47 protein-coding genes, 1 tRNA gene and 1 rRNA gene are annotated in these 51,631 nt (G+C 53.5%); 38 read left to right on the top strand and 11 right to left on the bottom strand.

The genetic code is table 11. The annotated features are described in order from the left end of the window. The first annotated feature begins 4 nt into the window (after positions 1-4). A 5S ribosomal RNA gene (gene rrf, locus ABNH18_RS08885) occupies positions 5-120 on the top strand. 179 nt (positions 121-299) lie between these two features. Then, positions 300-839, top strand: a complete 540-nt coding sequence (locus ABNH18_RS08880; protein WP_349382478.1) for a fused DSP-PTPase phosphatase/NAD kinase-like protein — start codon at positions 300-302, stop codon at positions 837-839. Here the strand turns inward: ABNH18_RS08880 and yegS are convergent. Next, positions 831-1,733 carry a lipid kinase YegS gene (yegS, locus tag ABNH18_RS08875; protein WP_349382477.1) on the bottom strand — a complete coding sequence of 301 codons (903 nt, stop codon included), beginning with the start codon at positions 1,731-1,733 and terminating at the stop codon, positions 831-833. The two genes, ABNH18_RS08880 and yegS, sit on opposite strands and share 9 nt — an antisense overlap. A gap of 195 nt (positions 1,734-1,928) precedes the next feature. Here yegS and ABNH18_RS08870 point away from each other — a divergent pair, with 195 nt between their 5' ends. Beyond that, positions 1,929-2,129: a DUF2061 domain-containing protein gene (locus ABNH18_RS08870; protein ID WP_349382476.1), complete on the top strand. Its 201-nt coding sequence runs from the start codon at positions 1,929-1,931 to the stop codon at positions 2,127-2,129. Positions 2,130-2,206: 77 nt separating this feature from the next. Continuing rightward, entirely contained in the window at positions 2,207-2,890 is a 684-nt protein-coding gene (locus tag ABNH18_RS08865) for a TetR/AcrR family transcriptional regulator (protein ID WP_349382475.1), read from the top strand. A gap of 18 nt (positions 2,891-2,908) precedes the next feature. On the opposite strand, the gene ABNH18_RS08860 is transcribed toward ABNH18_RS08865, so the two are convergent. The 6 genes from ABNH18_RS08860 to ABNH18_RS08835 form a co-directional block, all read right to left on the bottom strand. Then, on the bottom strand, positions 2,909-3,700 hold the full coding sequence (locus ABNH18_RS08860; RefSeq protein ID WP_349382474.1) for a class I SAM-dependent methyltransferase: 792 nt from the start codon (positions 3,698-3,700) through the stop codon (positions 2,909-2,911). Between the two features lie 14 nt (positions 3,701-3,714). Further along, positions 3,715-4,281: a TetR/AcrR family transcriptional regulator gene (locus ABNH18_RS08855; RefSeq protein WP_349382473.1), complete on the bottom strand. Its 567-nt coding sequence runs from the start codon at positions 4,279-4,281 to the stop codon at positions 3,715-3,717. Between the two features lie 11 nt (positions 4,282-4,292). Continuing rightward, positions 4,293-7,082, bottom strand: coding sequence for a valine--tRNA ligase (locus tag ABNH18_RS08850; protein ID WP_349382472.1), 2,790 nt, complete (start codon positions 7,080-7,082; stop codon positions 4,293-4,295). Positions 7,083-7,245: 163 nt separating this feature from the next. Continuing rightward, positions 7,246-7,632, bottom strand: a complete 387-nt coding sequence (locus ABNH18_RS08845; protein WP_349382471.1) for a hypothetical protein — start codon at positions 7,630-7,632, stop codon at positions 7,246-7,248. Positions 7,633-7,652: 20 nt separating this feature from the next. After that, positions 7,653-8,072 carry a DNA polymerase III subunit chi gene (locus tag ABNH18_RS08840; protein ID WP_349382470.1) on the bottom strand — a complete coding sequence of 140 codons (420 nt, stop codon included), beginning with the start codon at positions 8,070-8,072 and terminating at the stop codon, positions 7,653-7,655. Between the two features lie 80 nt (positions 8,073-8,152). Continuing rightward, complete coding sequence (locus ABNH18_RS08835; RefSeq protein ID WP_349382469.1) at positions 8,153-9,622, bottom strand: leucyl aminopeptidase; 1,470 nt, start codon at positions 9,620-9,622, stop codon at positions 8,153-8,155. Between the two features lie 267 nt (positions 9,623-9,889). On the opposite strand from ABNH18_RS08835, the gene lptF reads away from it, so the two are divergent. From lptF to ABNH18_RS08795, 9 genes are all read left to right on the top strand, one after another. Then, complete coding sequence (lptF, locus tag ABNH18_RS08830; RefSeq protein ID WP_349382468.1) at positions 9,890-11,008, top strand: LPS export ABC transporter permease LptF; 1,119 nt, start codon at positions 9,890-9,892, stop codon at positions 11,006-11,008. Further along, positions 11,005-12,066: an LPS export ABC transporter permease LptG gene (gene lptG, locus ABNH18_RS08825; protein WP_349382467.1), complete on the top strand. Its 1,062-nt coding sequence runs from the start codon at positions 11,005-11,007 to the stop codon at positions 12,064-12,066. Before lptF ends, lptG begins: the two co-directional genes overlap by 4 nt. Before the next feature lies 1 nt (position 12,067). After that, a complete protein-coding gene (locus tag ABNH18_RS08820; protein WP_349382466.1) occupies positions 12,068-12,772 on the top strand; it encodes a PP2C family protein-serine/threonine phosphatase in 705 nt (234 codons plus the stop codon). Between the two features lie 48 nt (positions 12,773-12,820). Further along, positions 12,821-12,907: transfer RNA gene (locus ABNH18_RS08815), tRNA-Leu, on the top strand. A 160-nt stretch (positions 12,908-13,067) separates the two neighbouring features. Beyond that, complete coding sequence (locus tag ABNH18_RS08810) at positions 13,068-14,279, top strand: tyrosine-type recombinase/integrase (RefSeq protein WP_277672835.1); 1,212 nt, start codon at positions 13,068-13,070, stop codon at positions 14,277-14,279. Next, positions 14,225-15,862: a hypothetical protein gene (locus ABNH18_RS08805; RefSeq protein ID WP_349382465.1), complete on the top strand. Its 1,638-nt coding sequence runs from the start codon at positions 14,225-14,227 to the stop codon at positions 15,860-15,862. The genes ABNH18_RS08810 and ABNH18_RS08805 overlap by 55 nt, the downstream gene beginning before the upstream one ends. 103 nt (positions 15,863-15,965) lie before the next feature. After that, the gene (locus tag ABNH18_RS16910) at positions 15,966-16,229 is read left to right on the top strand and encodes a helix-turn-helix transcriptional regulator (RefSeq protein WP_502876781.1); all 264 of its coding nucleotides are present in this window, start codon (positions 15,966-15,968) and stop codon (positions 16,227-16,229) included. Between the two features lie 2 nt (positions 16,230-16,231). After that, complete coding sequence (locus ABNH18_RS08800; protein ID WP_349382464.1) at positions 16,232-17,680, top strand: YfjI family protein; 1,449 nt, start codon at positions 16,232-16,234, stop codon at positions 17,678-17,680. Positions 17,681-18,000: 320 nt separating this feature from the next. After that, positions 18,001-18,735: an inovirus Gp2 family protein gene (locus ABNH18_RS08795; RefSeq protein WP_277672839.1), complete on the top strand. Its 735-nt coding sequence runs from the start codon at positions 18,001-18,003 to the stop codon at positions 18,733-18,735. A 27-nt stretch (positions 18,736-18,762) separates the two neighbouring features. Here ABNH18_RS08795 and ABNH18_RS08790 read toward each other — a convergent pair whose 3' ends face one another. Next, positions 18,763-19,650: a helix-turn-helix transcriptional regulator gene (locus ABNH18_RS08790; RefSeq protein ID WP_277672840.1), complete on the bottom strand. Its 888-nt coding sequence runs from the start codon at positions 19,648-19,650 to the stop codon at positions 18,763-18,765. Between the two features lie 195 nt (positions 19,651-19,845). On the opposite strand from ABNH18_RS08790, the gene ABNH18_RS08785 reads away from it, so the two are divergent. The 6 genes from ABNH18_RS08785 (at position 19,846) to ABNH18_RS08760 (ending at position 23,507) form a co-directional block, all read left to right on the top strand. Then, positions 19,846-20,211, top strand: coding sequence for a hypothetical protein (locus ABNH18_RS08785; protein ID WP_277672841.1), 366 nt, complete (start codon positions 19,846-19,848; stop codon positions 20,209-20,211). Positions 20,212-20,289: 78 nt separating this feature from the next. Then, positions 20,290-20,622 (top strand): DUF6694 family lipoprotein, encoded by a 333-nt coding sequence (locus ABNH18_RS08780; protein ID WP_349382463.1) that lies wholly within the window; start codon positions 20,290-20,292, stop codon positions 20,620-20,622. 163 nt (positions 20,623-20,785) lie between these two features. Next, complete coding sequence (locus tag ABNH18_RS08775) at positions 20,786-21,040, top strand: hypothetical protein (protein ID WP_349382462.1); 255 nt, start codon at positions 20,786-20,788, stop codon at positions 21,038-21,040. Then, the gene (locus ABNH18_RS08770) at positions 21,037-21,678 is read left to right on the top strand and encodes a hypothetical protein (protein ID WP_349382461.1); all 642 of its coding nucleotides are present in this window, start codon (positions 21,037-21,039) and stop codon (positions 21,676-21,678) included. The genes ABNH18_RS08775 and ABNH18_RS08770 overlap by 4 nt, the downstream gene beginning before the upstream one ends. Position 21,679: 1 nt before the next feature. Continuing rightward, positions 21,680-22,603 carry a metallophosphoesterase gene (locus ABNH18_RS08765; RefSeq protein ID WP_349382460.1) on the top strand — a complete coding sequence of 308 codons (924 nt, stop codon included), beginning with the start codon at positions 21,680-21,682 and terminating at the stop codon, positions 22,601-22,603. Positions 22,604-22,640: 37 nt separating this feature from the next. After that, positions 22,641-23,507 carry a hypothetical protein gene (locus ABNH18_RS08760; protein ID WP_349382459.1) on the top strand — a complete coding sequence of 289 codons (867 nt, stop codon included), beginning with the start codon at positions 22,641-22,643 and terminating at the stop codon, positions 23,505-23,507. A gap of 173 nt (positions 23,508-23,680) precedes the next feature. Here ABNH18_RS08760 and ABNH18_RS08755 read toward each other — a convergent pair whose 3' ends face one another. After that, entirely contained in the window at positions 23,681-24,403 is a 723-nt protein-coding gene (locus ABNH18_RS08755) for a hypothetical protein (RefSeq protein WP_349382458.1), read from the bottom strand. Between the two features lie 127 nt (positions 24,404-24,530). On the opposite strand from ABNH18_RS08755, the gene ABNH18_RS08750 reads away from it, so the two are divergent. The 3 genes from ABNH18_RS08750 to ABNH18_RS08740 are packed head-to-tail and all read left to right on the top strand — an operon-like array spanning position 24,531 to position 27,171. Next, positions 24,531-25,538: a helix-turn-helix transcriptional regulator gene (locus ABNH18_RS08750; RefSeq protein WP_349382457.1), complete on the top strand. Its 1,008-nt coding sequence runs from the start codon at positions 24,531-24,533 to the stop codon at positions 25,536-25,538. Further along, positions 25,531-26,085, top strand: a complete 555-nt coding sequence (locus ABNH18_RS08745) for a hypothetical protein (protein ID WP_349382456.1) — start codon at positions 25,531-25,533, stop codon at positions 26,083-26,085. The genes ABNH18_RS08750 and ABNH18_RS08745 overlap by 8 nt, the downstream gene beginning before the upstream one ends. Before the next feature lie 39 nt (positions 26,086-26,124). Continuing rightward, the gene (locus tag ABNH18_RS08740) at positions 26,125-27,171 is read left to right on the top strand and encodes a hypothetical protein (RefSeq protein ID WP_349382455.1); all 1,047 of its coding nucleotides are present in this window, start codon (positions 26,125-26,127) and stop codon (positions 27,169-27,171) included. Here ABNH18_RS08740 and ABNH18_RS08735 read toward each other — a convergent pair. Together ABNH18_RS08735 and ABNH18_RS08730 are read right to left on the bottom strand one after the other, a co-directional pair. Beyond that, a complete protein-coding gene (locus ABNH18_RS08735; protein WP_349382454.1) occupies positions 27,122-27,715 on the bottom strand; it encodes a hypothetical protein in 594 nt (197 codons plus the stop codon). The two genes, ABNH18_RS08740 and ABNH18_RS08735, sit on opposite strands and share 50 nt — an antisense overlap. A gap of 71 nt (positions 27,716-27,786) precedes the next feature. Next, positions 27,787-28,353 (bottom strand): hypothetical protein, encoded by a 567-nt coding sequence (locus ABNH18_RS08730; protein WP_349382453.1) that lies wholly within the window; start codon positions 28,351-28,353, stop codon positions 27,787-27,789. Between the two features lie 112 nt (positions 28,354-28,465). On the opposite strand from ABNH18_RS08730, the gene ABNH18_RS08725 reads away from it, so the two are divergent. The 16 genes from ABNH18_RS08725 to ABNH18_RS08650 all read left to right on the top strand — a co-directional run bounded on the left by ABNH18_RS08725 (position 28,466) and on the right by ABNH18_RS08650 (position 51,385). Beyond that, the gene (locus ABNH18_RS08725; protein ID WP_349382452.1) at positions 28,466-30,568 is read left to right on the top strand and encodes an AAA family ATPase; all 2,103 of its coding nucleotides are present in this window, start codon (positions 28,466-28,468) and stop codon (positions 30,566-30,568) included. Between the two features lie 54 nt (positions 30,569-30,622). Next, positions 30,623-31,375, top strand: coding sequence for a PP2C family protein-serine/threonine phosphatase (locus ABNH18_RS08720; RefSeq protein WP_349382451.1), 753 nt, complete (start codon positions 30,623-30,625; stop codon positions 31,373-31,375). A 108-nt stretch (positions 31,376-31,483) separates the two neighbouring features. Continuing rightward, positions 31,484-31,900 carry a hypothetical protein gene (locus ABNH18_RS08715; protein ID WP_349382450.1) on the top strand — a complete coding sequence of 139 codons (417 nt, stop codon included), beginning with the start codon at positions 31,484-31,486 and terminating at the stop codon, positions 31,898-31,900. A gap of 173 nt (positions 31,901-32,073) precedes the next feature. Then, complete coding sequence (locus tag ABNH18_RS08710; protein ID WP_349382449.1) at positions 32,074-32,376, top strand: hypothetical protein; 303 nt, start codon at positions 32,074-32,076, stop codon at positions 32,374-32,376. Positions 32,377-32,385: 9 nt separating this feature from the next. Then, positions 32,386-32,829, top strand: a complete 444-nt coding sequence (locus ABNH18_RS08705; protein WP_349382448.1) for a hypothetical protein — start codon at positions 32,386-32,388, stop codon at positions 32,827-32,829. Positions 32,830-33,120: 291 nt separating this feature from the next. Next, a complete protein-coding gene (locus ABNH18_RS08700) occupies positions 33,121-33,777 on the top strand; it encodes a hypothetical protein (protein WP_349382447.1) in 657 nt (218 codons plus the stop codon). A gap of 168 nt (positions 33,778-33,945) precedes the next feature. Next, the gene (locus tag ABNH18_RS08695; protein ID WP_349382446.1) at positions 33,946-34,701 is read left to right on the top strand and encodes a DUF3944 domain-containing protein; all 756 of its coding nucleotides are present in this window, start codon (positions 33,946-33,948) and stop codon (positions 34,699-34,701) included. Positions 34,702-34,710: 9 nt separating this feature from the next. Beyond that, entirely contained in the window at positions 34,711-35,610 is a 900-nt protein-coding gene (locus ABNH18_RS08690) for a hypothetical protein (protein ID WP_349382445.1), read from the top strand. A 99-nt stretch (positions 35,611-35,709) separates the two neighbouring features. Continuing rightward, positions 35,710-36,834: a metallophosphoesterase family protein gene (locus tag ABNH18_RS08685; protein ID WP_349382444.1), complete on the top strand. Its 1,125-nt coding sequence runs from the start codon at positions 35,710-35,712 to the stop codon at positions 36,832-36,834. After that, complete coding sequence (locus tag ABNH18_RS08680; protein ID WP_349382443.1) at positions 36,831-39,467, top strand: AAA family ATPase; 2,637 nt, start codon at positions 36,831-36,833, stop codon at positions 39,465-39,467. Before ABNH18_RS08685 ends, ABNH18_RS08680 begins: the two co-directional genes overlap by 4 nt. A 69-nt stretch (positions 39,468-39,536) precedes the next feature. Further along, a complete protein-coding gene (gene mads1, locus ABNH18_RS08675) occupies positions 39,537-39,716 on the top strand; it encodes a methylation-associated defense system helix-turn-helix domain-containing protein MAD1 (protein ID WP_349382442.1) in 180 nt (59 codons plus the stop codon). Between the two features lie 65 nt (positions 39,717-39,781). Then, positions 39,782-42,901, top strand: a complete 3,120-nt coding sequence (locus ABNH18_RS08670; RefSeq protein ID WP_349382441.1) for a BPTD_3080 family restriction endonuclease — start codon at positions 39,782-39,784, stop codon at positions 42,899-42,901. Position 42,902: 1 nt separating this feature from the next. Next, on the top strand, positions 42,903-45,755 hold the full coding sequence (locus tag ABNH18_RS08665) for a site-specific DNA-methyltransferase (RefSeq protein ID WP_349382440.1): 2,853 nt from the start codon (positions 42,903-42,905) through the stop codon (positions 45,753-45,755). A 30-nt stretch (positions 45,756-45,785) separates the two neighbouring features. Then, positions 45,786-46,784, top strand: a complete 999-nt coding sequence (locus ABNH18_RS08660) for an AAA family ATPase (protein WP_349382439.1) — start codon at positions 45,786-45,788, stop codon at positions 46,782-46,784. 18 nt (positions 46,785-46,802) lie between these two features. Then, positions 46,803-49,313 carry a S8 family peptidase gene (locus tag ABNH18_RS08655; RefSeq protein ID WP_349382438.1) on the top strand — a complete coding sequence of 837 codons (2,511 nt, stop codon included), beginning with the start codon at positions 46,803-46,805 and terminating at the stop codon, positions 49,311-49,313. After that, positions 49,313-51,385, top strand: coding sequence for a 3'-5' exonuclease (locus tag ABNH18_RS08650; protein WP_349382437.1), 2,073 nt, complete (start codon positions 49,313-49,315; stop codon positions 51,383-51,385). Before ABNH18_RS08655 ends, ABNH18_RS08650 begins: the two co-directional genes overlap by 1 nt. Positions 51,386-51,631: the final 246 nt, after the last annotated feature.

Genomic DNA, 51,631 nt, shown 5'->3' with positions numbered 1-51,631 from the left:
TTTGCCTGACGACCATAGAATGTTGGAACCACCTGATCCCATGCCGAACTCAGAAGTGAAACGACATATCGCCGATGGTAGTGTGGGGTTTCCCCATGTGAGAGTAGGTCATCGTCAGGCTCTTAAAGAAACAAAGAACCCTCGTCGCGCAAGCGTCGGGGGTTCTTTGCGTTCGGGCTGGGCAGAATCGTGCTTTGTGTCACCACCAGGCACTGCCACGCCCCCACACCCTCCCTGTAATACCCTTGCCAAAAAGACCCGCCACACTGCAGCGATATCCACGTTGCGGAGTCTTTGCCATGCTGTTCTATACCGTCATTGCGGTCCCTCTTGTTGTTTTATTTATTTATCGGTATCGAAAGCTCATGTACCACTTTCGCGTGGTTAAGCCTGGGAAACTTTACCGTAGCGGGACCCTGGGGCCTGTAGGTTTGCGTATCATGCATCGAATATTGCGGATCAACACGATTGTCAATTTGCGCCTGGAGTCGGAGTACAGCAAGAAGGGATGGTATGTACGGCAGCTCGCTTATTGTCGTCGCCATGGATTAAAGCTGGTCAATATCCCCATGGCTCCGGACACACCGCCAACGGAAGCGCAGATCCTGCAGTTTATGGATGAGATTGATCGCGGTGGAAGCCGCTGCCTGGTGCACTGCGAGATGGGCGTTATTCGTACCGGAATGATGGTGGTGGCAGTGGCAACGCGACGTTATGGCGTCAAAGACATGGCGGTGTGGGAGCATTTTCCTTTGTATGGCCACAAGCTGGATCTGCGTCGGCAAAAAGTGCGCGAGTTTGTTCAGCGTTGTGGCGGTTCTCAGCAGGTATCAGTCTAACAAAGGACTGTTTTTTGGCAGGTACAAACGCAATGCATTTGGAATGGATCGGATGTGAAAGATAGTATTTTGAATAGGTTCACCGTCCAGATTCAGGTTCATTGGCGTCGGTGTCTCAATATGCATTTCACTGAGGCGGGTACGTATAAATAGCCCCTCTTGGTTGGGGTCCTGACGGGCTTCGCTGTCGAACAGCTCTTTTACGCCGGCGAGCAGATCCATGTCTGCGGGGAGGATGGCCACATCGAACAGACCATTATTGACTAGGGCGTCAGGGCATAGGCGCTGTCCACCACCTGCCTGTCGGCCATTGCCCAGACCCAAGGCGAGAAACTCGCCTTCCCATTCGAACCCTTCGCCCTTGAAGTGTCCCTTGGCAGATTCGATTTCCGAAAATCGGCTCAGGCCAGTTAGCAGATAGGCTGCACCGCCAAGCATCTTTTTAAGATCCTCGGACGTTTGGGTTGTCACTTCCGTGCCGAAGCCACCCGTAGCCATGTTGAGAAAATAGTGGTCGTTTACCTGTATCACATCGCAGGGGTGTGGATCGGTTGCGAGCAAGGCCAGGCTGTCGGCAGGTTCCGATGATATTTCCGCAGCAGTAGCAAAATCGTTTGCTGTGCCGAGTGGAAGGATTGCCAGCTCCAGATCTTGCTGGCCGCTTTCCATCAACGCCTGAGTGATGTCTCGTACTGATCCATCACCGCCGCCGGCAATGAGTGTAGTAAAGCCATTATTCAGCGCTTCCTCGACGTAGCGTTCCGCATCGCCGCCTTCCCAGGTGACTCGAACGGCCAGTTCGTGACCTTGATCACGCCACTCCATGACCGCATTGCGGACTGCCTGGTTGCTGGCCTGTTTGCCGTGGAGGATTAATAAGGCTTTTCTGCTCATGGTGTAAACCCTGTCGTTGGCGGATGCCATAGAGTAAAGCACTGAGCGTGACTGGCGCATGATTTAGGGGGCAAGTTAACAATCCTTGATAATCACGCAGTGATAATGATTGCCATTAACTATTGCCGGTATGCGGGAATAGTATTTCTCTATAGGGATAGAGTTGGCGATGATAGTCGAAAAGGAGGGCATCTCATGGCCAAGACAATAAGTTTCGGAGTAATGCATATTTCAGTGGCGTTTCTGGTCGTCTGGGCGATGACGGGTGACTGGCGTATCGGTGGTTTGACGGCGGTGGTGGAGCCATGTGTAAACACGGTGGCCTACCACTTCCATGAAAAGGTCTGGAAGCGTAACAAAAGCGGTGGCGGGCTGAGCAGAACGGTCATGGCTTAGGATAAACTCGGTGTTTACTCTGCGATGACCGTTGGTTAAGCTACCGCAAAGTATACATTTTGAGGGGTATTTGTCAGGTGCAGACAGGAAGCAGTGACATTGATGCGATTCGCCAAGTGGTGAATCAGGTGTTGGAAGTGCATGCCCGCGAAGAAGGTGGGCAACGCTCGCAAGCGCGGGCGGAAATTCTGATTCATTCCATGCAGGTTTTTGCCCAGCGCGGATTGCCGCGTACGACAGTGCAGCACCTGCTGGATGCTTCTGACGTGTCGCGCCGTACATTCTACAAATACTTCCGCAACAAGATGGATGTTCTGGAAAGTATTTACCGTATTTTTGTGGACAACATGTTGCTGCATTTCCACAAAGAGGTGAAACAGGCCTCGTCTGCCAACGACATCATCCGTAACACGACCAAGGTATATTTTGATTATCACGTGAGCATGGGGCCGGTGATCAAGCTGATGATGGAAGAAGCCCGTTCTTCCGATTCCGCATTGGCGCCCCACCGGGTGCGTGCACAAACCTTGGCCTCGGAAGTGCTTGCTGTTCAGATCAACCGCTACACAGGCAAGAACTACGAGCCGCTGGTTTTTCTGACCATGCTATGGATGCTGGAAAACTATTCTCTCTACATTTTTGAAGACGGCGGATTTTCGCAGGAGCGTCTGGATCAGTGCTTGCGTGTGGCCGTGGGGGTTGCCGAATCCTTGGTGCTGGGCGAGGTAACGCCGGGCATGCTGGAACGCCCGGCATCATGACTCGTACATCAGGCCGGGTTATTCCGGCTTGATGAACTTCAGAGTCATCCGATCACTTTCCCCGATGGCCTCATACGTTGCCCGGTCTTTATCACCGAGCCGAAGGCTGGGCGGCAGAGTCCAGACCCCGGCGGGGTGGTTCGCCTGGTCCTTTGGGTTGGCGTTAATTTCCGATTGATCTACCAGCTTGAACCCGGCCTGTTCGGCCTGGGCAATCACGTACCCCTCGCTCATGTACCCCGTTTCGATTTGTCTTTCCAGCGGGCGCACCTCCGGTGCACGGTGCTCGACCACGCCTAGAATGCCGCCGGGTTTAAGGGCCTGGTAAAAACTGGCAAATACGGCTTCTGTCTTCCCTGCCTTGGCCCAGTTGTGTACGTTGCGAAAGGTCAGTACGCGGTCTGCGGTCCCAGCCGGGGCGATAACGGTGTAGGTGGGGGGATTGAACGCCGTAACTCGAACGTGGTCGTAAACTTCCGGATGTTCGGCCAGTTTGGTCTTGAACTGGGTCACGGAGCGGCGATAGAAAGGGATGTCACTGTCTTCAGGAAAGTGGGCGGCGTAATAGGTGCCGGACTTGTAAAGCCAAGGCGCGAGAATCGAGGTGTACCAGCCGCCGCCAGGCCATATCTCCACCACAGTCATGTCTTTTTTGACATCGAAAAAATTCAGGGTTTCCACTGGATGACGGTATTCATCCCGGGCCTTTTCCTGTGGGGTGCGGTGGGGGGCGTCGGTCAGTTTATTCAGCGTTCCAGCGTGGATCAGGGTGGTGGAAAGCAACGCGGTAAAAATAACGATAAGTCGCATGGTCTCGGCTCGTCCTATCTGAGGCCGCGGATCAACACCTTCAAGTAGTCTGCGGCTTGTTGTTCGAGGCTGCCCTCACCAGTGAGGGCCCATGTATACGTGGTGCCGGTAACAAGGTTTACCATCATCAATATCGTATCGCGAGTCGGCAGGGCAACGAAATAGCCGTCTTTGCGAAGTTCGTTGAAAAACGCATCGGCCAGCGGCAGGTTCTGTTCCATCAGGGCAAGATACTGGCGCTGGATATCGCCCATGAAATCACCAGCCTCCTGAATCAACACTCGGGAGAAATCCTGGTTTTGCTCCAGGTAGCGAGCCACTGCACGGCACAGGCTTTCAAGTCGCTCCAGAGGGGGGGAGGTGCTGATCAATTCGGACAGAATCAGGTCGCGGATGGTATTCAGGTTTTCTTCCACGATGGTTAGCAGCAAGGCTTCTTTGGAAGGAAAAAACTTGTAGATGGTGGCTTTGCCCACGCCGGCCCGTTCGGCGATGGTTTTCACCTCTGCGCTGCGGAAGCCTTCGCTGGCGAAGATTTCCTGGGCGCAGGTGAGAATGCGGGCGCGGCGGGGATCATCCATGATGGCCGTCCTTACAGGTATTTGATTTTCTCCAGCTGTTCTTCGAGCTTGGCCAGCTGGGAGCGATAATCATCCAGCTTCGCTTTTTCCTTGTCGACCACAGCTTGGGGCGCTTTATCGACAAACTTGGGGTTCTTCAGCTTGCCTTCCGCGCGGCCCACTTCTTTGCGCAACTTATCAATTTCCTTGGAAAGGCGTTCAATTTCCGCTTCTTTGTCGATCAATCCGGCCATGGGCACCAGAATTTCCATGTCACCGACCAGGGCTGTGGCGGAGGCGGGCGCGGAGTCTTCCGCGGCCAGCCAGGTAATGGATTCCAGCTTGGCCAGCTTGCTCAGGAAAACGCGGTTGGCGTCCAGCAGGGCCTGGTCAGATTCTTTGCCGTTATGCAGATAAATAGGCAGTGCCTTGCCCAGCGGGATGCCCATTTCCCCGCGGATGTTACGCACTGCGCTGATCACGGCCTTCACCCATTCAGCGCCGGTTTCCGCATCGGCATCGATGCGGGCAGCATCGCTGACGGGGAAGGGTTGCAGCATAATGGTGTCGTTCTTTTCACCGTTACCGGGTGCACCTGTCTTGCCGGCCAGTGGGCCAACCTTCTGCCAGATTTCTTCTGTGATGAAGGGCATGAAAGGGTGTGCCAGGCGCAGGATGGCTTCCAGTACGGTGACCAGGGTGCGGCGGGTGCCACGCTTCTGGGCGGCGGAATACTCGTCGCCCCAGAGTACGGGTTTAGACAGTTCTAGATACCAGTCGCAATATTCATTCCAGATGAATTCATAGGCGGCATGGCTGGCCACGTCGAAGCGGAAGCTGTCCAGTGCGTCACTGACTTCCTGTTCGGCCCGTTGCAGGGCAGAAATGATCCAGCGGTCCGCCAGGGATAGCTCGATGTCGCTGTCAGCTGCGACGCCACAATCTTCCCCTTCCGTATTCATCATCACGTAGCGGGCGGCATTCCAGATTTTGTTGCAGAAATTCCGGTAGCCTTCGATGCGGCCCATGTCCCATTTGATGTCCCGACCGGTGGAGGCCAGTGACAGGAACGTAAAGCGCAAGGCGTCGGTCCCGTAGGGGTTAATCCCATCAGGGAAATCCTTGTGGGTGCGCTTGGTGATCTGTTTTTCTTTCTGCGGTTGCATCAGGCCCTTGGTGCGCTTGTCGATCAGAGCATCCAGGGTGATACCGTCAATCATGTCCAGCGGGTCTAGCACGTTGCCCTTGGATTTGGACATTTTCTGGCCGTCGTTGTCGCGTACCAGTCCATGCACATAGACTTTCTTGAAGGGCACCTGGTCGGTGAACTTCAGTGTCATCATGATCATCCGGGCGACCCAGAAGAAGATGATATCGAAACCGGTGACTAGCACATCGGTGGGGTGGAAGGTGCGCAGGGCATCGGTGTCTTCCGGCCAGCCGAGGGTGGAGAAGGTCCACAGGGCGGAGCTGAACCAGGTGTCCAGGACATCGTCGTCCTGGCTCAGCGGAATATCGCCAAGATTGTTTTCAGCGCGCACTTCGTCTTCGGTGCGGCCCACATAGACGTTGCCGTCGGCATCGTACCAGGCGGGAATGCGGTGGCCCCACCACAGCTGTCGGGAAATACACCAGTCCTGCAGGTCGCGCATCCAGGAGAAGTACATATTCTCGTAGTTTTTGGGCACGAACTGAATGTCGCCATTTTCCACGGCGGCGATGGCAGGCTTGGCCAGTTCTTCCACGGCCACGAACCACTGGTCGGTCAGATAGGGTTCGATTACAACGCCAGAGCGGTCGCCACGCGGGACCTGCAGGGTGTGGTCGGCCACTTTTTCCAGCAGGCCAAGGGAGTCCAGGTCGTCCACGACTTTTTTACGGGCCTCAACACGATCAAGGCCGCGATAAACCTCTGGTACTTCGTCGTTCAATGCTGCATCGATGGTCAGGATATTGATCATCGGCAGGTCGTGGCGCTTGCCCACTTCATAGTCGTTGAAGTCATGGGCGGGGGTGATTTTTACACAGCCGGAACCGAAGTCCGGGTCCACGTAATCATCGGCGATAATGGGGATGTCGCGGTCTGCCAAAGGCAGGTGAATGGTCTTGCCGATCATGTCCTTGTAGCGAGGGTCTTCCGGGTGCACTGCTACGGCGGTATCGCCGAGCATGGTTTCCGGGCGGGTGGTGGCGACCACCAGATGGCCGGAGCCGTCGGAGAGCGGGTAGCGGAAGTGCCACATGTGGCCCTGTTCTTCCACGTTTTCCACTTCCAGGTCGGAGATGGCGGTGTGCAGCGCCGGGTCCCAGTTGACCAGCCGCTTGCCTCGGTAGATCAGGCCTTCCTTGTGCAGGCGCACAAAGACTTCACGCACGGCGTTGGACAGGCCATCGTCCATGGTGAAGCGTTCGCGGGTCCAGTCCACGCTGGAACCCATGCGGCGAAGCTGGCGGGTAATAGTGCCGCCGGACTCGCCTTTCCACTCCCACACCTTGTCGAGAAACTTTTCCCGGCCCAGCTCATGACGGTTGGTGCCTTCGCCAGCCAGTTTGCGCTCCACCACCATCTGGGTGGCAATGCCCGCGTGGTCGGTGCCTACCTGCCACAGGGTGTTGCGGCCCTGCATGCGGCGGTAACGCACCAGGGTGTCCATGATGGTGTCCTGGAAGGCGTGGCCCATGTGCAAGCTGCCGGTCACATTGGGAGGCGGGATCATGATGCAGAAGGGATCGCCGTGGCCGCTCGGCTTGAAATGACCGGCGTTTTCCCAGTGTTCATACCAGGATTGCTCAATGCGATCGGGTTGGTAAGTTTTGTCCATGATCACCGCTTCTAAACCAGAAAAAATGAGGGCGAATTATAGCGAAGCAGGGCGGGTTCGTCGCGGGTTGTGAGAAAACTCCGGGTGCTGGGCGCCGGATGCCCAACAAGGCAAACAGAAAAGACGCTTATTTCCGCAAATTGTGCCTTTAGGCGGGTGCGCGTCAGGTCTTCCTGCGAAGGGCCGCGCGCAGCTTCAGCCGCAGGGCCTTTTCAAGCTTGGGCAGGGCCTCGGCCACCAGTTCATCGATGGCGCCGTCGATATCACTATTTGTCAGTGTCGGGCGTGGCGTCGGCGCTTGTGGGGCCGGTGTGGGCACGGGCGGTGCCGGTGACGCTTGCGGTTCGCGGGGAGCCAGATTGCCTGCCAGGAACGGATTGGTCCGTTCGCTGGCCAACTGTCGAATCCGATAAGAATCCTGGAGCGTGGCGTCCGCTGACGGCTTCAGCAATGGCGGTTGGGTCGGGCCGTCAGCATCGTCCAGCAGGGACTGGACATCATCCAGCTCCTTGAGTAATGCGTGTTTTGCTGTCTCCTTGTTGTTGCTCATCGCCGTGTCGCTCGTAGTGGTCAGCCCAGTTCATGAGTGGTGACGGGAAAGCCCCTGTCCCGGTAGAAACGGAAACGTTCCCGTCCCTGTTGTCGTTCGGCTTCGGCGCCGCTGATCATTTCCGCCACCCGCTGGAAGCGAGATGAGAAGTCTGGCACCTGGTCGGTGAGGTTGATCAGCACATCATGATGGTGGCCAGGGTCGTCGCCAAATCCGAGCAGCACCGGTGCCTGGCCTTCTCCGTCCAAGGCATGGGGCAAGAATCCCGTCGTGGGAGATTGCCAGAATTGTGCGTCCAGCTGCCGTGCATGGGCCTCATTCTGGCAATGCACATAGACTTGCCGGCCTTGTTTTAGCGCTTTGTCGGCAATCCGCCAGGCTAATGCCTGACGCACACCGTCTCCGGCCTTGCTGCTGAGATAGAACGTGACTTCGGTCAATTAAACGCTCCATGCGGCACGCAGGCACGCAACACGTCGGGTGCGTTTGGTTTCGCGTGCGGCGTGTTGCGTGAAGCGTGTCAGCATTGGTTCATCAGATAACGAGTGAGCATGGGTACCGGGCGGCCGGTGGCGCCTTTGCTCATGCCGCCGCTGACCCAGGCGGTGCCGGCGATGTCCAGGTGCGCCCATTTCACGTCCTTGGTGAAGCGGGACAGGAAGCACGCTGCCGTGATGGAGCCGGCTTTGGGGCCGCCGATGTTCTGCATGTCGGCGAAGGGGCTGTCCAGCTGGCTTTGGTATTCGTCCCACAGGGGCATGGGCCAGCCGCGGTCGCCGGTTTCCTTGCCAGCGGCGAGTAGGGCCTCACTCAGGCCGTCATCGTTGGCGTAGACCGCCTGGGCGTGAGCGCCCAGCGCCACCACGCACGCACCGGTGAGCGTGGCGATGTCGATGACGGTATGGGGTTTGTGCTTCTGCTGCACATAGGTCAGTGCGTCACACAGCACTAGCCGGCCTTCGGCATCGGTGTTGAGGATTTCCACGGTCTGCCCGGACAGGGTTTTGACGATATCGCCAGGTCGAGCGGCACGTCCGTCCGGCATGTTTTCAGCGGCCGCCACGACAGCGACCAGGTGGATCGGCAGATCCAGTTCACACACGGTCTTCACCGAACCGAAGACGCTGGCGGCGCCGCCCATGTCGTATTTCATTTCATCCATGGTGGCGCCGGGTTTCAGGGAGATGCCGCCGGTGTCGAAGGTAATGCCTTTACCCACCAGGGCAACCGGGCCTTGTTTGGTCGGTTTGGCACCCTTGTATTCCATCACGATGATCTGGCCCTGGCGTTCGGACCCTTTGGCCACAGCGTGGAAGGCGCCCATGCCCATTTTCTCGGCCTGCGCCTGGCTCAGCACTTTCACGGTGAGTTTTTCATAATCCTTGGCCAGGTCGCGGGCCACGCCACTCAGGTATTCCGGGTAACAGTCATTGGGGGGCAGGTTGCCCAGATCCCGGGCCAAATTTACCCCAACGGCGACAGCCTTGCCGGTTTTGTGGGCTTTGGCGAGGGTGGCATCTTTTTCGGTGTGCCAGAACGTCAGCTTGGCCAGTTTGCTGGCCGGCGCCGGGTTGCTGCGGTAGGCATCGAAACGGTAGGTGCTTTCTTCCACCACCCGAGTGCCTTCGCGAACCTGCCACTCCAGGGTCTGGGGCTGGGTGCCGCCTAGCAGCCACAGGGCTTGTTTCACGGGGGCTGCGCTCAGGGCCTTGGCGACTTTTTGTACCAGGGCGAGCCAGCCATGATCGCTGAGTTCGCTCTCGCCGGTGCCGACCAGCAGCAGGCGGGCTGCGTTAATGCCCTGGGGGGCATGCAGCCAAGCCAGTTGGCCTTTGCTGGCACTGAAATCGCCGGCCTTCATGAACTGGGTAATCTGTTCGCGGGTGTTGCTCGGCAGGGCCTCGGGAAGGTCGTTTTTCTTGCTCAGCAGGACGACCAGAGCGTCTGCTTTGCTTTTTTCCAAGGGCCTGTTGCTTACTGCGAAGTCCATGCTGTCTCCAGATCAATAAAAGGGTGGGGCGCGGTTCACCCGATAAATAAAGGAAATAGTGGGCTGTCACGCACGGAAACGCAATCCGTTCGGGGTGCTAGCCGGCTTCCTTGTTCACACGGGATTATCACCTTGGTCGAGCACTCAGTTACACTAGGTGGCATTCACTGCTGCCGCAGGCGTTTATTTGCCCGGCGGTGTGTGCCGAGCCGCCGGCTATCCGCCTGCCTTTAATTGTGCCCGGTGCGTTTTTGCAGACAGCAATGAGTGGGCCTGCCCTTGATTCTTCATCGATATATTAACCGGCAAGTGTTCATGACCACGGTACTGGTCACCTTTATTTTGGTGATGGTGCTGGTCAGTGGACGCTTTATCAAATACCTGGCGGAAGCCGCGGCCGGGGAAATCGCGGCCGATGCCTTGTTCCTGGTGATGGCGTTCCGCATGCCGGAATTCCTGCAGATGATCGTTCCCCTGAGTTTGTATATTGCCTTGCTGCTGGTGCTGGGCCGCATGCACATGGATAACGAAATGGTGGTGCTGCAGGCCGGCGGCCAGGGTAATGGCCGGGTGGTGCGTTCGCTGGTGGTGCCAATCTTGATGGCCACCACGCTGGTGGGCATGTTTTCCCTCTATGTCACCCCGCGGGGGGACGCAGAGGTGAACCGGATCTTTGAGGAGCAGAAAGACCGATCGGTGTTGGAGTTGCTTACGCCAGGACGGTTTCACGTCAAAGGCTCTAGCGACTCCCAGCGCGCGACCTATGCGGAGCATCTGAACCGGGAGAAGGGTGTTCTGGAAAATGTGTTCGTGGCTGACGCTCGCTTCGAAAGTCAGGGCGAAGCCGGCCGCCTGCTCACCGTCTGGGCGAAAAGTGGCAAGCTGGTGGTGGAAGAAGGTATCAGTTATTTGCTGCTGACCGATGGTTTCCAGTATCAGGGCAAGCCGGGTCAGCTGGACTATAAAGAGGTAGGCTTCAAGGAAGCGCGGGTGCGCATTGGTGGCGAAAAAACCGATAGCCGGCCTCCCAAGGTACGCGGCCGTTCCACCCAGGAGCTGCTGGACCAACAGGCGGACAACAAGGCGGCGCTGGCGGAATTGCAGTGGCGCCTCTCGCTGATCCTTACCGTGCCTATCATGGCGCTGGCGGCGATTCCGCTGGCAAGGGTCAACCCACGGCAAGGCCGTTTCTATCGTCTTATCCCCGCGGTGCTGGGTTACATGCTGTACGTTGGCATGTTGCTGGTGTGCCGCAGCGCCATTGAAGACCACGAAGGGGCGCTGCCCTGGTATCTGAGCATGGTCTGGATCCATCTGTGTACGGGGCTGGTGGTCTTTCTGCTTTATTTTGGCGGGCGGTTGTTCCGGCGGAGAGCGCGCTCATGACATTGCTCAAGCGTTACTTCTGGCGGGCGGTGATGATTCCGACCTTGGCCATCCTGTTTATTATCGTTGGGTTGGATTGCCTGTTCGGCTTTGTCTACGAGCTGGAGTTTCTCCGCGGTAACTACCAGGTCATGGAAGCACTGCAGTTTATTTTGACCACCACGCCGCGGCGTTTTTATGAATATATGCCCATGGCCATTTTGCTGGGCACCTTGATCGGTCTGGGGTTGTTGGCCAATAGCGGTGAGTTGTCGGTGATTCGTGCGGCCGGGGTTTCCACGCTGAAAGTGAGCTGGTTGGTCCTGCGCCCGGTGTTTGTACTGATTATCTTGTCGATCCCCCTTGGCGAATACCTGACCCCCTACAGTGAGCAGGTGGCGCAGAGTAATCGCTCCATGGCAGAGGGTGGCGGTGAAGCGTTGCGCTCCAAATACGGGTATTGGCATCGGGAAGGGCCGGAGTTTATTCATATCAATGCGGTGCAACCCAATGGCGTGCTGCATGGCCTGACCCGCTATCGATTCAGCGACAACCAGAAACTGACAGAAACCCAGTATGTGGATCGGGCGATCTATCAAGGAGATTTCTGGTCTCTGGAAGGTATCCACGGGACTCGGTTGTTTGAGGATCACGCCGAAACCTACCAGAAAGATCAGGGGGAATGGCAAACAGAGCTGACGCCGCAGTTGCTCAGTATTGTGGTGCTCAAGCCGGACAATCTGGCGTTGGTCAAACTGCTGGAATATACCCGCTACCTGAAACGCCAAGGCCTGGAAACCGCGGACTATATGCTCAGCTTCTGGCAGAAACTGTTCATGCCGCTGGCGACCATTGGCATGGTGTTGATCGCCATTTCCTTTGTGTTCGGCCCCTTGCGGGAAGTGACCATGGGTTTGCGCCTGACGGCGGGTATCGTGGCGGGTCTGATTTTCCACTACGGCCAGCAATTTTTCGGCCAGTTGTCGCTGGTGTTCCATACCGACCCGTTTCTGGCCGCCATGTTGCCCCCGTCGCTGTGTCTGGTGCTGGGTGTCTGGCTGTTGCAGCGAGTGCGATGACATGAGCTGCTGGCGGGGGCAGGGACGTACCCACGCAGGCCGTCGGCCGACCAATGAAGACGCGCTGGTCTGCCGTGATGGTGAGGGGCTGTGGGCCGTCATCGATGGCATGGGCGGGCATGATGCCGGCGATCTTGCCGCCACCATGATCCGCCATGCCCTGGAAAATCTCGCCCTCGGGGGCGGTATTGCCCACCGGCTGCTGGCGGTGGATGCCGCTCTGCAAAGCGCCAACCATGCGATTCGCCACCATGCCGCCATGCACCTGGGAAGCAAGCCCATGGGGGCCACCGTGGCGGTGTTGCTGATTCATGATGGCGAAGCGGGTGTGTTGTGGGCCGGCGATGCCCGGCTTTATCGGCATGAAGCTGCGCGCACCAGTGCTATCACCAAAGATCACACCCCTGTGCAGGCACTGGTGGATGCGGGGGAAATCAACGAAGAAGAGGCCATGCGCCATCCCCGTGCCCATGTGATTTATCAGGCCATCGGCAATGGCGACAAGCTGAAACTGGAGCAGGCCCGCTTTGTCGTGGAGGCCGACCAGCAATTTCTGTTGACCACCGATGGCGTACATTCTGTGCTGCGTGTCCCCGAGCTACACCAGCTGCTGGCCGAGGGCGCCAGCGAGTCTGTTATCCTCAAGGCGGCATTGAATGCGGGTAGCCGGGATAACGTGACGGCAATCAAAATTGCTATTGGTTAGCGTAAAGGCTGGAAAAGCGGTGAAGGGCTGGTATACTCGCGCCCCACTGCCAGAGTGGTGGAATTGGTAGACACGACGGATTCAAAATCCGTTGCCTTCACGGGCGTGCCGGTTCAAGTCCGGCCTCTGGTACCAAATGACGGTCCGGCAGCATCCGAAGAGCTCCTCGAAAGCTTTAAAAACAGCAAGTTATCGATGAGTTTCTTCCGCTGCCGTCCGACAAGGTTTGTTGACATCTGGCCCCACCTGGGGCCAACTTTGGGGCCAACTCCACAGCCCAAAGCCGGCGAAAGCCATGGAAACCAACAAACTCAGCGACGTCAAAATCCGCGCAGCAAAGCCCCAGGACAAGCTCTACAGCATCTCCGATGGCGAGGGCATGCTCCTGGAGATCTCTCCCAAAGGCGGCAAATGGTGGCGCTTCAAATACCGCTTCAACGGTAAGCAAAAGCGCCTCTCTCTTGGCACCTACCCCAGCACAAGTCTGAAAGCAGCCCGAGACAAGCGGCAGCAAGCCCGAGAGCTGCTGGCATCTGGCGTTGACCCCGGTGATCAGCGTAAAGCCGATAAGATGGCCACAGAGACTGCCTTGCGCAATACCTTTGCCGGGGTGGCGGAAGAGTGGGCACAGAACAAGGTGAGTAGCGAGAAGTGGACGCCGACAACGGAGAGGAAGCGGCGCATCTGGCTGGATAATGGCCTCCTTCCATTCCTGGGCAGCCGGCCCATTTCTGAAATCACCACGGCTGAGCTGTGGAATGTGCTTCAGCGTACCCAAAAGACCAGTGGCTATACCGCCAATCGCTTGAGGGGGATGGCCTCCGAGATCTTCAACTTTGCCATGGCGACCGGTCGTGCCGATAACAATCCCGCCTTGCCTCTTCAGGGGCAGATTGCCGTTAAGAAAGAAAAGCACCGCCTGGCGATTCTGGAGCCAGAGGAAGTCGGCAAGATGCTTCGGGCCATTGATGCCTGTCAGGCAGCAGCCACCACCAAAGCCGCGGCCCGGTTGGCTCCGCTGGTATTCGTCCGGCCTGGCGAATTGCGTCATGCCGAATGGTCAGAAATTGACCTGAAGAAGGCCCTTTGGAGCATTCCTGCAGAGAAAATGAAGATGCGGGAGCCTCATGTGGTCCCACTGTCGCGCCAGGCCGTGGCTATCCTCCAGGAAATACAGCCGCTCACCGGGCATTGTCGCTATGTTTTCGAGGGCACTAAGCCGGGGGAGCCGATCAGTGACAATACCCTCAACAAGCTACTCAAAACTCTTGGTTACAAGGGAAGGATGACCCAGCACGGATGGCGCGCCATTGCCCGTACCCTGCTTGATGAAGTCCTGGACGTCCGTGTGGACTGGATCGAGCACCAGCTCGCTCACTCCGTCAGGGACGCCAATGGTCGGGCCTATAACCGGACGTCGCACCTAGAGGGTCGTGTGGGGATGATGCAGCAGTGGGCGGATTACCTGGATTCTTTGAAAAGAGGGAAGAGATGCTCGGAAAACTAGTTTCGTTCGAAAAAGCTGCACAAATGTCGGGTCTTAATGCTAAGGACTTGATGGGAAAAGCTTTGGAGGGAGAGATTCGAGCTTATGTATCGCTCGTGAATCCTCGCGTGTTTTCGGTAATAACCAAATTCGCAACGGGTGAGCCGATATTTAGTGATCATCATTATTTGTTTCAACCAGTTCAATTGCCAGAAGTGTTTGCCTTTGGATTGTCAGCTGGGCAGCTGAAGCAGATGGAACAAGATGCATATTTTTCGCAAACCTATTTTAAATATGCTCTTAGGGAAGGAGAGGGAGGGGTTGAAAAAATAGGTGTAGTTAGTAGGAATTATCTTCCCGGTCTTAGAGAGGAGTTGTTTATTGCTAGCGTTGGGTCAGCTGAAGCTTTTGAAGGTTATAAAAAATTGGGAAAATCGGTGGGGCGCCGCGAAAAATTCAACATAATAATAAATGGAATTATCGCTGATATTGAACAGCAAGTTCATGAAGGGGGCGTCTTCATTTTGGGGAGCAGACTAGAGGATAGTTTTGTTGGCTATGATTTTCCTGGCAATACCTCTTTTTTTGATTTTGATGAATTTGTTAACGCTGCTTCACTCGAAGGTTACATTCGATCAATTAAAGTTAGAGACAGGGAGTGGTGGTGGCCTTATGTGAAAATTGAGCGTCCCTTTGGGAGGGAGGGGGTAGATATCTCATCTAGATCAGAAAGTTTGAGGGTGACGAGAGTATTTTCAATGGATTTAAGTCGTGCTCGATTAATTTTTAAACGGCGTAAGCCGATATTGTCCTCCCAGAAAAAAGCAATGCACTTTGCTGGAATAGTCCCGATGAAAAATGAAATTGAAAGAAGGAATTGGGATTCGGCTGTGAATGATAGCGTCGAAAGATCTGTTTTTGAGCATGGGTTTTGTGTTTATCCCTTTTCGAGTGAAGGGTTTTTAGTGGATGAGAGGAAGTTGGTAGTAGAGCAGCCGATAGAACTAAAGGTTGAGCAGAAAGACCTTAGGCTTTTGGTAAATGATGTCATGGAGCTGAAAGAGCTTCATGCTTCTGACTCGGTTAAAATCGAAAAGTGCGAGGTGGATTATACGAAAGAACCAAAGTTTGAGACCGCTCAAAGGTATGCTAGCGCTTGGTTTGATGAAAAAGCTAAGGAGCCAGTGAGTGATCAGGTTGATGGTCAGTTACGAGATATAATCTCAATTATTGTTCTCGCTTGGATGATGAAGGATAAGAATGAACTTAATAGCACAATAGTTGGAAACTGGTTACGGGCTGTCAACGGGGTTTCTGCCGACATGGCATATAACCTGGCTGCCCAGCTAAGACAGGAGAAGTCTCAAAAAAATCCTGCAAAGAGGCCGGAGAGCAGTGACCCATGGAAAGGAACAAAGGCTGAACTGTTGATTGATGGTTGGATCACTTACAGGTACATAAAAAATGGCCGAAAACCAAAACCTAGAATAACACTGAGTCAATGGCTTGCTCAGAAATGGCCAAATTCTAAGGTTCACCCCCTTTTGACTAAGATGCTCAGTGTCAAGAATCTCGAAATGAATAAAAATAAAAAAACATTTTAAAACAGTGGGTTGCGCATGGTTCTCTGCCAAATCTGCTTCATGTTTGGCAATTGGGACTCCTTGGTTCTATCTCACATTAAGTTTTCCGGACCAATAAAGGTAAATGGAGACTTCAATGTATACGATCCAGAGAAAACCGCAGCGACCCGCTTCCGAAGATGTCCAGATCATCAGGCGAAGAGACGTTGAAACCCTGACTGGCCTATCTCGGTCAACCATCTACGCCAAGATGGACCCCAACTCACGGTACTTTGACGAGACCTGGCCCAAGAAAGTGACTCTTGGACCTAGATCGGTGGGTTGGTACCGGCATGAAGTCATCGAATGGGTTGAGTCCCGGTCAACATTTGCGGCATGGGGGGCTTGATCATGGCATATCACATGAAAGGTGAGATTAATCCCGCCGCATTCTGCCAATCCTGCCCTCTCTTGGGGGAGGCTGTGCGGCAGGCCCATCAGAATTATCAAGCACCCTACCGACTTTGTTTGATGGGAGGGCTGGCAGCATTATCGTCAGCCGTCCAGTCCTTGGCTGATGTGGTTATGCCATACGGTACAAAAGTGCCGACCAGCCTTTACCAGTTAGTGGTAGCACCTTCCGGTGAACGTAAATCGACAGTTGAACGCCGATTCATGAAGGAGATCAAGTCGCTCGACGACAACCTTGAGGAGGAGCTGAGCATCAGTTTGGCTGATTACAAAGTAAAAATGCTGGAATGGAAGAGCCAAAAAAAGCAACTTGAAAAGCAGCTGGTCAAATCAGGCGGTGATGACCAGGTATTGATGGAAACTCGAGAGGAGTTGCGTGAGCTATTGGCCTCCGAACCAACCAAGCCCCAGCCAGCGAAGTTGGTCTATGAAGATATCTCTCCGATGGCAATGTTGATTGCTTTGAATGAAACAGGGGTCGGGACCTTAGTTTCAAGCGAAGGCGCGATTATTGTGGATGGGAAATCCTTTGATGCTGTGCCATATTTGAATTCACTTTGGAGCGACGACAAAGTATCACTTGCCCGAGTGGGAAAGCCCTCGCTAAATATCAGTAATGCCCGCCTTGATGTGTCTATTATGCTTCAGCCAGAAATCTTTAGTCCATATACAGGGAAAAAAGGGGAAAAAATACGTGGTTCGGGGCATTGGGCTCGATACTTAGTGTTCTATCCGGAGTCGACTCAAGGGACTCGTTTATCTACTCGCCAGGCTAATTCATGGGAGCATCTGGAAGCGTTTGATCGGCGGATACGAGGAATCTTGAGCAGGGCAAGGATGGCTCGAGTAGTAGGGGATTTTGAACGTGAGGAGATCCGGTTCTCGGAGGAGGCTGCAGCGGAATGGTACAAGCTGGCCGATAATATTGAGGAAGGAATTCTCTCTGGAGGCCGGTTCGAAAATGCTTCGGATCATGCGTCCAAACTGGGTGAGAATATTGCCAGGGTGTCGGCATTGCTCCATTACTTCGAGACGGGGCGTGGAGAAATTTCGCAGGAAACTTTAAAGGTTGCAGAGAGTATCTGCATGGAATGTTCGGATGATTTTCTGGAATTGTTCGTTCCTCCACCGGAAGAGATCATAGATGCATTAGAGCTGAATAAGCTTATTGAGCGGATCCAGGATGATGGTCTGCGGTTCATCCGTAAGACTTACCTGAACAAGCGCTGCCCGAATGCTCAACGGACCGGAGGGCGCTTCTTCCGGGCTTTGGATGTTCTGCTGCGTGAAGGGGTTATCAGCGATTATGTTGACGGGAATAATGCTCAGTGCTTGGATCTCTGTCCTGATCTTCAGCGGCCAATGTGGCTCGTAAACGGATATCACTGACGGAGATTTCCTGCGATTCCCGCGACGCGAAGCGGGAATCGCAGTTTTTTTGATTCAGAAAGTCGCATTTTCTCTTCTTCACCCGCACATCTACCTATTTATTTGGACAGTGGCACATTCCGTGTTTGCAGCACCAGTTTCATTGTGGTCCCTGGCTTTCGAGTGGGATCGAGGTTCCTGTCTCTCCCGGTAATAGATATGTGGTATGGGTGGTGTTTTTTTAATAGTTAAAATCAAATAAACCCAATCTCCCTCCAGCCCACAAATATAAAATTACAGCCAAGCATTTCCTATGGTGAAACCAAAATAGGAAATGCTAAATGTCACGTCATCGCGATTACCCAAACCTGAAGCTCATCTATGGAGATGAATGGAGAGGCCTTCCTCTAGGGAAGCAAGCTCCGTATGGCGAGCGCTATCTTGAAGTCAATTTGAATGTTATGAGGAGTGCCATAGAGAGACATCGGCGTAGTTTTGCGGTGTTGTTCATTCTTCGTCTTCCTAATGGCTATAATATTCCTGTCAATGGCTTGATCAGCAGGTTTACGAAATCCTTTAAGGCACAGGTCCGGGCTGATCTGAGTGCTCGATCCAATGATTCGGGGCGGCGGCTCCAAAGTGACGTTACCTTTCTGTGGGCGAGGGAAAAGGGTAAGTCAGAGAACTATCATTTCCACGTCGCGATCTTCCTGAATCGAGATGTGTACAATTCAATTGGCAACTATAAGCTACAGTGGTGCATTGGAAGTTATGATTTCTTTGCTCCGGGGAGATCTCGCGCAGGTTCGCTCCATCACCGCTTAACTAGGGCCTGGGCTACGGCGCTGGGGATTGTTGAGGTGAAGGGGGCGGGATTAGTGGAATACCCAGAAAATGCTCAATACCACCTGGATGCACATGATGTCGACTTTCCCTTTGCGTTTGCAGATCTGTTCGGACGTCTGAGCTACATGGCGAAAATTCGCACAAAAGACTATCGAGCAGGAGCCGACTGTTACGGGTCTAGCCGGGTTCCCGGCAGTGAGGCCTATTTCCCTGATTACGAGCCATTATGAAAGGGTGGATGCCAAACGGACTGGTCGCTAGCCAGCCCCCCAAAGCCACCCTTTGACCTCCTCCCTGTTAGCTAGCACCACCTGCTGGGCCTCGGGGTCTCGGTGGTGCGGCCCATCCAGCCTAAGCAGCTGCACAATGTAATTGGCCATGGCGGCCCGGCACTCAATAGTCAGCGCCCCATCGGTCATGCCGTAATCCAGCGCAATCACTTCCTGCTGAGACGCAGAAAGACGAGGGTCTGGAGTGACCTGCAGAGTAAGCCGCTCTTGCCAGGCATCATCCTGTTCAGCGTGGTGCTCGCCTGGAAGCGTCAGCTCGGGTTCATCCTGAATCCGGCTTAATACGAAATCCCGGTAGCCGCTACTCTTCTCGCACCAGGCACGGACATGCCAGCGCATGCCACTGTGCACCACTGTGTGGGGCTGGATAACGCGGTACTCAGGCTCCGGGTTACTCAAGGAAGCGTACTGGATTTCCACGCGTAGTTTGTCCCGGCACGCCTGGAGGATCGGGCGCAACACACTTGGGCGCAGGTCACGAGAAGGAGGAAGTAGCACTTCGGTATTGAGTTCGCGCACATCCAGGGCCTCAAAGGCACAACTGAGGTCCTCCCGGGCATGCATCATCTGAAGGTATTCATCCGCCACGGCCCGTGTGAATACGGGCTTGAAGGTGCTGGCGGGCTTGTACCCCTTCAGGGAGCGGTCGTATTCCAGATTGCCCGGCGCATATTCAGCAAGATAGTGGTTAATGTCCTTGCTGGCCTGCTGCCTGCCAATACCGAATGCCCGCTGAAGATGGTTGGTCGTCAGTCTCCCCTCCCAGAGGGCGATCACCTCGATCAGTCTGTAGCGCAATAACAGATCCCAGCGCAGAGGCCAGTCCGCTGCGTTTTTGCCCGCAACCCTTGCCATGGATGTGCTCCAAAAAGCGATATATGCCAAAAGGCGACGTGTACGAGTCGCCAGTATTGTCATGTAGATAATAAGGCGTAATCTGGTGAATACAAGGTGTGGCTGTTTTGTGGCATCTGCAAACCAGTAGGGATGGGCCTTTACAGCAAGGATGCTGTTTTTTATTTCAACACTGGCTGATGGGGGAATGACAGGATGAAGACAATACCTAGCGCTTTTGTGCCCGTCGTGGCGCTACTAATGCTGACTGGCTGCGCAACACGGTTGACGGATTTTACCGTGATCTCTTCGAAGAATGTTGAGCTGTCACGGATGGGGGGTTATGAGCGCGTAAGTACGAGGGCGAAGGGGGAGGACAGCATCCACATCATCAGCTTGATCCCCACTGGCCTGTATCCCGACGCAAAGAATGCCATGGACAATGCCATTGAGAGCCAGCCCGGCGGTGTGGCGTTGGTGGATGGCGTCATCACCCGCAAGTGGTTCTATATTCCCTTCATCTATGGCCGGGATTGGTACGAAGTTGAGGGAAACGTGTTGGTGGATCCGCAGCGGCGATGATGCTGCTGTGTGGCAAGGAAGCGTTACCCAAGAGCAGAGAAAGGGAAAAGGATGAAGGGATGCGTCAGGCTGCTGTTCATGATGGTGGCACTATGGCTCGCTGGCTGTGCCGGGCCAAGGATTGACGGTACGAGCGAAGAGAGCCTTTTGCAAACGATCGACCAAGTAAGAGCGTCTCTGCCGGAGGATCTGCACAGCCAATTCAACGAGGCCCTGATGCTGGTGGCGTTCAGTCAAATTGGCCAGGAATATGTGGCGGCTACCAGCCCAGAGGAATTGGCCGCAGCGGCAGAACAAGTGCGTTCCGGGCTCGATAGCTTGAGCGCCAACCAGATACTGCGGCAGGCCAGGGCCATAAGGGCGCGGGAACAAAAAATGAAATCCCGCGAGTCGCACCGCGAAACTCCTTGAGCGCCATAGCCTTGGTTTTCGCTCCGCCGCAATGGCGGTGCCTGGGGGCGGTTACAAGTCCCATGCTTGCCAATAGTCAGCCCGGCGTCCCTGGCCAGATGATCAAGGAAGGACGGGTGCTGAGCTGCTGTCCACTGAAGCCTGTCCGGGAAAAGGAGACTAAATGGAGACGATTGAGCGCTGGAAGCGTCTATCACAGGCCTTGTATAAAACGGATCCCATGCACACCTGCTGCAAGGAAAATGACTGCTTTGATGAATATGATGGTATTGCCGGTGCGCTCGATAAGCTTTTAGGGGAGGGGATAGCCCTGCAATCAGCAATCAGACGAGTATTTGCCGAGTATTTTGGTGAAGAGTTGGCCGCATCCATAAGTCTGGAGCTTGCGGAGCGTGCCTTACGGGAGGCATTGGCATGATAGGAAAGTTGCGAAGCTCGCTCTCCCTTCGTTTGTCGGAATGCAATCGTGCCGACATATTAAAGAGTATGGGCTATGCCCAGCCGACAGAGCGCAACCTGGCGCGGTTAGGCAAGGTGCTGGCGGACAGAGACCTGGGGCTGAATGATGGTGCCTACGATTTACGCTATAGCGATGAGGAATTCTTGCGCGCGTTATGTTCTGCACTGGGAGTGGACGAAGCGCTTGTCGATGTAGAGATTGCTGCCATTCTCAGAGAGCATGAATGCCAGGTAGCAGCATTCAAACCCTATCTTTGGGTTGATACCGGCTTTACCCGTAAAAACCAACCATTGTTCGCGTTAGCCGCCCTTGAGCAGTTCCGGTATCTTGATTTCGAGCCCACATTTTGGCGTTTGCCGTTGCATGAGCAGATCGCTCGGGCGGGCCGGCGCATCCGCGAGCACTTGGAAAGTACAGGCGGAGAGCTGAGGGTGTGGGGGCCGGTTCAGCAATACTGGTTCTTCTATTCGAAAGACAGCGCCTATTTGCTGGGAAAAAACGGAGACATCATTGGGAAGCGCGAAGGGCCTGTTCCCAGTATGAGCGGTGGCACTAGACAGTGGTCTGCCAGTTCCAGCGACAAAAAGAAGAGGTGATATGTACGACATTATTGGGGATATACACGGGTACGCCGAACCCTTGCGACACCTTCTCACCAAGCTGGGTTATCGGGAGTTGCAGGGCGTATGGCGTCATGAAGAGCGTAAAGTCCTGTTTCTGGGTGACTTCGTTGATCGTGGGCCGGAGCAGATTGAGGTCGTACAGATAGCCCGCTCCATGGTGGAAGCAGGCCAGGCGCTGGCCATCATGGGGAATCATGAATTCAATGCCGTTGCCTACGCCTCTGCGGACCCTGCCAGGCCAGGAGAGTATCTCCGCCCCCATAGCGATAAGAACCGCAAGCAGCACCAGGAATTTCTCTCTCAGGTAGGGGAAGGTTCCCCGCTCCATGCGGACATCATCGCCTGGTTCAAGACTCTGCCGTTGTATATCGAGCTTCCCGGGTTTAGGGCGGTCCATGCCTGCTGGCATCCAGACCAGCTGGAAGCCCTTCAGCCGGCATTGGATAAGCAGCAACGACTTAAGCCTGAGGCCTGGCGACAGGCCTGCGAGAAAGGGCATCCGGTCTACGAGGCTGTCGAGACCGTGCTAAAAGGACTGGAGATACCCTTGCCGGATGGCATGCGGTTTCACGACAAAGACAACAACCCTCGCACCAATATCCGCACCCAGTGGTGGGTGCAAGGGTCCTATACCTATCGCGATCTGGCTATCGTGCCGCCAGATGTCATTGAGAGAATTCCGCATCAGCCAGTGCCCGCCGACATTCTGCCCGGTTATGACAACCACAAGCCGGTATTCGTTGGGCACTACTGGCTCACTGGTACACCTGAGCCACTGGCAGACAACATTGCCTGCCTGGATTACAGCGTAGTGAGCCCCCGACAGGGCAAGCTGGTGGCTTACCGCTGGGATGAGCGCCCCCTGACAAAAGACAACTACATCTGGGTGTCCCGCTAACAAGGGCTCAACACGATAAGGCGCGAAGGAACGAATGATGCGATATGACCCTAAAACGCAACGCCTGGAAACCGATGCTGGCGAACTCATCAAAGAGATATCGTGCCCGCTATCCAAAAAGTGGGACCAGCTGATGCCCTGGGCCGACGACTGGGCGCAGAGCATCGGGCAAAACCCGTCAGGTTTGGAGCTGGGAGGGGAATGGTATTCCTGGGCCCAGCTTGAAGAGAGGGGCCTGCAGCCACCGGAGCCTGTGCCCGCAAGAAAAAAATACTGCGGTTCATGCCAGAAATGCGTTATTGACGTGAATAGCTACACCGAAGCGCAGATACAGGCCGTCTGTGAAGTGGATGAGCAAGCCTGCATCCATCTGCGTTTGAATCACCCCGAGCTGACAGTCGTCAACGTGGGAACTGAAGAAGATGGCCGGGCCTGCGGTTATGAGGGCGTTAGCCGTCAGGGGCTGCCCATCGTACAGACCGCACGGACATTGGCGGCCTTGGAAGATGGTGTCAGAAGGGGTTGTCGCCCACTGTTTGTTTCCACTGAACCTCAAGGCAAGGTGAAATCCAAGCTAAGTATAATCTGCTCGACGGAGCAGAAGTATGTTCAGAGTTATACGGATTTCAGACTATCGACAGGCATTGCAGGTAGTGAATCAGACGAGAGTGTGGAGATAACGATTTGGCACGACAGAGATCGAGACCCCTCGCCGCTGGCTGCCTACTTGATCCCCCCTACCTTGAGCATAGGGGCGCGCGTTTATATTGCCGATGTTATCGAGGAAATCGTTGCCAGAACCTGGAACCAGGGTGACAGTTACCGGCTGACAGAATCGGAAGCCACTTGGGAAGGTGATGGCTTTGCCATTGATCCGCCTCGGGTTAGTTCGATAGTGGGGTGATGCAAAAAATAGTATGTCTTAGGGGGATGGGAAATTCTCATCCTGAGAGTCGATTATTTCTGATAGAAAGGCCTAGCTTTATAAAAGGATTGTTTCCATCAATATCCTCCCGTTTTGTATGGCTTTAGCCGGTTAACTATCCCCCGACCAAGATTGGATCGGGGGATTTTTTATTAACTACGCGTATTACTCTCAATCCGAACAAGAAGCAGTATCACCGTCGCAAACACAAATATGGCGAAGGCGCTTCCGGCAATGATCAAGGTGGCAATGGAGCCTGCCTTGGCCTGAGCTTGCTCCAGCTTTTCTTGCTCAATGCGCGCCAGTTCGCTTTGGTAGCGAGTAATGTACTCCCAGGTAAACCATTCCAGGTATTTATCCCAGTTAATGTGGGTGGTGTCGGCGTTCTCCAGCCCGGGGATGTTAGTAACGAGCAACGAAGAGTCTTCATCCTCAGCGGGATTGACTAGGTCAACCTCAAAGCTTTCGACCAGACTATCCAGAAAGCGCAGATAATCTTGATGGGACAGGTTGCCCGCCTGGGAACGCAGCCAGTTATCTAGACCTTCCTTGTTCGCGCTTCTCTGGCTGGTCAGGCGTGCATATTTATTGATCAGCACGGCCAGGTTATTGATGCGTTCCTGAATGGCGCTGCTCTCCTCCTCCCGGTTCTTTATGTCGATCTCTCCGAGACCCACTGATTCGTCACTTTTAGCCACGGGATTAACGTGTTCTCGATAGCCCTCCATGCCGATCTCTGGCTGCTGTATATCTTCGTCTACACCCCTCAGCCACGCGCTACCGCTGGCAATAGTGGCGAAAACAGCCACGGCCAGTGCCAGTGCTGCGAGGATGTAGCTGGCAACCCCTACAATCCGAAAAAACTTGTTCCCCATGGTGAAAACTCCTGCTTATTGATTTGATGTCCGGGTCCCTGTCCGGTGTTTCAATTATCTTGATAGGGGCGTCAGTTTCTGTCGTAATAATCTGAAAAATTAGAATGACAACAGCATGGAGTTGGACATGGCAGGAAACGCCAGCATTAGTAATAAGACCTACCGTGTGATTGCCTTGCTGCAGGCCTTGCCAAGGTCGCCGCATAAGATCACCAGCAATGAGATCCACCAGCGGTTAACCAGTGAAGGGCATGACATTACACGTCGCTCCATTGAGCGCTATCTCAAGGAGTTGTCTGAATCCCAGGCTTTTGGGGCGCTGGTTCAGTGTGATGACAAAGCAATGCCTTATGGTTGGTCAGTTGCTCAGAAACAAAACCTGTCCATTCCGGGCATGGACGCACAGATGGCAGCGACTTGGGATCTGGTGGCGCGCTACCTGACGCCACTTATGGCCAAGGACGTGCTGGACAAGCTGGAGCCAGTATTCAACGAGGCAAGGAAATGGTTTGAGCGCCATCGCCCCATGGGAAAGCGCTACTGGTCGGACAAGGTGGCGTATGTCCCCCGAGGTTTTCATTTGGAGCCGGCCCGAGTGTCAGCAGGCATTGCGGATCAGGTCTATGACGCCCTGTACCGTAATCGGCAGATGAATATCTGGTACAAGGATAAGGATGAGCCTCATTTGGTGCATCCCTATGCCCTGGTGGACCGAGGCGCCGTGCGCTACCTGGTGGTACGCTTCTGGAACTACAAGGATTACCGTCACCTTGCGCTGCACCGGTTACGCAAAGTGCATGTTCTCGATGATGAGGTTGAAGGCGCCTCGACATTCGATCTGGATACCTACCTACAGGAAGGGAATATGAATCTTCCCTATGGGGATAGCATCAACCTGGTGATGCGACTCTACGGGCGGGCTGCCGATCACCTCTACGAAACCCCGGTCAATGAAACTCAGACCCTGAAGGAAATCGAGCCTGATGTAACGGAGCTGCGTGTGCAGGTACAGAATACCGAAGAGCTGAGGTGGTGGGTTTTGGGGTTAGGAGCCAATGTTGAAGTGGTCAAACCGGTTAAATTGCGCAATCAGATAAAACTGGAGTTGGGAAGAGGGTTTGAGAGGTATGCCTGATATGAAGCACAGAGAAAAGATCGAGAAAGCAATTAGAAAAACCTGTGAGGGACTGTTTGAAGATGAAATAAAGATGGACTTTATCCTTTCGCAAGGCGGATTTGAGAAATATTTTCAGACTGAAATAGCAAATGGTCTCCGAGTGATGGGGGATGATGTCAATGTTGAGGGTGTCGAGAGAGTCGATATTGTCATTAATAAAAACAGTAAGCCTTCTGCTGTCATTGAAATTGGAGCAGGCTTTCTTTCGCAAAAACATCAAACCTACAAGCCGGGGTTGGACTGGAAAAAGTTTCAGGAGAAGAAGGTAGGTAATAATTCAGACCTTCGTCGATCTGAGTACTACTCTTTAATGTTGCTTGCTTACGGGAATAGAAAAGACTCGTTCCCATCAAACCGAAAGCCTAACTATGCATTGATAGATTTCTTTGAAATTAACGATGCTCGATGGAAAAATCTGGGGTTTAAAAAGCTGATGTCAAAGGAGTATTTGGGGAGAGGGCTGGGTCTGTCTGTGACACTTCTCAGTCCATGCGACAAAGGATGACGCGTTAACGGCTATCCTCACACCCCAAGGAGGATAACGATGCTACTGATAATTGGTTCGAACGCCCAGCAAGCCACAAAAAGAGCCGAGTTCCTTTTTCGCAGGGCCTTCAAGCTCGAAGATCCGGTGTATCTTGGAGAAGGCGCAATGGAGTTTGCCCAGCTAAACCTGGACCCACTTGACGGAAATGCACAGCGAGAGCCAGGATTGCCTCGGTCTGGACCTTTTCTGCCCCGCATAATCGAGAATATCCGGCAGTCCTGTTTGCCTTGGCGATACCACCCCAACCGAACCCGTGTGATCTGCGATGCTTCCAAAGAGTCGCGGCTGGTGCTGGAGGCCCTGATGAGCTTTCCTTGGCTCTTGCCTCCTGATTCTTTCATTTGTGTACTCCGGCCGCCTCCTGTGGCAGCAAAAAAAGCGACTAAGCAGCATGAAGAACTGCTTGGCTTTATCAAGGATTCACTTCTGCGGAGGGTGTGGCAGTCACCTGATTATCATGGCCTGGAAGATCAGCATAAACCTACAGTTGAGGCATTCTGGCTATCGCATGTGATCCTCAATGATGTCACTGTTCAGCCGGATAAAGAGGTAATTCAAACAGAGCCGCCATTGGTGGTATTTGCCTGCAATGAACGCGTCCGAAAGCGCCTTGGCAAGAACATGCCATCCGTGAGTTATGACTCAATTACCTATAATCCCGCCAGGGGTATGGATCTTTGTGGTCAGGTCTGGTCATGCAAAAAAGGACGGCATGTTCTGCTTGTTTGGGACCTGGATGAGTATCACAGCCTGGATGTTGGCAACCAGTTACGCGCCATTAGTGAATATTCGCGCTCGACAGTCTGGAGCATCATTGGCCTGGCAAGCCCTGGCATGGGGGCGGAGAAGCAGGCTGCGTCGTTAATGGGGCTCGCTAAATACCCTTTCGAAATGATGGCGTCACCAGAGCTGATTACTGGCGAGGAGAGCGGATACTACCAGCAAACCCTCGATGTGAAATACTCCAGAATGCGCAAGGCAGTGTGGCGATGGCTCAAGGAGTGGGAGGTTCATCACCGGATTTTTCCAGTGTCATCAGAGTGATGAGAGTATCAAGATGCTCGACCAAGAGGGCGTCACGACATTGCCTGAAATAACGCTCTTGCCCTCTGGTCACCAGTGCTGGCGCGGGGTAGGCGATAAATGTCGGGGGCTTCCGGCGCTTCGTCAGTGTGCTCAGTACCTCCATGCTTTTGCCAAACTCCACTTCCCGTTCAAACCGGAAGGGTAGAAGCAGTGTGGTATTGATGGTTGCCCCCATTACATCCAGCACATTATGACAGTGCTCACCAAGATGAACCGCCTCAACAGCAGCAATATCGATAATCAGACAGACCGTATTCACCGATCCCGACCCTTTAATGCCTGTCGCACTTTCAAGTCTGGCAGAAAGATCTCGGGGGTTGGTGACCGTGATTGTGGTTAATCCAGGAATTGCTGGCGAAAGATCAGCATGAGTGACCATGTATGACGCAGTTCCGCTAAGGTCAGTCATGCTCAGTGGGCTTAGCAGATCATTGCCAAGAAAAATGAAGACCGGGCATGAAGAGAGGGCATCCGGCGGCGTATCCCTGACGGCTATTTGCATTCCTGTATCCTTAAGGCTTTCTGTGCAGTTATTGAATCATGATGATTGCAATGCATGATTTCTATTGTTGATCATCTCTGCGAAAGCAAGAGTAAGCGCGGTAAATGGGTGCCCGGATAGAGACAGGAGTTCATCAATACTGCCTCTGATGGATGAAAGAGTGTTATCCAATAGCCGATCCTGAAACGGGAAGATAGAAGGCCATTGATAGAGCAGATTCCGGAGGAAAGACAGCATGTTTGCCGCCAGGTTTTTTCAATATCTAGCTGAGCATCGTCAACAACCACCCAGGGATTTCGCATCTCAATGGCAAGGAGATAAAGGTGACTGCTTTGCTTGTGATCTGGCATATCTTCCTCTTCATGCCTGATAGCGGCAATCTCATCCAGCGGCCTGAAGTCATGAGTGGTTGACCAGCGTGAAACGTCAATAAACCGTTCGCTATGGATGAGTACCGTCTCTCTCAGGGCATCCATATCCATGCAGAACTCTAAGGGCGGATAGTCTGTCTGCCACGCTGGGGTATGGCCGGAATAACGCTGTTCCAGTGCGCAAGCGGCCATGATGGTGTTGTTACAGATACTGTCTATCAGGCCCATGCCCCGTTGAAGGGCCTGTATCGCTTTGTCTGTGTCCATGACTGTCCCGGTCCATATGCTTTCTTCCATTGTTGTTTATGGTGCGACAAAAAATGACGTGACTGGCGGTTATTATAGAGATAGTGAAATTCGCAGAGTCAGGAGGAAGAGGATGGATTTCAAACGGGATAACGGTTCCGCAACGCAGACCGGGGCCATGGAAAACACCTCGCTGATTCGTCACTGGGTTGCCCGGATTCTCTTGTATTCCTCAGCATGGCGTGCTGGCCGGTGTCGGCATGAGAAGCGATTTGAGAACGATGAGATTCTTGAGCTGCTCGGCTTTCTTCCATCCCGGGAGGCTCGCTTGCGTCGACCGCCTCAGGCTCTGGAAAGGGTAATTGCTGAGCAGCCGCTGGAAGCACTACTGGCGGATGACGACATCTATCGGAACGTGGTCAAGCTGGGGCAGCGACTGTCGTTGACAGAAGCGGAGCGCCGGCTACTGGTGTTTGTTTGCTACAAGGATTCGAGCGAGCTGCTCAACAATGCTTGTTGCCTGGTGAAGGGCGGCTCCATGAGGCAGCTTGCCGGTCTGTTGGCGCGTATCGTTGATATCCCGGAGCAGGATGTCCAGGCCGCTCTGAAACCGGGTGGCGTACTAAGGACCACTCAGCTACTTAGAGTCAATATGACGTCAGGATTTAGCGGCAAGGACCTGTCGGGAATGATCGATGTGGAGGACGAACTTCACGAAAGTCTGCACGTTCCGGATGCGTCCGACGCGCACCTGATTAGTTTGTTTTATCGGGAAGCGGACAAGGCCAATCTTGGTCTGCAGGACTATGCGGAGCTGAAGGACGAAGTCGCGATGCTCTCCCGGCTTCTGGCCCGCTCCGTAAAGGAGGGAGTGAAGGGCATCAATGTGCTTTTCTATGGCCCACCGGGAACTGGGAAAAGCGAGCTGGCGAAAGTGATCGGTGAATCGCTGCAGATGAGTATGGCGTTTGTGCCGGAAGAAGATCGTGACGGAGACGCCCTCAGTGTCAGGGGGCGTATGGGGCGCTATAACGGCTGCCAGAGAGCTATCGCACACGACCCCCGCACCTTGGTGGTGTTTGATGAAGCCGAGGACTGTCTTTGCGATAATCAATTCCTTTTTTTCATTCCCTCCCACCGACAGACGGAAAAATCCAGCATGACCCGTATGCTGGAGAACAATCCACGTCCCACCATCTGGATCTCCAACCGGGTGGATATGGACCCTGCCTTCCTGCGACGCTTCACCCATGTGGTGCACATGGATAACCCGGGGCCGTCCCAGCGCGAACGGCTAGTCCGCGCGGCAATGGCCGGTGAGCATGTCTCTGAAGGTTTCCTGGAACAAGCGATCAAACTGGAATCGCTGTCCCCCGCAGTACTGCATAGCAGCCTGCACTTCTCCCGTCTTGCCGCCGACGACAAGCGGGATACAGAAAGGCTGGTCACCCATAACCTCAATGCCCGCTTCCAGGCCATGGGTGTGTCTGAGCGTTTAAAGGTGGAAAAGCACAAGGGGCTACCCTGGCGAGGGGAGTGCCTGCGCGCCTCTGAAGATGTGGCAAGCCTCATCGACCAGATCAACCCGGAAGTCCCGGTGCGGTTTTGTCTGCATGGCGCACCGGGTACCGGCAAGACAGCCTGGGGGAGGGAACTGGCCGAGCGTATCCAGCGCCCGCTGATCGTTCGCCAGGCATCAGACCTGCTGGATATGTTTGTGGGGGGTACGGAAAAGCACATCGCCCATGCCTTTGAGCAGGCCGAGCGGGAAGGCGCGGTACTGTTAATCGACGAGGCCGACAGCTTCATCGGTAGCCGCCATAGCGCGCAGCACAGCTGGGAAATCTCTCACGTCAACCAGTTCCTGGCGTCCCTTGAGCAATTCAATGGCATCTTCGTCGCCACCACCAACCTGCTGGAGCGGGTGGATGAAGCCGCCATGCGTCGCTTCGATTTTGTCGTGCGCTTTGACTGTCTGGATGCGGATGGCGTTCTGTTGTTGCTCAAGGATCTGGCGGAAGCCTACGGCATCAAACTGCCAAGTCAAAAGGCTCAGCGGGAAATGCTGGAAGGCATGGAGCAGCTCACCCCGGGGGACTTCGCTGCCATCTATCGCCGCATCCGGGTACTCAGGGAGCCGCCAGATGCGGCCGGGCTAGTGGATATGCTGCGCGATTGCCTGCGCTACAAGAAGCAGCCTTCGCAGCCCATTGGGTTCATGGCGTCGCTGCATTAAGTGCAGTGACGCTGTCGCCTTGCATTCCCCTGAGCCCACTGTGATGGAGAGTTCATGTTAGAGATCGCCTACACCCAGCATAGCGGCGGAGCGTCCCGGCAGCAGCAAGACGCCATCTGGACCGGGCAGTCCATCCTGCAAACCCGTAATGTCCAGGTTCGCAGCCACACTGGCGAAGCCCCTGTGCTGCTGGCCGTGGCCGATGGGGTGGCGGCTAGCACTCGACCCGCCCGGGCCAGCCGCTTTGTGGTCGAGGCCCTGTCACGCTATGCATGCCACGAACGCCTTATTGGCAAGCAGGTTCGTGAAATCCAGGCTAAGTTGGCAGACAAATATGCTGGTGGTGACACCCATGGCTCGTCCTCAACCCTGGTGGCCGCCAGAGTCACGGAGAACCACTGCGAGATCGTCAACGTGGGCGATAGCCGCGCCTATCTCTTTAGCCCCGAGGGTGAATGCCGCCAGCTAAGCGAGGATCACACCATCCTCAATGCCCTGATTGCCAGCGGAGAAGTCATTCCCGAAGAAGGCGTCGAATACGCCCAGATGTATCAGGGGCTGGCACAATGCCTGACGGCCGATGCCGAAGAGTACGGCTTTGCGCTGCATTTTCAGGAGTCAGCATTTGATAAAGGCGCTGGCCTGCTGCTCTGCAGCGATGGCCTGCATGATGCCATCGGCGATGGGAAGATCCGCGAACTGTATCAAGCAGGCCTGTCAGCAGCGGATCAGGTGGGCCGGTGGCGGCAGGCGGTGATTGAGGCGGGGGTGCCGGACAACCTGTCGATCCTGTTTGTCCGGCAATGACCCTGAATCAACTTGCCCTAATAAGCTGGTCAATGGCTTTAAGACCGTTACGGGCCTAAGTGGTCCGGTCCGTCCCTCGCAAGGAGGGAAGGGTAATGGAGATGGGACATGTTAGGTCGCGACAGTTGGCCGCGCTGGGTCGTCAGGTTTTCTGACATTGAGCGGTATGAGCAGATGAGCAATGTGGCGTTGTGCTGGTGGATGTACGGCAACAATATTCACCCGGTGCCTGAACACTACAAGTACGACTGGTGGATATTCTGGGAGGGGGCTCCCGTGGATGGAGAAATGTTGATCTTTAACGAGCAGTACCGGATGAACACTGCTGAAGCCTCGTCGCTTTACGTTCGTCTCATGAGTACGAAAACCACTTTCTTTATGTACAACAGAAAGAGGCCACGGCAGGACTCCGCAAACCCCTTTGATCCCAGTGCAGAAAAGTGGAGGGGCGTGGACTGGGCACCATCACTGGCCAATGATCCGGACCCCGTGGTTACTGAGGGAGCATGGGCGGGACACAGATAGCGCCTGACTCATACAAACGTGAGCGAAAAAGCGACACATGCGGAAAGGCGACATGTTCATGTAGTCAGTATCGACATGACGATATTGGATAAATACGCTGTCTGCATTGTTAAAGGAAATCGTAAGGCCATTCCAGACGCATTGCCGGCCCTAACCAACAAGGATGATTCCAAATGGTGAACTGTTCCCGCTGCGCAAACCGAGAAGGCCTGAGTCTGGTGACCATCCCCTATCAGGAAGATGCAGGAGCAGGGCGAATATTGGTGTACTGCCGTACCTGTCAGGTAGACATGGCTGGGCAACTTGGTGAAACCATCCCGCTGGGAAAAGTCAGCTCGGGGGTATTTCTTGACCTGTACCGTACCGGTAAAACCACATCTGACCCCTTCACAGCATGCGAGCTGGTCTTTGGCAGTGTTAAACCAGACCTGGTGCGCGAAGCACAGACGTTGATGAACCACATCGGCCGGCAGTGAGGAGAGAGTATGAAAGATCTAAACGCCTATCTCCCCCTGGTTGTTCTGTGGGCAAAGAAACATCACGACCTGATTCAGGAGCAGGGCTCCGAGCTCAATGAAGAGGGCGTGGAACTGGCCAGAAGCGTCGGTGTGGCAGAGCCTGAGCGTATCCGCGTCATGCTGGTGGACAACATTCCCTTCCAGGAAGATCCGGTAGTCTTCAGCTTGGCGAAAAGCGTCGGCATGCTAAGTGGCCAGGTCATGGGGCTCACCCTTGGCCATGCCCTCTACATCGTCAAAGGCTATGAATCCACCCGGCTCTACAGCCATGAATTCCGCCACATCCACCAATACGAAATGCTCGGTTCCATCGGCGCCTTCATGGAAGTGTATCTCGAACAGGTGATGAAGTTTGGCTACCACCAGGCTCCCCTGGAACAGGATGCTCGCCAGTTTGAGGCTGAATGCTGACTTGTAGGAGCGGCGGTTATTCGCTGGGCTCACCCCTTCGGGGCCGTCTTCGACGTTCCTGCGCTTCGCTTGGTGAGCCGCGAAGCACCCGTAGGAGCCCTCTGTGCCCTTTAGGGTATGCCTGCAGGCGATCCTGCAACCGGACGTACTTGCTCATGAAAAAGTACCAAAAGGCACTAGACCCCTCGGCAGAATGTGATAGTGTTCACAACAAAAATGAACAAGCTTCACAGTGTGCCAGGATGGCCGAATTGACATCAAAATGATGTCATTCAGGGGAAAGGAAGAAACATGGGGATAAACTACAGCACACTCAAAGCCCGGCAACGCCAGGAACGCGACAGCTACCCGGATAACCTCGGCCTGCGCGTCCACCGCGCCCTCAGCTGGCTCCACCGCGCCGAACAGGAAGCCGACTCGGACAGCCGCTTCATCTTCCTGTGGATCGCCTTCAACGCCGCCTACGCCACCGACATCGATGATCGCGAAGGCCTCAGCGAACAGCGCACCTTCAATACCTTCCTGGAAAAGCTCCAGTCACTGGACAGCAACCACCGCCTGAACAAGCTGGTGTGGAACGCTTACCCCAACGCCATCCGCGTACTGCTGGATAACCCCTACGTGTTTTCCTGTTTCTGGGATCACCAGAAAGGCCAGAAAAGCGAAGACCAGTGGAAGCAAAGCTTCGAATCCGCCAAGAAAGCCGCCAACCATGCCCTGGCCCAGCAGGACACCCCGCGCCTGCTGGCCATCGTCCTCAGCCGCATCTACACCCTGCGCAACCAGCTCGTCCACGGTGGCGCCACTTGGAACAGCAGCATCAACCGTGACCAGATCCGCGATTGTGTGAACCTCATGGGCGAATTGGTACCGGCGGTAATCGAGATCATGATGGATAGCCCGAATACCCTGTGGGGTGAAGCAAGTTATCCGGTGGTGACGGAATGAGGCATGCGATACGGGTCTCACGGTGGGCTCTATCTTCAGTAAGTGATATCAGGGCTACTCGAGATGGTTTTGTGGTTTTTCGAGAATATAGGGAAAGATATAGGGAAATATTGATATATCAGTTTCTCTTAATGCAAACAATTAGTGTTGAGGTGGTGGGTTTTAAAAATGGGAATTAATTTCAGGCATGAAGATAAAGACCTTGCTTTTCTGAAGTACTGTGAGGAAGACGACCTTCGTCAATTAGCTAATATTCTTATTTGCGACGTTTCAGGTGATGGCAAAGAAAGAATAACCAGTGAGCTGGTTCAAGAAAAAAGGTTCAAGGCACTTGAAGGAAAAGTAGACCGATACAGGAAGTGTTGGGATCTAATTGCAGGAGAGCTCCAGCACTATGGTGGTGATACTTTTGTTAACCTATTCAGGCGTGGTGGCGTTTTCTACAAGGAGCTGTTGGTTGATGCCTGTGAAAAAATAAAAGTGAAATTCGACAAAAAAAGTTCGACCTATGAGATTGAAGATTGCCTGCTTGCTGAAGTAGTAAGTCGTACATGGAAAGATATGGATGATGAGCAAAAAAGGAAGGTGTTAGACGGGGTCGGCCTTGATGAGGCGATGGATAGTGCGAAAATCGACGATAAATTGCGAAATGCGGTCTTTTCTAGCGCTTCGGCATCGATGTTTTTAGCCTCAACGACAGCAGGCATGGTTGCCAAGGCGGTAGCCTTAAATGCTGGCATGGGGGGTGTTCGTTATTTCGTTGCTAGAGCGCCAGTGGTTGGCCTAGGTGGGCCTATTTTCTGGGCTGCTTTGGGGTTGAGTGCGATTCCAAGCATTTCTGGTACGGCTTATCGCGTCACTATGCCTGCGAGTATTCAGGTGGCTTATATGCGTCGCAAAATTGAATTTAACGATCATTTCTGAGGTTGAGTCATGGAGCAGACAGTTTTTATCCTTGATGAGGAGAGGTTAACCAAAGAGTTTATTGAGGCCTACAGCGCAGGTAAAGTCACTATTAGAGATGGTGTTGGCTACTGGGCCAAGGGAAGTGGTAATACTGGTATCATCAAGCACCTCCCTTTTAAGGAGGCTCCTTACGAGGGGGTGAAAGAAGCGATTAAGCAGGCTCAAATGGCCAATGTCCTTACCGCTGCCGCATCTACTTCCATCATTTTGGGGGCTATTGTCGTGCAGACCCGTTATCTTGCTTCTAAGTTGGAAAATCTTCAGGAGCAAGTGGACATCATCGCTCAAGATCAGCATTCCTCCAATATTGTTTTCTATCTAGAAAAGGTAACTAGTTACGCAGGGCTTATCGCTTCCGCTCGCACCCTTCTTATTGATCGGGATGTTATCGATGAGTGCGGGGATATAGCTTCTTCATTGCTCGCCAGTTTGATGATTCAGAGACATCAAATACTTTCTTTTGTGGATAATATTTTAGGTTATTCTAGGAGTTATGAGGTTTCGCCGCGTTACTACAAGCTGATTATTAATTTTGTACAAACCATCCTGGATGTAATTCCTTCTGCAGCGCATTTAGAGTTTGTTCTCTCGGATAGAATGGGCCGCTTCAGTTATTCGGAAGTTCTCCTTAGAGAAGCTGGAGAGAGCTATGAGAGAGGGTTGTTGGCTTATAAAAGTTTTTTGGTTGAGAGTAAGAAAAGCATTATAAAGGGAGATTTTCTGCTTGAAAGAAAGCAGGTTTTTGATGAGGTAGAAGAGCAGGCGTTGTTGCTTTTTAATTCTGAAATGAACGCGGCGCTGATGAGGTTGCCTGAAGGTAAGGTGGCCATTGAAAGCAAGAAGACTGGGGCTATGCTTGTAGGGTAGAGCGGAATGGTAGATCCCAATGCGGCTGACAATCTTTTGTATTTTTACGCGTCGTCCGTGCCGAAGAGAGTACCGCAAGAATAAGTCCCAGGAGATGGTTTGCCTCGATTTCTTCACACCGCTGACTGGCAGATAGGCCGCCAGTACGCCAGCTTTGCACCGGATGATGCGGTGGCGTTGGCCGAGGCCCGTATTTTTGTCATTGAGCGCATCGCTGACCTAGCGACGCAGCACGCTGTCGATGCGGTGCTGGTCGCGGGCGATGTGTTTGATGCCCAGACGGTATCGGATCGCACCATCCGCCGTCTGTTTAATGCCATGGCCGACTACGCCGGTCCCTGGATCCTGATTCCTGGCAACCATGATGCGGCACTTGCCGAAAGCGTCTGGACACGGGCGCAGCGCCTGGGGGCTGTCCCCGAGAATGCTCACCTGGCCCTCTCTCCGCAGGTGCTGGAGTTCGCCGAAGCCGATTTTGTCATCCTGCCGGCACCGCTCACCCAGCGTCATACCCAATCGGATCTCACCAGCTGGTTCGATCAGGCGGAGACCGCAGAAGGCCTTGCACGCATCGGTCTGGCCCACGGCAGTGTTCAGGGAATCCTGGCGGAAGACATGGACTCTCCCAACCCCATTGCAGCGGACAGGACGGAAACGGCGCGGCTGGATTATCTGGCCCTGGGGGACTGGCACGGCACCAAGCAGATCAACCCGCGCACCTGGTACAGCGGCACGCCAGAACAGGACCGTTTCCGAGGCAATGACCCGGGTAATGTGTTGCTGGTGGATATCCCTGAAGTGGGCGCAGAGCCCCGGGTGGAGATTCTGCCTATCGGTCGCCACCCGTGGATTCAGATGTCAGAGCATCTTGCTGTGTCATCAGACCTGGATCAGCTCATCGCCAACATTGAAGCGCAACCTGAGCAAGCGGTGGTGGCTCTGCGCCTGGAGGGGGAGATCAGCCTGTTGGGCAAGCAGCAGCTGGAGCGCGCCCTGTCAGTAGCGGAAGCCCGCTTCCGCAGCCTGGGCTATGACCTGTCAGGCCTGAGCTTGCAGCCCACGGAAGACGATATCGCCGCCCTTCATGCCGATGGCTATGTGGGAGACGTGATTGCCGAACTCCGTGGCCAGCAGGAGGGTGAGGGCGGCGAGGTCGCCAGAGATGCCATGGCCATCCTCGCCTCCATGCTGCTCGAGAAACAGGCCCAGGGAGGTGACGCATGAAATTGCTGCGCCTCAAGGCCGAACAGCTCCGCCAGTTCCGCGCCCCCGTGGAAATCAAGGACCTGGAGCCGGGTATCAACCTGTTTACCGGCCCCAATGAATCCGGCAAAAGCACCCTGGTACGTGCGATCCGGGCTGCCTTCTTCGAGCGCCATAAATCCTCCAGCGTGGAGGATCTGCAGCCTTGGGGTGATTCGGCAGCCGTGCCCACCGTGGAGCTGGACTTCGAATGGGAGGAGCAGTCTTGGAAACTGGTGAAGAGCTTCCTCAAAAAGAAGCGCTGTGACCTGACCGTAGATGGTGCGCCCTATAGTGGTGATGACGCCGAAGAAAAGCTTTCCAGCCTGCTGGGCTATGAATTCGCAGCGAAAGGGGCAAGCAAGCAGCAGCACTGGGGTATTCCCGGTCTGCTGTGGGTTGAGCAAGGCGCAGGCCAGGAAATCCAGGCCCCGGTAGAGCATGCCGGCCAGCACTTGAAAGCCGCCCTTGGGGGTAACCTGGGCGAAGTAACCAGCAGCACGGGCGATGAGCTGATCAGCCAGGTGACAGCAGAGAGGGCCAAGCTGCTGACCACAACCGGCAAACCCACGGGCAACTATGCCAAAGCCATTGCCGACGCTGATACGCTGCAGGAGCAGTTTGACGCACTGCAGAATCGAATACAGCAATACCGCCAGCAGGTAGATCGACTGGGCCAGCTGAGAGAAGAGCAGTCCCAGGCCGAAACAGAGCGCCTCTGGGAAACCTACCGTCAGCAAGCTAAAGAAGCAGAAGCCCGGTTGAGTGAAGTCGAGTCCTGGCAAAGAGAACAAGACCGGGACCAGCAGGCGTTAAAAGACTGCCAAACCAGTATTCAGACCACACTCGAACTGCTGAGCGGCTTCCAAAGCCAGCAGCAGGACCTGGCACGGCGCGAGGACGAAAAGAAAGCCGCAGAACAGCAGCAAGCGGACCTTGAGGCGCGCAAGCCTGCCAGTGAAGCAGCCCTCGAAGAAGCCAGGCAGACCCACGAGGCCGCTCGCAAGGCATTAAAGCTGGCCCAGCAGCACCAGCAACGCAAGGAGCTGGTCCGCGAGCTGGAAGGCATTGAGGGCGAGCTGGTTAATGACAAGAGCAAACTCGCACGGGCGAAAGCACTCCATGCCTCACTTCTGGAAAACCGCCAAAAGCAGCAATCCCAGCAGATTGACCCACAAACAATCCTGCGGTTAAAAGACGTGGTCTCAGCGCTGGATCGCCTGGCCATTCAGCAGGATGCCGTGGCAACCCGGCTGCAATTCGACCTGACCGATGATCATAGCGTTACCCTTGATGGGCAGAGCCTGACAGGGCAGAGCGAGCATCTGTTGATTGAGCCAGGCGAGCTAGCCATCAAAGGCGTCGGCACCCTGCGGGTGTTGCCGGGGGGCGAAGATGTGGCCGAGATCGCCAGTGCCAAGCAGAGCCTGACCGACGAGCAGGAGAACTTGCTGACCCGGCTGCGCGTCACGTCCCTGGCTGAGGCAGAAGAGCGATTAAAACAGCTGCAGGCACTGGAGCAAGCCATCCAGCAGGATGAATCCGTCCTCAAGGAGTTGGCACCGGAGGGGTTGGAAACCCTCTCTGATCAGCTGCAGCTGAAACAGGCACGCAAAGATGCGCTCGCCCCGCAAATTCAGGCGTTACCAGAGCAAGATGAAGACAGCCCGTCCCCTTCCCGTGCCGAGGCTCAGCAGGAATACGCCGCAGAGGCGCTTGCAGGCGCGCAAGCCGCGAATCAAACGCTGAAAAGTGAGCTGTTGCTGGCGGAGCAGGCCCTGAATCGTGCCCGGCAAGAGTGGGAGCGCCTCAGCAATGAACTGCAGGCCCCGGACCGCAAACAGCGTGAAAAGCAGGCGGGCGAACAGTTGGCCGAGCTGCGAACCAACGAGCGCCGCCTGAGCGACCAGCTTGCAGAGCGTGAAGCACAGATTAAGCAGGCCAACCCGGATGCCCTCAAACAGGATGTTCAGCGTCTCACCAAAAGCGCAGATGCAGCAGAAAAGCAGGAAGAGTTGCGCCGGTTTGAGCTGATCCAGCTGCAGGCTCGCCTGGAGTCAGCCGGCGCGGAAGGCCTGGAAGAGCAAAGCGCAGAGCTGAAAGTCGAGCTGGACCGGGCAATCCGCCGTAAAAGGGAGCTCGAACGCCACGCCAACGCCCTGGACTTCCTGCTTGCCCGTCTCACAGAGCATCGCCTGGAGCTCACGCGCCAACTCCAGGCCCCATTGCAGAAACATCTGAACCACTACCTGCAACTCTTGTTCCCGGAGGCCTCCCTGAATGTGGATGAAAACCTCATCCCGGAAGTCTTGGTCCGCCAGGGCCACGGTGGGGAAGAGCGTGGGCAGTTTAATGAGTTGAGCTTCGGCGCACGGGAGCAGATGGCCCTGATCAGCCGATTGGCCTATGCCGATCTCCTGCAGGAAGCCAACAAGCCAACACTGATCATCCTGGATGATGCCCTGGTCCACAGCGATGCCGAGCGCCTCAAGGCCATGAAGCGCGTGCTCTACGATGCCGCCCAGCGCCACCAGATCCTGCTGTTTACCTGCCACCCGGATAACTGGCGGGATCTGGGGGTGGCGGCGAGGGAGGTTGAGGGACTTCGGTTGTGATGCCCATTGGGGTACACGATTCCCCAATTTTCCCCTATTCTCACCTCTTCAGTATGGAGAAGTGAAAGCATGGCCGATGAAATATTGACCTTGAAGGAGGTTGCCAGCTACCTGAAGGTGGCAGAGAAAACGGCTTATCGGTTGGCAGCAGAGGGTAAGTTGCCTGGTTTCAAAGTTGGAGGGAGCTGGCGGTTCAGGCAGGAAGATATTGTCCACTGGATCGAGGCGCAGAAGGTCGATAGGCAATAGTAGACGCGACACAACGCGTTTCTCGTTGTAAGACAGCATTGAATCTCTGGAGCACCCGGAGTCTGATGCCAGGACAAGCAGAATACAGGACAGATAATAAAATGACGGACGCTTTCTTTGAGAAGCCGATTCTCAACTCTCCCTATGATTATCCCGGACGACACTGGGAGCTGGATAAATCTGGTCAGCCAACCCAGCAAATAATCGAAAAGCGCCGTAGGGCGGAATTTATTACCCCTATTCCAAAGCCCAAAAAACGTAAGGGGTCGGGCGAGCAGGCTGCCATGGCTTTTGACGAAGGCCTGGGCCTGTCATCAGAAGAGCAGCAATACGATCACACGGCAGTGATTAACGCTGTCCGTGTAGAAGTCGATAAGTGGCGGCGTATCCCTAACCCCGCCGATTGGCGGGTAACTCCTGAAACCGCTCGCCTTCTCCAGCACTGGAGGCATCATGATTTTTCCGGTATTCGGCCTTTCTTTTGTCAGGTCGAAGCTGTCGAAACGGCTATCTGGCTAACGGAAGTCGCTCCCCAAATAGGCAAAGCTGGCCAGAGGTTTCTTGAGCATTTGGAAAACGCCAACAGGGAGGCCAATCCTGAATTGATGCGTTTGGCGCTTAAACTTGCTACAGGGGCTGGTAAAACCACAGTAATGGCCATGCTTATCGCCTGGCAAACAGTAAATGCTGTACGTAAACCTAATAGTAAAAAGTTTACTCGTGGCTTTCTGTTGGTGGCGCCAGGTATCACTATTCGAGATCGTCTACGAGTACTACTTCCCAACGATCCAGAGAGTTACTACAAAAGCCGTGAGCTTGTGCCCACTGACATGATGGAGGATTTGGGAAAAGCCAAGATAGTTATCACCAATTACCATGCCTTTAAGTTACGCGAGCGCATGGAACTTTCCAAAGGTGGCCGTCTGTTGCTGCAGGGAAGAGGTGGGGAAGAGCTCGATACTTTGGAAACCGAAGGGCAAATGCTCCAGAGGGTGATGCCGGAGTTGATGGGGCTGAAAAACATCCTCGTAATCAATGACGAAGCCCACCACTGCTATCGAGAGAAGCCCGACAGCAACGATGAGGATCCATTAAAGGGAGACGAAAAAAAAGAAGCTGAAAAGAACAAAGAAGCAGCGCGTTTATGGATAAGTGGTATTGAGGCAATTAACCGTAAACTGGGTGTTAGCCGGGTTTTTGATCTTTCTGCAACACCGTTTTTTCTTAGCGGATCTGGTTATGTCGAGGGGACGTTGTTTCCCTGGACTATGAGCGATTTCTCGCTGATGGACGCCATCGAATGTGGCATCGTCAAGCTCCCTCGTGTTCCTGTGGCCGAGAATATCCCCGGCAATGAAATGCCAATGTTTCGGAATCTTTGGGAGCACATTGGTAAAAAAATGCCCAAGAAAGGGCGAGGTAAAGGGGCTCTGCTCGATCCACTCAGTATCCCTGTCGAGCTGCAAACCGCTCTGCAGGCCCTCTACGGCCACTACGAAAAAACGTATGAACTTTGGAAGCAGGCTGGTATCAAGGTTCCTCCTTGCTTCATTGTGGTTTGTAACAATACCGCTACGTCAAAGCTGGTATACGATTACATTTCAGGGTTTATCCGTGAAAATGAAGATGGCTCATCTAATGTTGTAAATGGTCGCTTGGAGTTATTCCGTAACTATGATGAGCATGACACCCCTCTCGCTCGACCTAATACACTGCTGATCGATAGTGAGCAGCTTGAGTCAGGCGATGCCCTGGACAAAAACTTTCGAAATCTGGCCAGCGATGAAATTGAACGCTTCAAGCGTGAAGCCCTGGAACGCGGTGGCGATCTGGCCAATCAGATTCGTTCTGGCAAGGACATTGATGATGCGACCTTGCTGCGCGAGGTGATGAATACCGTAGGCAAGCAAGGGCAATTGGGTGAATCCGTCCGTTGTGTGGTCTCGGTTTCAATGCTTACTGAAGGGTGGGACGCGAATACCGTCACGCACGTGCTGGGAGTACGTGCTTTTGGCACCCAGTTGTTGTGTGAGCAAGTGATCGGCCGTGCACTGAGGCGTCAGTCCTACGACCTAAACGAAGAGGGTTTCTTTGGTGTGGAGTATGCCGATGTGCTCGGCATTCCATTCGATTTCACTGCTAAGCCAGTGATTGCTCCTCCACAGCCGCCACGAGAAACCATACAGGTGAAAGCAGTATTGCCGGAACGCGAGGACTTGGAAATCCAGTTTCCTCGTGTAGCGGGTTATCGGGTTGAGCTGCCAGAAGATCGCTTGATGGCTCAGTTTAATAATGATTCGGTATTTGAGCTCACTCCGGCGATTGTTGGCCCATCAATTACAAAGAACTCTGGAATTATTGGCGAAGCGGTGGATCTAAGCCTGGAGCATATCCGCGACATGCGCCCATCTACCTTGCTGTTTCATCTGACTCAGCGGCTTCTTTACACCAAATGGCGTGATCCTGGGGAGGAGCCCAAGCTGCACCTTTTCGGGCAACTTAAGCGCATAACCAAGCAGTGGCTGGATTCTTGCCTTGTGTGTAAGGGGGATACTTACCCAGGTTTGCTCATGTACCAGGCATTAGCTGATGTAGCCTGCGACCGTATTACTGCTGCCATTACTCGAGCAGAGCAAGGTAAGCGGCCAATCAAGGCCGTGCTGGACCCCTATAATCCCACAGGCACTACCGCCAATGTTAACTTCACAACCTCAAAAACAGAGCGTTATGAAACCGACGGCCGCCGCTGTCAGCTCAACTGGGTCATTCTCGATAGTGATTGGGAAGCTGAATTTTGCCGTGTGGCGGAAGCTCACCCGAAAGTCATGTCTTATGTGAAAAACCATAACTTAGGGCTAGAGGTGCCTTATCGCTACGCCTCTGAAAACCGAAAATATAGGCCAGATTTCATCGTTCAGGTCGATGATGGTCGTGGTGTGAAAGACCCTTTAAATTTGGTTGTAGAGATTAAAGGCTATCGTGGTGAAGATGCCAAAGAGAAGAAGTCAACAATGGATGCCTATTGGATTCCCGGCATTAACAACCTTGATGTCTATGGCCGCTGGGATTTTGCTGAATTCACAGACGTTTTCCAGATGCGGGATGACTTCGCTGACAAGGTCGAAGCTGAATTTAATAAGATGATCACTGCCGCTTCGGCAGCATCAAGTGAGCAGGATAAATAACATGGCGAGAAAACCTAAAACTCCCAAGAGCATTGAAGCAATCACTCATGATGATGCAACGCGAAAAAATATTCCCACTGCTGAATACCAGTCGGTGATGAAAAAGGATGATCAAGCGCCTGTTAAGGTTAGCTACTCGCGTGGTAGCGAAGGGCTGGAAGAAGAAAAGGAAAGCCGCAACTTGGATTTGGACCCCCAACTCGTTTGGCGCGGTAAAGACCAACAGGACTGGTCGGACCTGGTGGTCAATGCGCCGCCGCTCTATATCCAGGAAAAGGTTCATCCCAAGGTGCTGATCGACGATCTGCGTCGCCGAACTGAAGCCGCTGAGAAAGAGGAAGAAGCCGAGCAAGCCGGTGCCATGGCGGACCTCTTTGCAGACTTTAATGGCCTGCCCGACGAGGGGGCCAAAACTGAGTTCTACCAACACGATGCGCACTGGACCAACCGCATGATCCTCGGTGATTCATTGCAGGTTATGGCTAGCTTGGCGGAGCGGGAAGGACTGCGCGGTAAGGTGCAGTGTATCTATTTTGATCCTCCCTATGGCATTAAATTTAATTCTAACTTTCAGTGGTCTACCACCACTAATAAAGTTACAGACGGGAAATCGGAACACATCACACGTGAGCCCGAGCAGGTCAAAGCTTTCCGAGATACTTGGCGTGATGGCATCCACTCATACCTGACTTATTTGCGCGATAGGATAACCGTTGCTCGCGACCTTTTGACCGATTCAGGATCAATTTTTGTACAAATTGGGGACGAAAATGTACATCGTGTACGAGCACTGTTGGAGGAAGTTTTTGGAGAAGAGAACTTTGTATCACTGATTTGTGTCAAGAAGACAGGGGGGATGGGTGCGAAGTACATAGATTCTGTTTTCGATTACATAATTTGGTTCGCCAAGTCACTAAACTCAATGAAATACAGAGGGTTAATTAGTAGAAAAATGATAGGAGAGGGACATGGAACAGGGATGCGCTATGATCAGGTAAGATTTGATGACTTAACGGAAAGGTCATTGGTAAAGTCAGAAAAGGAAGATCTACAGTCATTGAAAAGCCTTGAGAAATCAGGGGCGCGTTTTTATCAATTAACATCATTAAATTCCGATAGTTCAAGTGATGCTACTACGGTTGCTTTTGATTTTCAGGGTAAAGTATTTAAAAGGACGAATTGGAAAACCAATGCGTCAGGCTTGTCACGGCTCAGAAAGGCTGACCGAATTAAGCAAGGAGATAAAACCTTAAGGTATCGTCGATATCTGGAGGATTTTCCTGGAACTCATATTGCCAACTTCTGGGATGATACCGGTGTGTCTGGAAAACTATATGTTGTTCAAACTTCTACGAGAGTTGTAGAAAGATGCATTATGATGGCTTCAGATCCTGGTGATCTAATTCTTGATCCTACCTGTGGTTCGGGAACCACTGCGGCGGTTTCGGAAAAATGGGGCCGGCGCTGGGTTACTATCGATACTTCCCGGGTTTCCCTGGCTTTGGCTCGCGGCCGTATTATGGGGGCTCGCTATCCCTATTATCTTCTCGCAGATAGTGCAGAGGGGCAATTAAAGGAAGCTGAAATTACCCGCAGCACTCTTTCCAGTCAGCCCGCGCGTGGGCATATCAATCACGGTTTTGTCTATGAGCGTGTGCCGCATATCACTCTTAAATCTATCGTCAATAATGCTGAAATCGACGTGATCTGGGATAAGTTTCAAGAAACAGTGGAACCTTTGCGCGAGCAGTTGAATCAAGCCCTGAGCCAGAAGTGGGAAGACTGGGAGATTCCTCGTGAGGCGGATGAAGATTGGCCGGAGTCCGCCAAGAAGCTCCACGCCGACTGGTGGAGAGCCAGGATCTCCCGCCAGCAGGAAATCGATGCTTCCATCGCCGCCAAAGCCGACCATGAATTCCTCTACGACAAGCCCTACGAGGACAAGAAGAAAGTCCGTGTTGCTGGCCCTTTTACGGTGGAGAGTCTCTCGCCGCACCGCGTATTAGGCGTAGATGAGAATGATGAGCTTATCGATCCCAATGATGTAGCCGAACATGACGGTGGCTACTCTGATGGCCGAGATTTCGTTCAGATAATTCTTGAAAACCTCAAAACCTCCGGGGTGCAACAAGCCCATAAAGACGACAAAATTGACTTTACCGCCCTCAGTCCTTGGCCTGGAGAGCTGGTGTGCGCTGAAGGCAGGTACTTCGACGGCGGAGAGGAGGGCGGCGCAGAGAAACGCGCGGCGATCTTCATCGGTCCGGAATTCGGCACGGTCTCCCGCCCGGACCTAGTTCAGGCGGCCCGCGAAGCCGCCGACGCCGACTTCGATGTCCTGATTGCCTGTGCTTTCAACTACGAAGCACACACCACAGAATTCGAAAAACTTGGCCGCATTCCTGTGCTCAAAGCCCGCATGAACGCTGATCTGCATATGGCGGATGACCTCAAGAACACTGGCAAAGGCAACCTTTTCGTTATCTTCGGTGAGCCGGATATTGATATTCTGGATGCTGAAAACAATCAAATCCAAGTCAAAGTCAACGGCGTCGACATATTCAAACCGCAAACTGGCGAAGTCATCAGCGACTCCGCTGACGGTATTGCCTTCTGGTTTATCGATACCGACTACAACGAGGAGTCTTTTTTCGTTCGCCAGGCCTATTTCCTAGGGGCTAATGATCCCTACAAATCTCTTAAGACAACCCTCAAAGCCGAAATTAATGCTGAGGCTTGGGAGACACTTAACAGTGATATTTCCAGGCCCTTTAAAAAGCCCCATTCCGGGCGGATTGCCGTGAAAGTGATTAATCACTTGGGGGATGAGGTAATGAAGGTGTTTAGAGTATGATGGCTGTATTCACCGCTAGGAGAAACCACCATGGCCAGTGCTGAGCAACTCAAAGCGCTGTTGAAGTCGCACCTGGACGGTGATGACGAGCGTTTTTATTCGGTGGCCATGCAGCTCGCAGCCCATGAGGCCAAGGTCGGCCATGGCAAGCTGGCGAAAGAGTTACGGACTCTTGTCGATCAGGCCAAGCTGCGAAGGGGGGCTGAGTCGGGCATAGACAAACCGGTGCCTATCGGCCGTCCTCGTGGCGAGCTGGCTAATCTGTTATCGGTTAGCTACCCGAAATCCCGTTTGGGCGATATGGTCTTAAGTGATGAGCTTGATCAGCAGCTTAGCCGTATCATCCGTGAGCAGCGCCATGCAGCTAATATTCTCGCCCATGGCCTGCAGCCCCGGCGAAAACTGTTGCTCATGGGGCCGCCTGGTACGGGTAAAACCATGACAGCATCGGTTTTGGCGGGGGAGCTGGGTTTGCCGCTGTTCCAGGTTCGCCTTGATGGTTTGATGACCAAATTTATGGGGGAGACGGCGGCGAAGCTGCGGCAAATATTTGAATCCACCGAGCAAGCCCGCGGCGTTTACTTTTTTGATGAATTTGACTCAATCGGCTCTCAGAGAGGTTTGGCGAATGACGTTGGTGAGATCCGACGCATTTTAAATAGCTTTCTGCAAATGATTGAGCAGGATGCATCCCATAGCCTAATCGTTGGGGCCACTAATCATCCTGATATTCTCGATAACGCCTTGTTTCGTCGTTTTGATGATCTTCTTCATTACGAATTGCCCGACGAGGAACATATTGCGAGTGTGTTGAAAGCTCGTCTCGGCCGTATGGCGACCAAGGGGGTGTCTTGGAAGCGTTTGGCGAGCAAAGCAATGGGGTTAAGTTATGCCGAGATCACCCGCGCCTCAGATGAGGCGATGAAATCTGCCTTGATTGAAGATAGGACGACTATCGCTGAAAAGGATATCGGCTACGCGTTGCAAGAGCGGCATAGCCAGGTGGAACGCCTTCGAATAAAAAAGTAGTCATAATAAGGATGTTAGATGGCAGAGAGCGGCGGGGATCGCAAGCGACATTTTCTTCTTCAGAATAATGGCAAAACAGAGCCTTTTTCCTCTCCGCCACGCGGTGGTGGAGGGGGGGCTCTGCCTGTGCAAGACAGGCAGACGCATGGCGCTGCATTGTTAAACCAGGTTAGACAGTTAGCTCCCCAAGTCGAAGCGGCAAAAATTGAGCAGCAGAAAGTCGGATTGGAGGAAGGGTTCGGTCTACAGATCGAGTTTGGGAGTTTTCCTGATATCGAGCTGGCTTTTGAGTCCCTTGCTCGGGAGCGCTCAGGCATCGAATTGCGCAATGTGCGCCATGACGATGAGAGCGCTCGTACCTATGCGACTGTCTTTGTTCCTGAAGGTAAGCTAGCGCGCTTTGAGAACCTAATTGCCGATTACCTGGATGAATCCAAAGACAAAAAGAGTGGTCCCAAGAATAGCAAGCTGCTTAACGCTATTTCGGAAATTCGCATGGCGAGCCTTGAGGCCTTGTGGACTGATGATCCTAGTTCTTTGCCGCATTCAGATGATGAAAATATCTGGTGGGAAGTGTGGCTTCCTGTGCGAGGCGATCGGGCAGGGGTGTTACAGCAGTTCCGCCAGATTGCTGGGGAGCTGGGGTTCCGGATTCCAGCTGGTGAGTTGCAATTCCCTGAGCGCACGGTGCTTGTGGCCTATGGCTCCGTTGGGCAGATGAAACAATCAGTTATGGCGCTGAATAGTATCGCTGAGCTTCGCCGCGCTAAGGAAACTGCCGATTTCTTTGATTCTTTGCCTCCGGGTGAGCAGCCAGCCTGGCTAGATGAAATGCTCAGCAGGCTGACACTACCAAACGTAGGTGATGACGTACCACATGTCTGCTTGTTCGATACTGGTGTGAATCACGGGCATCCATTGCTTGAAATGGCACTTGATAATGCTGATCTCCATAGTGTGGAACCAGCTTGGGGGTTAGATGATGGCGATGGACATGGTACGGGTATGGCTGGGCTGGCCCTGATCGGTGACTTGACTGTACAGCTAGCCTCTGCGAATCCGATACATGTGGGGCATAGACTAGAGTCAGTCAAACTGATCCCCGAAAATGGCGCAAACGGGGCCGACCCTAAACATCATGGGTACATGACTTTAGAGGCTGTCGCGCGCCCAGAAATTGTCGAGCCTCGACGTTCACGAGTTTTCAGCATGGCTGTGACGGCACGTGATAATCGTGATCGTGGCCGTCCTTCTGCATGGTCAGCCACGATTGATCGATTGGCATCTGATGCGGAAGGTCAAGGAGAGACGCCGCGATTATTTGTGCTCTCGGCAGGTAATGTCACTGACCCTAATGCATGGGCTGAGTATCCCGACAGCAACAGCACGGATGGCATACATGATCCCGCTCAAGCCTGGAATGCGCTTACCGTTGGTGCGGCTACTGAGTTAGTGAACATTACTGAGCCTGATGCCCAGGATTACCAGCCGATTGCGCCTCACGGAGGGCTGAGTCCCTTCAGTACGACTTCGCAGACCTGGCAAGCACACTGGCCGCTGAAACCGGATGTGGTGTTTGAGGGAGGAAATGCGGCCACAAATGCTCTGGGCGCCTCGTGGATGTCGAGCCTCAGCTTGCTGACAACAAATTTTAAGCCTGCAGATTGCTTGTTTACTACGACTAATGCGACGAGTGCAGCCTGTGCCCTGGCGGCGAAGATGGCTGCGCAACTAATGGCCGAATACCCAACCCTATGGCCTGAGACCATTCGAGCATTGATTGTGCATTCTGCAGAATGGACACCTGCAATGCGGCAAGCATTCTTGTCTCCTGCAGGTCAGCCAACGAAAGCCCAAATGGGTAATTTGGTCCGCCACTGCGGTTTCGGAATGCCCAGCCTAAATCGTGCGCTTTGGAGCGTTACAAATTCCCTGACAATGGTTTGCGAAAGCACATTGCACCCTTTTGCTCGTGAAAAGGGAAAGGAGCCGAAGTTGAGGGATATGAATCTACATCGTTTCCCTTGGCCTTTGGAGGAGCTGCAAGCGCTGGGGGAAACACCTGTTGAAATGCGGGTCACGCTGTCTTACTTCATTGAGCCAAACCCCTCTGCTCGGGGGGTAACGTCTCGTTACCGTTACGAATCGCACGGGTTACGGTTTGAGGTGAAGCGATCTCTTGAGTCTGAGTCCGATTTTCGTGCTCGTATTAATGCTGCGGCCAGGGATGAAGAAGAGCAGACTCGAACAGGGGGGAATGATCCTGGTTGGGTAATTGGGAAACAGGGGCGACATAAAGGCTCGCTACATTCTGATATATGGCAGGGCACAGCGGCAGATCTGGCCAGCCGGGGTGTTATGGCAATTTATCCTGCATTGGGATGGTGGAAGACTCGGCCGGCGCAAGAGCGGTACAACGATCCTGTACGTTATGCATTGGTCGTTTCCATTAGCGCTCCCGAAGTCGATGTTGATCTCTATACAGCAGTGGCCAATCAAGTTGTTGTACCGATTGAGGTGACGAGCTAATGAACTTTCGTATCGCCGATACGTTTACGAACAGTCTGGCTAGGCTGACAGGCGAAGAGCAAAAGCAGGTAAAAACTACAGCTTTTGATTTGCAAATGAATCCGGCCAGTCCAGGTATGAGCTTTCATAAGCTGGATAGGGCTAAAGATCCCAATTTTTGGTCGGTACGAGTGAGTCGTGATATCCGCCTGATTGTGCATAAAACGGCTAATAGCCTGCTTTTGTGTTATGTCGATCATCATGACAAGGCATATCAATGGGCTGAGCGCCGTAAGTTGCAAACACATCCCAAAACAGGTGCAGCGCAGCTGGTCGAGATCCGTGAAACCGTACACGATGTCGTGATTCCAAACTATGTTCAACAGGATGCTGGAACTGTAGATAAGCAGCCAGTATTTGCTGGAGTTGAGGACAGTACATTACTTTCCTACGGTGTCCCTGAAGACTGGCTAGATGATGTGCGCTCCGCTGATGAGGATGGTCTTCTGCAGATTGCAGATCATTTGCCTGGTGAAGCTTCAGAAGCCTTACTGGAATTAGCGACAGGCGGAAAACCGGTGCTTCCGGTCATTGCTGCTGAAGGCGGTGATCCCTTTGAGCATCCTGATGCTCAGCGTCGCTTCCGCGTTATGACTGATGCGGATGAGTTGGCGAGAGCATTAGAGTTCCCGTGGGATAAATGGACAGTTTTTCTGCATCCAGCACAGAGACAAATTGCTGAGAGGGAGTATAACGGTCCGGCCCGGGTGTCGGGCTCTGCAGGCACGGGGAAAACTATTGTTGCCTTGCATCGGGCAGTTAATCTGGCGAAGCAGAATCCTGATTATCGAGTACTGTTGACAACATTCTCCGATACACTGGCTAATGCATTGCAAAATAAATTACGCTGCTTGGTTAGCAATGAACCTCGGCTGGGAGAAAGGCTGGAAGTTGCTGCTCTTGATGCTGTCGGGGAGCGTTTGTATGGCTCTCATTTCGGTTCTGCAAGAATTGCTGATAGAAAAGAAATTAAAGGCTTGCTTGTTGAGCATAGTGCAGGCATTGAGGGGTTGAAGTTTGGTCAGCGTTTCTTGCTGGGTGAATGGGAGGAAGTCGTTGATGCTTGGCAAGTTGATTCTCTTGAAGAATATCTGAACATTAAGCGTCTTGGCCGTAGAACCCGCCTTCCTGAGGCGCAACGTAAGCTTTTGTGGCAGGTTTTCGCTGGCGTAAAAAATCACCTTAATAAGCATGGTTTTATCACTCGGTCGCAGCTCTTTAGTGAGCTCGCTAATAAGGTTTCTTCCCGTGCTCACCCGCCATACGATGTGGCTGTAGTTGATGAAGCTCAGGATATTAGTGTGGCCCAGCTACGATTTCTAGCTGCTCTTGGTGCTGACCGCCAAAATAGTTTGTTTTTCGCGGGAGATCTGGGGCAGCGTATTTTTCAGGCGCCATTTTCCTGGAAATCGCTGGGCGTGGATATTCGAGGGCGATCTCATACACTAAGAATTAATTACCGAACATCCCATCAGATTAGAAAACAAGCAGATCAGCTTCTTGCTCCAGAAGTGACTGACATTGATGGGAATGTTGATGATAGAAGGGGTACGGTGTCAGTGTTCAACGGGCCGGACCCGGATGTTCATGTGTTCAATTCCGAAGACGAAGAAATCAGTTCTGTAGGTCAGTGGTTAGGTGCCTTGGTTGACGATGATGTAAGCGCTCACGAGATAGGGGTTTTTGTCCGTTCCGAAGTGGAACTTCATCGTGCAAGGCTAGCGGTAGAATCGGCTGGTCTCCCTTATAAGGTTCTGGATGAAAAGATGGAGACGGTTACGGGTAAAGTAACAATTAGCACTATGCACCTTGCTAAAGGCTTAGAATTTAGGGCTGTCGTCGTGATGGCTTGCGATGATGAAGTGATCCCTTCCCAGCAACGTATCGAATCGATCACTGACAATGCGGATTTAGAAGAGGTGTACGAGACCGAGAGGCATTTGCTTTATGTCGCGTGTACAAGGGCTAGAGATCACTTGCTAATATCCTGTGCATGTTCGGCTTCAGAGTTTCTTGATGATTTGAGGCAGTAAAAAAAGTTTTCTATTTGGCTGTGGTGTTGATTTTATTTGTATTTTTCTTCCGCTCGATAAATAAAATTTTTATAAAATAACTGCAGCACCCAAGGGGTGCTGCGAAGTGCCGCTTAGTCAAACTCCCATGTCCATGTGCCGTTATCATCAGTGACAGACACCTCGATGATATTGCAGCCACGTTCTGCTTTCGCTTTTAGTTTTTGTCCAAACTTGGCAGATGCTGGAAACAAACTGACACCTTCA

Origin of the sequence: Alcanivorax sp. (assembly GCF_040118815.1) — a bacterium.
GTDB lineage: Bacteria > Pseudomonadota > Gammaproteobacteria > Pseudomonadales > Alcanivoracaceae > Alcanivorax.
Note: the sequence above shows the minus strand (reverse complement) of the source record. Positions and strands in the feature narration are given on the sequence as shown.

Bases quoted from the DNA above. Each gene is read 5' to 3' on its own strand.
- ABNH18_RS08655 (WP_349382438.1), top strand. From the start codon at position 46,803: ATGGCAGAGAGCGGCGGGGATCGCAAGCGACATTTTCTTCTTCAGAAT.
- ABNH18_RS08665 (WP_349382440.1), top strand. From the start codon at position 42,903: ATGGCGAGAAAACCTAAAACTCCCAAGAGCATTGAAGCAATCACTCAT.
- ABNH18_RS08795 (WP_277672839.1), top strand. From the start codon at position 18,001: ATGTCACGTCATCGCGATTACCCAAACCTGAAGCTCATCTATGGAGAT.
- ABNH18_RS08845 (WP_349382471.1), bottom strand. From the start codon at position 7,632: ATGAGCAACAACAAGGAGACAGCAAAACACGCATTACTCAAGGAGCTG.
- ABNH18_RS08695 (WP_349382446.1), top strand. From the start codon at position 33,946: ATGGGAATTAATTTCAGGCATGAAGATAAAGACCTTGCTTTTCTGAAG.
- ABNH18_RS08725 (WP_349382452.1), top strand. From the start codon at position 28,466: ATGGATTTCAAACGGGATAACGGTTCCGCAACGCAGACCGGGGCCATG.
- ABNH18_RS08670 (WP_349382441.1), top strand. From the start codon at position 39,782: ATGCCAGGACAAGCAGAATACAGGACAGATAATAAAATGACGGACGCT.
- ABNH18_RS08880 (WP_349382478.1), top strand. From the start codon at position 300: ATGCTGTTCTATACCGTCATTGCGGTCCCTCTTGTTGTTTTATTTATT.
- ABNH18_RS08780 (WP_349382463.1), top strand. From the start codon at position 20,290: ATGATGGTGGCACTATGGCTCGCTGGCTGTGCCGGGCCAAGGATTGAC.
- ABNH18_RS08660 (WP_349382439.1), top strand. From the start codon at position 45,786: ATGGCCAGTGCTGAGCAACTCAAAGCGCTGTTGAAGTCGCACCTGGAC.
- mads1 (WP_349382442.1), top strand. From the start codon at position 39,537: ATGGCCGATGAAATATTGACCTTGAAGGAGGTTGCCAGCTACCTGAAG.
- ABNH18_RS08775 (WP_349382462.1), top strand. From the start codon at position 20,786: ATGGAGACGATTGAGCGCTGGAAGCGTCTATCACAGGCCTTGTATAAA.
- ABNH18_RS08860 (WP_349382474.1), bottom strand. From the start codon at position 3,700: ATGCGACTTATCGTTATTTTTACCGCGTTGCTTTCCACCACCCTGATC.
- ABNH18_RS08850 (WP_349382472.1), bottom strand. From the start codon at position 7,082: ATGGACAAAACTTACCAACCCGATCGCATTGAGCAATCCTGGTATGAA.
- ABNH18_RS08740 (WP_349382455.1), top strand. From the start codon at position 26,125: ATGCTACTGATAATTGGTTCGAACGCCCAGCAAGCCACAAAAAGAGCC.
- ABNH18_RS08755 (WP_349382458.1), bottom strand. From the start codon at position 24,403: ATGGGGAACAAGTTTTTTCGGATTGTAGGGGTTGCCAGCTACATCCTC.
- ABNH18_RS08715 (WP_349382450.1), top strand. From the start codon at position 31,484: ATGTTAGGTCGCGACAGTTGGCCGCGCTGGGTCGTCAGGTTTTCTGAC.
- ABNH18_RS08750 (WP_349382457.1), top strand. From the start codon at position 24,531: ATGGCAGGAAACGCCAGCATTAGTAATAAGACCTACCGTGTGATTGCC.
- ABNH18_RS08800 (WP_349382464.1), top strand. From the start codon at position 16,232: ATGGCATATCACATGAAAGGTGAGATTAATCCCGCCGCATTCTGCCAA.
- ABNH18_RS08650 (WP_349382437.1), top strand. From the start codon at position 49,313: ATGAACTTTCGTATCGCCGATACGTTTACGAACAGTCTGGCTAGGCTG.
- ABNH18_RS08760 (WP_349382459.1), top strand. From the start codon at position 22,641: ATGCGATATGACCCTAAAACGCAACGCCTGGAAACCGATGCTGGCGAA.
- ABNH18_RS08730 (WP_349382453.1), bottom strand. From the start codon at position 28,353: ATGGACACAGACAAAGCGATACAGGCCCTTCAACGGGGCATGGGCCTG.
- ABNH18_RS08690 (WP_349382445.1), top strand. From the start codon at position 34,711: ATGGAGCAGACAGTTTTTATCCTTGATGAGGAGAGGTTAACCAAAGAG.
- ABNH18_RS08680 (WP_349382443.1), top strand. From the start codon at position 36,831: ATGAAATTGCTGCGCCTCAAGGCCGAACAGCTCCGCCAGTTCCGCGCC.
- yegS (WP_349382477.1), bottom strand. From the start codon at position 1,733: ATGAGCAGAAAAGCCTTATTAATCCTCCACGGCAAACAGGCCAGCAAC.
- ABNH18_RS08790 (WP_277672840.1), bottom strand. From the start codon at position 19,650: ATGGCAAGGGTTGCGGGCAAAAACGCAGCGGACTGGCCTCTGCGCTGG.
- ABNH18_RS08700 (WP_349382447.1), top strand. From the start codon at position 33,121: ATGGGGATAAACTACAGCACACTCAAAGCCCGGCAACGCCAGGAACGC.
- ABNH18_RS08870 (WP_349382476.1), top strand. From the start codon at position 1,929: ATGGCCAAGACAATAAGTTTCGGAGTAATGCATATTTCAGTGGCGTTT.
- ABNH18_RS16910 (WP_502876781.1), top strand. From the start codon at position 15,966: ATGGAGACTTCAATGTATACGATCCAGAGAAAACCGCAGCGACCCGCT.
- ABNH18_RS08720 (WP_349382451.1), top strand. From the start codon at position 30,623: ATGTTAGAGATCGCCTACACCCAGCATAGCGGCGGAGCGTCCCGGCAG.
- ABNH18_RS08765 (WP_349382460.1), top strand. From the start codon at position 21,680: ATGTACGACATTATTGGGGATATACACGGGTACGCCGAACCCTTGCGA.
- ABNH18_RS08810 (WP_277672835.1), top strand. From the start codon at position 13,068: ATGGAAACCAACAAACTCAGCGACGTCAAAATCCGCGCAGCAAAGCCC.
- ABNH18_RS08770 (WP_349382461.1), top strand. From the start codon at position 21,037: ATGATAGGAAAGTTGCGAAGCTCGCTCTCCCTTCGTTTGTCGGAATGC.
- ABNH18_RS08735 (WP_349382454.1), bottom strand. From the start codon at position 27,715: ATGCAAATAGCCGTCAGGGATACGCCGCCGGATGCCCTCTCTTCATGC.
- ABNH18_RS08745 (WP_349382456.1), top strand. From the start codon at position 25,531: ATGCCTGATATGAAGCACAGAGAAAAGATCGAGAAAGCAATTAGAAAA.
- ABNH18_RS08785 (WP_277672841.1), top strand. From the start codon at position 19,846: ATGAAGACAATACCTAGCGCTTTTGTGCCCGTCGTGGCGCTACTAATG.
- lptG (WP_349382467.1), top strand. From the start codon at position 11,005: ATGACATTGCTCAAGCGTTACTTCTGGCGGGCGGTGATGATTCCGACC.
- ABNH18_RS08820 (WP_349382466.1), top strand. From the start codon at position 12,068: ATGAGCTGCTGGCGGGGGCAGGGACGTACCCACGCAGGCCGTCGGCCG.
- ABNH18_RS08855 (WP_349382473.1), bottom strand. From the start codon at position 4,281: ATGGATGATCCCCGCCGCGCCCGCATTCTCACCTGCGCCCAGGAAATC.
- ABNH18_RS08710 (WP_349382449.1), top strand. From the start codon at position 32,074: ATGGTGAACTGTTCCCGCTGCGCAAACCGAGAAGGCCTGAGTCTGGTG.
- ABNH18_RS08835 (WP_349382469.1), bottom strand. From the start codon at position 9,622: ATGGACTTCGCAGTAAGCAACAGGCCCTTGGAAAAAAGCAAAGCAGAC.
- ABNH18_RS08705 (WP_349382448.1), top strand. From the start codon at position 32,386: ATGAAAGATCTAAACGCCTATCTCCCCCTGGTTGTTCTGTGGGCAAAG.